36 protein-coding genes, 1 rRNA gene, 1 pseudogene and 2 other annotated features (1 of these 40 only partly in view) are annotated in these 42,892 nt (G+C 41.3%); of the genes and pseudogenes, 35 read left to right on the top strand and 3 right to left on the bottom strand.

Features of this window, described 5'->3' with window-relative positions:
• Positions 1-146: 146 nt before the first annotated feature.
• From rrf to AN619_RS10760, 12 genes are all read left to right on the top strand, one after another.
• Positions 147-263, top strand: a 5S ribosomal RNA gene (rrf, locus tag AN619_RS10815).
• A gap of 221 nt (positions 264-484) precedes the next feature.
• Positions 485-1,834, top strand: a complete 1,350-nt coding sequence (locus AN619_RS10810) for a M20 family metallopeptidase (RefSeq protein ID WP_068556872.1) — start codon at positions 485-487, stop codon at positions 1,832-1,834.
• Positions 1,835-2,051: 217 nt separating this feature from the next.
• Entirely contained in the window at positions 2,052-2,555 is a 504-nt protein-coding gene (locus tag AN619_RS10805; protein ID WP_068556870.1) for a thioredoxin family protein, read from the top strand.
• A 236-nt stretch (positions 2,556-2,791) separates the two neighbouring features.
• The gene (locus AN619_RS10800) at positions 2,792-6,274 is read left to right on the top strand and encodes an adenosylcobalamin-dependent ribonucleoside-diphosphate reductase (RefSeq protein ID WP_068556868.1); all 3,483 of its coding nucleotides are present in this window, start codon (positions 2,792-2,794) and stop codon (positions 6,272-6,274) included.
• Between the two features lie 218 nt (positions 6,275-6,492).
• Entirely contained in the window at positions 6,493-7,191 is a 699-nt protein-coding gene (locus tag AN619_RS10795; RefSeq protein WP_068556865.1) for an alpha/beta hydrolase, read from the top strand.
• 355 nt (positions 7,192-7,546) lie between these two features.
• Positions 7,547-8,221: an accessory gene regulator ArgB-like protein gene (locus AN619_RS16720; RefSeq protein ID WP_083525094.1), complete on the top strand. Its 675-nt coding sequence runs from the start codon at positions 7,547-7,549 to the stop codon at positions 8,219-8,221.
• A complete protein-coding gene (locus AN619_RS15660) occupies positions 8,215-8,334 on the top strand; it encodes a cyclic lactone autoinducer peptide (RefSeq protein WP_083525093.1) in 120 nt (39 codons plus the stop codon). The genes AN619_RS16720 and AN619_RS15660 overlap by 7 nt, the downstream gene beginning before the upstream one ends.
• 225 nt (positions 8,335-8,559) lie before the next feature.
• Entirely contained in the window at positions 8,560-9,756 is a 1,197-nt protein-coding gene (locus AN619_RS10785) for an MFS transporter (protein ID WP_068556862.1), read from the top strand.
• Positions 9,757-9,831: 75 nt separating this feature from the next.
• Positions 9,832-10,665 carry a stalk domain-containing protein gene (locus AN619_RS10780; RefSeq protein WP_068556860.1) on the top strand — a complete coding sequence of 278 codons (834 nt, stop codon included), beginning with the start codon at positions 9,832-9,834 and terminating at the stop codon, positions 10,663-10,665.
• Between the two features lie 82 nt (positions 10,666-10,747).
• Positions 10,748-11,665, top strand: coding sequence for a hypothetical protein (locus AN619_RS10775; protein WP_068556858.1), 918 nt, complete (start codon positions 10,748-10,750; stop codon positions 11,663-11,665).
• A gap of 799 nt (positions 11,666-12,464) precedes the next feature.
• A complete protein-coding gene (locus AN619_RS10765; protein WP_068556854.1) occupies positions 12,465-13,961 on the top strand; it encodes a YjjI family glycine radical enzyme in 1,497 nt (498 codons plus the stop codon).
• Complete coding sequence (locus AN619_RS10760; RefSeq protein ID WP_068556886.1) at positions 13,954-14,790, top strand: YjjW family glycine radical enzyme activase; 837 nt, start codon at positions 13,954-13,956, stop codon at positions 14,788-14,790. The genes AN619_RS10765 and AN619_RS10760 overlap by 8 nt, the downstream gene beginning before the upstream one ends.
• 73 nt (positions 14,791-14,863) lie before the next feature.
• On the opposite strand, the gene AN619_RS10755 is transcribed toward AN619_RS10760, so the two are convergent.
• Positions 14,864-15,448, bottom strand: a complete 585-nt coding sequence (locus tag AN619_RS10755; protein ID WP_083525092.1) for a superoxide dismutase family protein — start codon at positions 15,446-15,448, stop codon at positions 14,864-14,866.
• Between the two features lie 464 nt (positions 15,449-15,912).
• On the opposite strand from AN619_RS10755, the gene AN619_RS10750 reads away from it, so the two are divergent.
• Positions 15,913-16,734: a Nif3-like dinuclear metal center hexameric protein gene (locus AN619_RS10750; protein ID WP_068556852.1), complete on the top strand. Its 822-nt coding sequence runs from the start codon at positions 15,913-15,915 to the stop codon at positions 16,732-16,734.
• A 46-nt stretch (positions 16,735-16,780) separates the two neighbouring features.
• Here AN619_RS10750 and hisC read toward each other — a convergent pair whose 3' ends face one another.
• On the bottom strand, positions 16,781-17,911 hold the full coding sequence (gene hisC, locus AN619_RS10745) for a histidinol-phosphate transaminase (RefSeq protein WP_068556850.1): 1,131 nt from the start codon (positions 17,909-17,911) through the stop codon (positions 16,781-16,783).
• Between the two features lie 371 nt (positions 17,912-18,282).
• Here hisC and fusA point away from each other — a divergent pair, with 371 nt between their 5' ends.
• From fusA to disA, 8 genes are all read left to right on the top strand, one after another.
• Positions 18,283-20,349: an elongation factor G gene (fusA, locus tag AN619_RS10740; protein WP_068556848.1), complete on the top strand. Its 2,067-nt coding sequence runs from the start codon at positions 18,283-18,285 to the stop codon at positions 20,347-20,349.
• 181 nt (positions 20,350-20,530) lie between these two features.
• Positions 20,531-20,773 (top strand): hypothetical protein, encoded by a 243-nt coding sequence (locus AN619_RS10735; protein ID WP_068556846.1) that lies wholly within the window; start codon positions 20,531-20,533, stop codon positions 20,771-20,773.
• Positions 20,774-20,954: 181 nt separating this feature from the next.
• A complete protein-coding gene (locus AN619_RS10730; RefSeq protein ID WP_068556844.1) occupies positions 20,955-21,425 on the top strand; it encodes a CtsR family transcriptional regulator in 471 nt (156 codons plus the stop codon).
• Between the two features lies 1 nt (position 21,426).
• Positions 21,427-21,939 carry a UvrB/UvrC motif-containing protein gene (locus tag AN619_RS10725; RefSeq protein ID WP_068556842.1) on the top strand — a complete coding sequence of 171 codons (513 nt, stop codon included), beginning with the start codon at positions 21,427-21,429 and terminating at the stop codon, positions 21,937-21,939.
• Positions 21,940-21,951: 12 nt separating this feature from the next.
• Entirely contained in the window at positions 21,952-22,986 is a 1,035-nt protein-coding gene (locus AN619_RS10720) for a protein arginine kinase (protein WP_068556840.1), read from the top strand.
• Positions 22,987-23,047: 61 nt separating this feature from the next.
• A complete protein-coding gene (locus tag AN619_RS10715) occupies positions 23,048-25,492 on the top strand; it encodes an ATP-dependent Clp protease ATP-binding subunit (RefSeq protein ID WP_068556838.1) in 2,445 nt (814 codons plus the stop codon).
• A gap of 210 nt (positions 25,493-25,702) precedes the next feature.
• The gene (gene radA / locus AN619_RS10710; protein ID WP_068556836.1) at positions 25,703-27,082 is read left to right on the top strand and encodes a DNA repair protein RadA; all 1,380 of its coding nucleotides are present in this window, start codon (positions 25,703-25,705) and stop codon (positions 27,080-27,082) included.
• 152 nt (positions 27,083-27,234) lie between these two features.
• Complete coding sequence (gene disA, locus AN619_RS10705; protein ID WP_278279899.1) at positions 27,235-28,323, top strand: DNA integrity scanning diadenylate cyclase DisA; 1,089 nt, start codon at positions 27,235-27,237, stop codon at positions 28,321-28,323.
• A gap of 69 nt (positions 28,324-28,392) precedes the next feature.
• Here the strand turns inward: disA and AN619_RS10700 are convergent, their stop codons facing one another.
• The gene (locus AN619_RS10700; protein ID WP_068556833.1) at positions 28,393-28,788 is read right to left on the bottom strand and encodes a nucleoside triphosphate pyrophosphohydrolase family protein; all 396 of its coding nucleotides are present in this window, start codon (positions 28,786-28,788) and stop codon (positions 28,393-28,395) included.
• Between the two features lie 322 nt (positions 28,789-29,110).
• Between AN619_RS10700 and AN619_RS10695 the strand changes: the two genes are divergently transcribed.
• The 14 genes and pseudogenes from AN619_RS10695 to rlmB form a co-directional block, all read left to right on the top strand.
• Positions 29,111-29,587 (top strand): CarD family transcriptional regulator, encoded by a 477-nt coding sequence (locus tag AN619_RS10695; RefSeq protein ID WP_068556831.1) that lies wholly within the window; start codon positions 29,111-29,113, stop codon positions 29,585-29,587.
• Positions 29,588-29,813: 226 nt separating this feature from the next.
• Positions 29,814-30,935, top strand: a complete 1,122-nt coding sequence (locus tag AN619_RS10690; RefSeq protein ID WP_068556829.1) for a PIN/TRAM domain-containing protein — start codon at positions 29,814-29,816, stop codon at positions 30,933-30,935.
• 46 nt (positions 30,936-30,981) lie between these two features.
• Positions 30,982-31,665, top strand: a pseudogene (ispD, locus tag AN619_RS16600) (2-C-methyl-D-erythritol 4-phosphate cytidylyltransferase); the annotation flags it as partial.
• Between the two features lie 60 nt (positions 31,666-31,725).
• A complete protein-coding gene (ispF, locus tag AN619_RS16595) occupies positions 31,726-32,202 on the top strand; it encodes a 2-C-methyl-D-erythritol 2,4-cyclodiphosphate synthase (RefSeq protein WP_334292199.1) in 477 nt (158 codons plus the stop codon).
• A gap of 114 nt (positions 32,203-32,316) precedes the next feature.
• Positions 32,317-32,540: a binding site (T-box leader), on the top strand.
• 297 nt (positions 32,541-32,837) lie between these two features.
• Positions 32,838-34,280, top strand: a complete 1,443-nt coding sequence (proS, locus tag AN619_RS10680; RefSeq protein WP_068556827.1) for a proline--tRNA ligase — start codon at positions 32,838-32,840, stop codon at positions 34,278-34,280.
• A gap of 188 nt (positions 34,281-34,468) precedes the next feature.
• Complete coding sequence (locus tag AN619_RS10675) at positions 34,469-36,187, top strand: proline--tRNA ligase (protein ID WP_068556825.1); 1,719 nt, start codon at positions 34,469-34,471, stop codon at positions 36,185-36,187.
• 118 nt (positions 36,188-36,305) lie between these two features.
• Positions 36,306-37,793, top strand: a complete 1,488-nt coding sequence (gene gltX, locus AN619_RS10670) for a glutamate--tRNA ligase (protein WP_068556823.1) — start codon at positions 36,306-36,308, stop codon at positions 37,791-37,793.
• Positions 37,794-37,816: 23 nt separating this feature from the next.
• Positions 37,817-38,037 (top strand) — a binding site (T-box leader).
• A 66-nt stretch (positions 38,038-38,103) separates the two neighbouring features.
• On the top strand, positions 38,104-38,778 hold the full coding sequence (gene cysE, locus AN619_RS10665; protein WP_068556821.1) for a serine O-acetyltransferase: 675 nt from the start codon (positions 38,104-38,106) through the stop codon (positions 38,776-38,778).
• Entirely contained in the window at positions 38,775-40,199 is a 1,425-nt protein-coding gene (cysS, locus tag AN619_RS10660; protein ID WP_068556818.1) for a cysteine--tRNA ligase, read from the top strand. The genes cysE and cysS overlap by 4 nt, the downstream gene beginning before the upstream one ends.
• A gap of 18 nt (positions 40,200-40,217) precedes the next feature.
• Positions 40,218-40,664, top strand: a complete 447-nt coding sequence (locus AN619_RS10655; RefSeq protein ID WP_068556816.1) for a Mini-ribonuclease 3 — start codon at positions 40,218-40,220, stop codon at positions 40,662-40,664.
• A gap of 5 nt (positions 40,665-40,669) precedes the next feature.
• Positions 40,670-41,041: a hypothetical protein gene (locus tag AN619_RS10650; RefSeq protein ID WP_068556814.1), complete on the top strand. Its 372-nt coding sequence runs from the start codon at positions 40,670-40,672 to the stop codon at positions 41,039-41,041.
• A 165-nt stretch (positions 41,042-41,206) separates the two neighbouring features.
• Positions 41,207-41,962: an FAD-dependent thymidylate synthase gene (gene thyX / locus AN619_RS10645; RefSeq protein ID WP_068556812.1), complete on the top strand. Its 756-nt coding sequence runs from the start codon at positions 41,207-41,209 to the stop codon at positions 41,960-41,962.
• Between the two features lie 137 nt (positions 41,963-42,099).
• Complete coding sequence (locus AN619_RS10640) at positions 42,100-42,303, top strand: hypothetical protein (protein ID WP_068556810.1); 204 nt, start codon at positions 42,100-42,102, stop codon at positions 42,301-42,303.
• A gap of 262 nt (positions 42,304-42,565) precedes the next feature.
• A protein-coding gene (gene rlmB / locus AN619_RS10635) for a 23S rRNA (guanosine(2251)-2'-O)-methyltransferase RlmB (protein WP_068556808.1) crosses the window boundary here: on the top strand, positions 42,566-42,892 show its start. It continues 420 nt past the right edge of the window; the window shows 327 of its 747 coding nt (coding positions 1-327); it begins with the start codon at positions 42,566-42,568; its stop codon lies off the right edge, out of view.

The following is a 42,892-nucleotide window of genomic DNA, read 5'->3' as shown; positions in this document are numbered from 1 at the left end:
GCTGACCGATACTAATAGGTCGAGGACTTGACCAGTTTATTGTTAGCCCTTAGGGGTTAGCAGCAAAAGATTCTCTTTGCATTGTTTAGTTTTGAAGGTACATTCGTTGCCAGAAAAAACTGGCAACTGTGGCGAAGCCACACACATCCAGTGACAATGGCGAAGGGGATACACCTGTTCCCATACCGAACACAGAAGTTAAGCCCTTCAGCGCTGATGGTACTGAGGTGGAGACGCCTTGGGAGAGTAGGTCGTTGCTGGATATCCAAAAGGACTCAAGAGCAAAATTGCTCTTGGGTTTTTTGTTTTTCAAGTATAGGTGTAATGTTATAATTGAAGTGATAACAAATATGTTTCTTATGAAATTGTTTGATAGAGAAAATTTTTTTCCGCCATTATCAAATACCTATAATTTGCAAATCCTAAATAGTGATTGTAAGTTAGCTGCGGACTACAAATACTTAGGAAAGACGGTGATGTGGACATGTTGATAGATAAAGCCCTGAAAGAAAAACTGGAAGTGCTTCAGCCACAATTGATCCAAGGGATCCAGGAGTTGATAAGAATTCCAAGCGTTATCGCTGAACCTTCTGAACAATATCCTTTTGGTGAAGCTATTGACAGAGTGCTGAGAAAAACCTTGGAAATCTGTGAAGGATTAGGATTTCGTACATATTATGATCCAGAAGGATATTATGGATATGCTGAAATCGGCCAAGGTAAAGAGTTAGTAGGGGTATTGGGCCATTTAGATGTGGTACCGGCCGGAAGCTTGGATGATTGGGAAAATAATCCTTTTGAGCCGGTCATAAAAGATGGCAAACTGTACGGCAGGGGGACACAGGATGATAAAGGACCAACCCTTGCGGCTGTATATGCTGCGAAGGCACTGATGGATTTGGAGGTTCCATTTCATAAAAGACTCCGATTTATTTTTGGAACCGATGAAGAGTCATTATGGAGAGACATGAAAAAGTATATGGAAAAAGAGGAGAAGCCTTCCATGGGATTTACACCTGATTCCACTTTTCCTTTAATCTATGCAGAAAAAGGGTTGCTGCAACTTTTGCTTGAAAGCAAGAATGAGACAGACCTTGTGCTGGAAGGTGGAAATTCTTTCAATGCCGTGCCGGATAACATTGTGTATACAGGAGAAAAACAGGAGGCTTTAAAGGATAAGTTGTTGGAACTTGGCTATGAATTTGAGGAAACTGTTTCAGGGGTAAAGGTATTAGGAAAATCAATGCATGCCCAAGCTGCTGAAAAAGGGGTGAATGCCATCAATCGATTAGCCATTGCCTTAAAGGAAATAGGCATTACATCAAAGACCATTGAATTTATTGCCAATGAAATTAAAGAAGATCCCTTTGCTACACGAATTTTTGGTTCCTGTGAAGATGAGGATTCCGGAAAGCTTAAATTTAATGTAGGTAAAATCAACTTAGGGGAGAAAGAGACCCTATCTATTGATATTCGAATTCCGGTGACAGTAACCAAAGAGGAAATTGTATCAAAGCTAAGTGCCGTAGCTGGCAAATACGGTCTAGCTTATAAGGAATACGATTGGCTAAAACCAATTTATATTCCAAAAAATCATTTTTTAATTCAGACATTGATGGAAGTATATCAGGAGGTAACAAGGGATACCCTATCTCAGCCCATATCTTCAGGGGGAGCCACCTATGCAAGGGCAATTGATAATTGTGTTGCCTTTGGCGCAATTCTGCCGGGAAGAGAAAAAACCGAGCATCAGCCCAATGAATACATTGTGCTGGAGGATTTATATATTGCTTTGGAAGTATATGCAAAGGCCATATATCGTTTAACAAGATAATAAGTGCAGATTTGTTATTCTTAAGAGATGTAAAATATTCCAAATGACATAGAAACCATAAAAATCTATTGCACGTCTAAAGAGACATAGGATATCATATATATAGATATAGAATAGGTTTTCACGTTATGAAAAGTGGACAACACAGGCTGAATCTATTTTCTCAAAAGTCTGGGCCCTATAGGATAAGCAAGAATGAAGGGGGGATTTGCTGGGTATGAAAGCACTCTTTGAGAAGGGAATTTCATTTGAGGAATTTGTAAACAGAGATAAGGATACACATAAAGAAAAAACTTTAGAAATCTATCACCAGATTGAAGTTGATGAGGAACTGGTGCAAGAAATTAAAACTATTGACCGAATCATCCATGTATTGGTTTTTGGAGAAATATGGTGCCCAGACTGTATGATCAATGTACCAGCCCTCCAAAAAATGGCGGATATCAATGATAAAATTGTAATTCGTATTGTTTCTCGGGAAGGCAATGAGGCATATATGGAAAACTATGCCGTGAATGGAAAACCGAAAATTCCTACGTTTGTATTTATGGATGAGAATTTTCAGGAGATTGGTGTTTTTATAGAACAGCCTCAAGTGGTAAAAGACGTTGTGGCAAAGGGCAAGCAGGTAGAAATTATTGTGGCGAAGCGAAAATACAGAAAAGGCGAATATGTAAATGATACAATCAGGGAAATATTAAAAATTCTTAAAAAATCGTAGATAATAGCACGAAAAGCTTCTCGAAGAAATGAATGGGGAGCTTTTCCTATTTTTTGAGGAAAATTGATTATTTATCAAAGCATAGGGGCATAAATAAGACGTGATTTCCCCTGATAGCTCTTTTTGATGCCATGGAATAACCAAATATTGTTTTGACATTCCTATGGTCAGATGATACAATATTTAGTACACCAACTTTGGCAGCTATACCAAATGTAGTTATAGGAGGTAGGATTATGCAGATTTCAGAGAATGCCTTAAAGGTTCTTGAAAGACGATATCTGGCAAAGAATGAAAAAGGCGAAGTGATAGAAACGGTAGAAGAGATGTTTCGAAGGGTAGCAAGACATGTTGCAAAGGCAGATAGGATATATAATCCCAATGCCGACCTTCAGACTTTAGAGGATAAATTCTACAATATGATGACCAATCTGGAGTTTTTGCCAAACTCTCCAACACTGATGAATGCAGGAAGAGAATTAGGGCAACTTTCTGCATGTTTTGTACTGCCCGTAGAGGATACCATGGAAGGCATTTTTGATGCTATCAAAAATGCCGCAATTATACATAAATCCGGTGGAGGGACAGGCTTTAGTTTTTCTAGATTGAGGCCGAAGGGATCGACGGTTGCCTCAACAGGCGGGGTGGCTTCCGGACCTGTCAGTTTTATGAAGGTTTTTAATGCAGCTACAGAAGCAGTGAAACAAGGTGGTACGCGCAGAGGAGCCAACATGGGAATCTTACGGGTAGATCATCCCGATATATTGGAATTCATCCAGTGCAAAAAGGATAACGACGAGATTACAAATTTTAATATTAGTGTAGGGATTACAGAGGCTTTTATGGAAGCTGTAAAGAATGGAACGGAATATGATTTGGTAGATCCCCATACAAAAAAGATTGCAGGCCGAATCAATGGAAGAAAAGTTTTTGATATGATTGTCGATATGGCGTGGACCAACGGAGAGCCGGGGATTATATTCTTAGACCGATTAAACAGAGACAATCCTACGCCGGCCATAGGGGAAATAGAGAGTACGAATCCGTGTCTTCATGGCGACACCTATATTTCAACAATAAATGGGCTTGAAAAGATCAAGGATGTATTTGATAAATATAAAGATGGAGAAATTGACATTCTTACGGATAATAGAGCAATCAATGGAAAGATGATTCATCATAGAAGAGAATATTATGAAAATGGCGTTACACTAAGAAAAGCAAGGGTTTTCAAAACGGGGACAAAAAAAACGATAGAAATTTGTTTGGATAATGGACAGAAGATCAAAGTAACACCGGAACATAAGATTTTAACAGTGAAGGGATGGATAGAAGCTGAAAAATTAAGTGTAGAAGATGAAGTATTCGTTCAGTCGGGAGCAGGAAATTGGGCCGTATCCGATGATATTGGCGAAGAACTGGGGCTATTTTTGGGATGGTTTACGGGAAACGGGTGGTTAACGGTCGATGAAAAAGTAGTGGGAATGTTTTTTTCATCCGATGAGAAATATATCATGGAAAGAATGCAGCAAATTGCAGAGAAATTTGGCGCAGGGGAAGGGATTGTCAATGAGGGAGAAAATGGAACATGGCAATTGTTGTTTAAGAGAAAAGAGTTTGTAGAGTTAATCAAATCTTTTGGCTTTGAAGCAAAACGAGTCCATGAAAAAAGGGTTCCTAAATCAATATTTACGGCTTCAGAAAAAACTGTAGCAGCTTATATAAACGGACTTTTCAGCTCAGACGGAACAATAAATTATGTAGATGAAAATCACAGGGACATTCGCATTAGTTCAAGTTCTTTAGAACTTTTACAAGATGTACAATTGCTGTTATTAAATTTCGGTATATTCTCCAACATCTACGATAGAACAAAGGAAGAAACTTCAAATTTTATTTATGTAACACAAAACGGAGGAGAAAGACAATATGATTCTACACCTTGTTACGAATTGATTATAAATGGAAATGATATTTGCAGCTTTAAACATATAATCTTTAAACTATTACATGAAAGGAAGAATGAAAAATTAGAACAAATCAATAGTGCTTCTAGAAAAAATACAAAATATACAAGTAAGGTAAAATTCATTAGAGAAAGTGAAGAAGCGGAAGTATATGATATTTCAGAAGAGATTACACATTCTCTTATAGGAAATGGTATCATTGTCCACAACTGTGGGGAGCAACCGCTGCTTCCTTATGAATCCTGCAATCTGGGGTCTATTAATCTTGCCAGAATGATCAAGGACGATGGCGGGAAAAAATATATAGATTATGATAAATTACAAGAAGTGGTTTACTTGGCAGTACACTTTTTGGATAATGTAATCGATGTGAACAATTATCCGCTGCAAGCCATTGAAGAGATGACAAAAGGAACGAGGAAGATTGGCTTAGGCGTTATGGGTTTTGCAGATATGTTAATCCAATTAGGTATTTCCTATGACTCTGAAGAAGGCGTAAGACTGGCAGAGGAGATTATGAAATTTATTGATCAAAAGTCCAAGGAAATGTCCATGAGATTGGCAGAGGAAAGGGGTGTATTCCCTTATTATAAAGGCAGCATCTATGAAAAGAAGGGCATAAAACTGAGAAATGCAACGACGACAACAATTGCCCCTACGGGAACAATCAGCATTATTGCCGGAACTTCCAGCGGCATAGAGCCCCTTTTTGCTATTTCCTATTTCCGGAATGTCATGGATAATGATAAGTTGGTGGAGACTCATCCTTTATTCGAAGAAACGATAAAGAAGGAAGGCCTTTATTCAAAGACGCTCATGGAAAAGGTGGCTGAAAGAGGGGGTGTGGCCCACATACCGGAAATACCGGAGCATATTCGAAAGATATTTGTGACAGCCCATGATGTTTCACCGGTATGGCATATCCGAATGCAAGCGGCCTTCCAAAAATATGTGGACAATGCTGTATCCAAAACCGTGAATTTCCGTCATGATGCTACAAGGGAAGACGTGGAAGAAGTGTATACTTTGGCCTATGCCCTCGGTTGCAAGGGCGTAACTATCTATCGTGACGGCAGCAGGGAAGGTCAAGTATTGAATATCGGGCCTGTAAAGGAAAAAGAAGAAAGGGAGGAAGCGGTCACCCCAGCAGCTGCAAAATCGCAGATTACGCCGAGACCGAGGCCGGAGATTACAAGGGGATTGACAGAAAAGGTAAGGATCGGATGCGGAAATCTATATATTACTGCAAACTATGATGATGAAGGAATCTGCGAGGTGATCACGAATCTGGGAAGGGCCGGTGGTTGTCCGAGTCAAAGCGAGGCAACCAGTCGTATTGTATCTATTGCATTGCGGGCCGGAGTAAGCGTGGAAGCTATTATTGAACAACTGCGAGGCATCCGGTGCCATTCAACCCTGACCCAAAGAGGGAAAGGAAACAAGGATATCAAGGTATTATCTTGCCCCGATGCCATCGGCAGAACCTTGGAGAAAGTATTAAATATGCATGTAAAATCAACAGAACCCAATGTGCAAGACATGGCATTGGAAATAGAAGAGGAGACGATCGATCGCTGTGCCAGCAACTGTTCCTTATGTTCCATGGCAGAGATGTGTCAGAGTGAATATCACCAAGAAGTATCCGTTGCCATGGAAAAAAGAGAGAATGATTGTCCAGAATGCGGATCCAAGGTAGAACATGAAGGGGGTTGCATGATCTGCCGTAGCTGTGGATTTTCTAAATGCGGATAAACCATTGATTCCCTTGATGATATATAAGAATGCCGATGAGGGGGAGAAAAAAAGACAGGGCTATATAAAATCCTGTCTTTTTCCATATATTCGGCATAAATGGGGGTTTGGCGATGCAATTCCTCCATGGGCTTGACAACTGCATATGTTGGATAATATTGTATTTACTGTAGAATGATATTATGAAAGACATTATGTGAAAAAAGGGGAAATGAAAGTTGGGAAAAAATAATGGATGCCTTATTATTCACGGCTTCGGCGGGAGTGTTCATGAAGTGAGTCCTTTGGCCGCATATCTGCAGGAAAGGGGATATCAAGTCATATGTCCCACTTTAAAAGGACATACGGGAAGAAAAAAGGATTTAAGGGAAGTTACTTATGACGATTGGTTAACTTCTGCAGAAGAGGGGCTACTTCAGCTGATATCTTCCTGTGACCGTGTATTTGTCATAGGATTTTCCATGGGTGGTTTGATTGCCATGAATCTGGGGATCAAATATAAAATTCATGGTCTTGTGACAATCAATTCGCCTATTTATTATTGGAATTTGAAAAGAATATGCCTAAACATTATAAACGGCTTCAAAAAAAGAGATTATAGAAATATCAGAAGATATTTGAAGGCATCGAGAAATATTCCGTTGGCAGCACTTTTTCAATTCAAGTCGCTGCTTCTCAAAACAAAGCCAATCATCAAAAATATAAAATGCCCTTTATTGGTGATACAGACAATAGATGATGATACCGTAAGAAGTGATAGTGCCAATTATATATATAAAAAAGCCGATACTGAAAAAAAGAAATTAAAATTTTATGAGCAAGGGGGCCATTTGGCTTTAAGAAGTATTGCAGCCCAGTCAATCATGGAGGATGTAAGGACGTTTTTTGGTGAGATAGAGGAGATAGCGCAAGACTAAACTTCATGTTGCCAAAACCCCCATGAAGTCTCTTTAGCTGTCTGAGGACTTATCTTGTAAAGGAGAGGAATCAGAATTGAAATTTTGAGGAGTTTGTTTTTGCAATAATATACTACAATCCTTATTATTTATACAACTTTTTGCAGAAATTTTTACTGGATATGCTGAAGTAAACATACAATAAGGCTCCACAAATTAGCTACAAGATTGCCTTGTGGAGCCAATTCTTTTTAAATGTAATATAAATCCAACAAGCTAAGACTAAAGTCTCAATTTCATATAAAAAAGAAAATAGTTACAAGATTCTACAAATTTCAACATTACCTTTGATTTATAATATAACCATAAACCCTATATGGGAAAATACAAACGAAGGAGGAGAATGAAAATAGAAAGATTAATTGATCTTATACTGGGAATGTATAAAAAACATTTAAACATAGAAAAAAAACAGGAAGCGATTCTGAAATATTCTTTAACAGTGCTGTTGCAGTCTATCATTGGCTATACATTGACCCTTGGCTTTGCGTGGATATTCGACATATTTTGGCCCGCGCTTATGATTATCATTACATTTTCCGTCTTCAGGTCATTTTCAGGGGGGGCCCATTGTTCCAGTCCCCTAAATTGTGAATTATACAGCGTAATTTCAGTAAACGTCTTAGCTTTTATTTCAAAATTTATTTCCCTTGATTACCAATACGTAATGCCGATTGCAATTTCTACAATGCTCTTTTCTTTCTGGGCTGTGGCCAAGTATGCACCAGCGGACACCCCAGCAAAACCTATAACGGACCCAAACAAAAGATATAGGTTAAAAAAATATTCCCTGATACTGTTGTGCATCTGGAGTACCTCAATATTACTATATTTTAAGACCGTTCATAAAGGAAACATGATTATCTTGGCATCTTCCTTGGGATTGCTATTCCAGAGTTTTTCCATAACAAAGTTAGGATATGCTTTCTGGAAAGGGTCAGATGAATTGCTCAATATAATACAAATGAAAAGGGGGGGGAGAGTATGCTAAGAAGATTATTGCAACTTTCTATCACGCTGCTTACTTTTGCTGCATTTACTAGCGCCGCATCTGCCTGCACTTTACTAGGATATCAGCCGGAACTGCCAGAAGAATTAAAGTAATCAACTTCCCAAACAAGAAAAGGATCTTGTCATCATAAAGATCCTTTTCTTGTTTGGGAAGAAAGTATTGGATAGTCAGCAGGATTGTATGGGGCAATTCCTTTGCATGTCGATTTTTTGTCTTTGCAGAGGAAATTTTCTTATTGACGTCGTGAAATCTTTTAAATAAAATATAGAATAATTATAAAAAAATGACATTTGTAGGATTTTGCGGAAGGTGACAGAATGGACTATGCAAAAAATATAAGGAACTATTATATCTATTCCATATTTCATGAATTGCTGATTTTAGGCCCTATTATTGTTTTATTTTTAATTGCCAAGGGTTTGTCCTTTACGGAGATCATGATTTTGCAATCTGTTGCTGCGATTTCGGTGGTGATATTTGAGGTACCCACGGGAGCCTTGGCAGACAAGCTCGGAAGAAAATTCAGCATTCTTTTAGGAGCAGCCCTGTGGGCGGTAAGTTTGTCCATATACATGTTGGGAAAACACTTTATCGTATTCATGTTGGCGGAGATTGTATTCAGCTTAGGGGCTACATTAAAATCGGGAGCCGATGGGGCCTTGATATACGATACCCTAAAGGTATTGGGAAAGACAGAAAATTATCAGAAGATAGAAGGATTTGCCCGGGGCATTGCCCTATATGCCCAAGCCGTGGGCTCGGTTGTGGCAGGCTTTGTATATGAGGTTCATATCTTCCTGCCCATGATCATTTCTATTGTTTTCATGATGATTACCGTTGTTGTTGCGTTGCGATTTCAAGAACCGCCCATAGAAGGAAAGAAAGGACCCTATGGAGAAAAATATCTGGATCAGATGAAAGAGAGTGCTCAATATATTTTTACCCATGAAAAAATTAAGGCCGTTCTATTGTTTTCCATGATTTTTTTTGTATTCTATCGTGTAGGATTTTGGTATTTTCAACCCTACATGGAAGCTGTAAATATACCTGTAAGATATTTTGGCATTATCTTTTTTATCTTCAATATTACGGCAGCTTTTACATCCAGAAGAAGCCATCACGTGATGGCTTTGACAAAACCTAGGACTTTGACTTTTATAGCGGCACTGATGATTTTGTCCTTTATTTTATTAAGTATCATAAAGCTTTGGATAGGTGTCTTTGCAATTTTACTGCAGCAGATGGCCAGGGGTCTGTATAGGCCTGTTACTGCTAAATATTTAAATAAACATATTCCTTCCGATAAGAGGGCTACCCTTCTTTCTTTTCAAAGTTTGGCGGCTAATGTGGCGGCCGCCGTTGCCTTTCCATTTATGGGGATATTAAAGGATGCTACAGATATTTTTTGGGCCCATAGGATTCTGGCAGTAGCCATGATCATTTTGATGATAATTGCAAGCCAATATATGAATCGCTGTTTGGGCGTGAAGTATCAAGGAAAAAAAGTAGCATAGTATTGACGGAACATGTATAAAGTCTTGATCGTCTAATGATTGAGGAGCAGATAGGGAAAGGGGGAAGAATAGGATATGAAAAAATTGCTTTGCGTTTTTTTGACTTTTATGCTTTTGGCAGGATTTATACAAGGATATGCCTTGGAACAACCTAGGATTGAAATCCAAATCAACGGGGAGGCCATGGAATTTGATGTGAATCCCATCCTTGAAAATCATCGGGTTTTGGTGCCGGCAAGGGGGATATTTGAAAGATTAGGGGCGGAAGTTGCTTGGAGTGAAGAGACATCTACCGTATGGGTGAAAGACAAGTACACGGCCATTGAAATTCCTGCGGGAAAGGATGAGGCCTATATCCATAAAAATTTCGATTTTACGGGGATCCCTGAAAAAATAAAATTAGATGTTCCTGCCAAAATGATAAAGGGCAGAACTTTAGTTCCGGTACGATTCATTGCGGAGGCCCTCGGAGCCAAGGTAACTTGGGATCAAAAAAACCATAGAGTTATGATTGTGTTGGAGGTGGAGCAGATGCCCATGGGAAAAACCATCGCTTATAAGCAAATCATGTTCGAGGATATAAAAGAAAATCATCAATTAAAGGAATGGTTTGAATCCAATTATCATGTAAAGGGAGTTCACTATGCTCGGCTGGGCAAAAATATGTACGTTCTGATCAGCGGTGGAGAAAGATCTACGGGAGGATATAGGGTGGAAGTGGATAAGGTGGTCATGGAAACTCCTGATAGGGCCTATGTATCGGCTTATGTCGCAGCCCCCGAGAAAGGATCTATGGTCACCCAGGTCATTACCTACCCCTATGTCTTGATTCAAATTGAAAATGAAAATATAAAACATGTGCAAGGTGCCCTGGAGAATAAGCAAAGTGGAAAAATAAGAAAAGAGTAACCAAAAAATAAATCCTCCATATATTGATAGTGGGAATGGACAATCCGATTTCCGCCAATATAAGAGAGGAGGCATGAAAATTATGGCATGCAATAAAAAGAGTGCAAACTTGAATCTTTCTATTGAAGATAGATGCTGCACAGCGACCACGGGCTGTCATTTTGACGGCAATTTGAAAAAGGTTGTATCGGAGCCTATCTACGTTCAAAAAGTTTATGATGCGGCATTGTTTAACTTGCAGGGATTGAGGACTGTAGAAGGCCAATTGTTTACACCTGCCTTGGGAAGAGGGGCAAGGATTATTGCAGTAACAGATATCCGGTGCAGAAAATTCTTTAATCCGGAAAACATCAATGACCCCAGAAATTTAGTTGCAACACCCAGTACAACTTTGGCCGGTGCCGATTTTGTAGAGGATGGATCGGGTAAGGATGTACGGGTGATAGGGCCCGATGGAACACCCTCTGAAAAACTTGTGTTTGTCAATACACAGGAGTGCGATGAAGAAGGAAAAGGAACACCCATCTTCGGGACACAAAATATAGCCATTTCAGGAAGTGTTGTAATAGAAATAGATGTTATCTTTACGGATGACTGTGATAAAGAGTGTGCTGTAACGCTTAAGGCCATTGCACCTATTGCATCGCCCACTGCACCGCTGGTACTGACAAATTTCTTTGAGTTGTGTTTGCCCTCTGTGTTTGACAGTGCATTCTTGCCGAGATTCACAGAATTTTGCAATATAGACTGCGAGGTCAGACTGGCTACAAACAGTATCAGAAGGGATATTTTTGTGGATCCGGCAACGGGCACGGTAAGGGCCAATTTGATTATTGCCTTGTGTGTAACCTGTGAGAAGAAAATTGTGGTGCCCGTTCAGCTTTGTGTATTGTCTACGGGATTTCCTGTACTTGAAGCAAATGTTGAGCAGATCTGTACAACATTCCCGCAGTTATTCCCGAATCAAATTGATGAAAAACCAAAACCACCTTGCAATTAAAATGGTTGCGAAGACTCTCTGGCAAAAACCAGGGAGTCTTTCTGCTTTATGAGACAAAAAGAATCGTGTTATAATAACACCACTTTACAAGTAATCAAAGATTAATTGGATAAAAATAACAAAATCAGACACCTGAATCCTAGGAATACTAATTTTGTGTAACCAACACCCTAGGAGGCGTCTGATATGCTTAGTATATCCAAAGATTCATTTATTCAAACTATAGAGCAATATTTACTGCAATACCGTTCACTTTTTAAAAAGCGGAGCTTCAATATTTTCCTTTGGCTAATGTTAGCTATTACCTCTGTTGAAGAAGTTCGGTCTATCCCCTTATCCTTTCAAGGGGAAAATAGAATTCTAAGTCTCTCTCTAGGATATAAGCTCTATACTAAGAAAAGAGCAAGTTACAAATGGCATCAGAGATGATTGACTGTGCTATGAAGTATTTAAAAGATTTTCCAGGCATTCTTTTGTGGGACAGTTGGTACTCTAAAGGCATCATCCTAGATACAGTAAAGAAAAAGGATCAGAAAATCTAATTCTCCGTGCCTATGGTATACGATGGAATATGGAAGTCATATTCTATCAGCAAAAGCTATTTTGGGGATTTAGCAACTATTTCATAGAGAATTAATTTAAAACAGTTTCATATCTTCCCTCGAAAATAGCAAAATATATGCTTCAATAAAGGAATCTGTTAAATGCTATTTACAGGGAAGGAAGATTGATTAGGCAAACTTGTAAACTAGTGTTATAATAAACACAATAGAAAATATTTAGGGAGAGAAAAAATCTTATGAACAATATCTACCGCGTGGTTCAAGACCAAGGATTAACCTATCAGCAAAAAGTTCTCCAGCTTGCCAGGGAGGCAGAAAACAGTATAGAGGTACTTCATATTTCTAAGGAAGCTAAAGACTACATGGAAAAACGGGTGATTTGCGACTTGTTTGAAGGAAAGGCTCCCTATCGGCCAAGATATATTTTGCCCGATTATGAAAGGCTCATGAAAATCGGCAGCAAATTTTTGGAGCTGAATCCTCCTGCAGATTTATGGGAAGCCGTGAATCATCTTCTGATTTTCTATAAGCATGTCCCTTCCATTACATCTTTCCCCGTCTTTGTCGGGGTGTTGGATCAGTTATTGGAACCCTTTATAGTGAATGAAGAGGAGGCTTATAAGATTATCAAATTATTCTTCATCCATATGGATCGGACGCTGACCGATTCCTTTGTCCATGCCAATATCGGCCCCCATGATTCCCGAGCAGGAAGGCTGATCCTAAAGGCGGAGAGAGAATTAAAAAATGCTGTTCCCAATCTGACTTTAAGATACAGCAAAGATACGCCCAAGGATTTTGCCCTGGAGGCGGTGCAAACGGGCCTGGAAGTTTCAAAGCCTTATTTTGCCAACCATGAAATGTTTGTGAGGGAATTTGGCAAGGAATACGGGATTGCCAGCTGCTATAATGGTCTTCCTGTGGGCGGCGGCAGTTATACCCTTGTAAGGCTGAATTTAAAAAGACTTGCAGAAGAAGCAGGAAATCAAGAGACTTTTTTCAAACAATATATTCCCCATGCCGTAGGCTTGGTGACAGAAATCATGGATGAAAGGATTCGTTTTTTGGTAGAGGAAAGCGGCTTCTTTGAAAGCAGTTTCTTGGCAAAGGAGGGCTTTATCCATAAGGATCGTTTTACGGCTATGTTTGGAATCTTCGGATTGGCCGAGTGTGTCAATCTTTTTTTGAATGCCCGGGATCGAAGGGATCGGTATGGGCACAGTGAAAAGGCCAAGGAATTAGGTTACCAGATCGTGAAAAAAATCGAGGAAGCGGTAAATCAGCATAGAAATCTTTATTGTCAGGGAACAGGGCAAAGATTTTTACTTCATGCTCAATCGGGCATTTCAGCCGATATAGATGCCACTGCCGGTTGTAGAATTCCTATAGGAGATGAACCAGAACTTCTGGATCATATCCTTTATGCTGCCAAGTTTCATCCTCTTTTTCCGTCGGGAATCAGTGATATTTTTACTTTTGAAAGCACGGCAAAAAACAATCCGGAGTTTGTTCTGGATATCATCCGGGGAGCCATGGAAAAAGGCATGCGGATGTTTGCTTTCTCTTCCGGCGACAATGATTTGATGAGGGTTACCGGGTATTTGGTGAAAAAGTCAGAGATGAAAAAGCGAAAGGCAGGGGAACCGGTGTTGCAGGACACGGTGGCATTAGGGCTGGAGGCCGTAGAAAACCAAAGACTTCTGGAAAGAAAGGTTATCAAGAATGATGCTTAAAGGGTATGTCCATAAAATTCTACCTTTCAGTGCTGTGGATGGACCAGGAAATCGGACGGTAATCTTTCTGCAGGGATGCAATTTTGATTGTATCTATTGCCATAATCCTGAAACTATCCGACGGTGCAGCCATTGCGGCGAGTGCATAAAAGCTTGCCCCTACGCCGCCCTAGGGCTGGAGAGAGGAAAGATCCTATGGAAACAAGATTTATGCAGGGATTGTGACGGTTGTATCCGAGCATGTCCCTATGATAGTTCTCCCAAGGTGCAAACAATGGATGTGGAAGAAATAATGGACCATATAAGGAAGGTAGGGGGATTTATTTCGGGAGTTACCCTGTCGGGAGGAGAATGTACCCTCCAAGCTGCTTTTGTCATAGAAATTTTTAAAAGAGTCAGGGAGATGGGACTTACTGCTTTCCTGGATACCAATGGCTTTGTTCCCCTGCAGCAGATGAAGGAGATGGCCCTTACCATGGATATGGCCATGGTGGATTTGAAATCCTACGATGGGGAGGAACATAGGATGCTTACGGGAAAAGGCAACGAGCCAGTGATTGAAAATATTCGATATTTGGCGGAAATCCACAAGCTTTATGAAATTAGAACGGTAATTGTCCCGGAGTTGCTGGATAACCGAAAAAATGTAGACAAAATCAGCCGATTGATTGCAACCTTAGATCCCAATATCAGATACAAGCTGATTTGGTTTCGATCTGTTGGCGTTCGAGAGGGCGCAAAGATTTGGAAGGAGCCCACGGAGGAATTGATGAAGGAATTGGTTGCCATAGCGGAAAAAAATGGATGCAAAAATGTAGTGATGGTATAGAAGGGCCTTATCTGATCAGATAAGGCCCTTCTATACCATCAAGTATTTTCTGCTTTGGACAGCAGGAGGAAAATCAGAAGGGCAGGCCGTCAAAAAAATACTGAATGATGCCGCAAGCCAGACGTTTGCCTGCATCACCGGCGGGCTGGGTTCTATAGTCATCGGGACTTTGGTGAATGATGACGGCTTTTCCGATAATATCCTGGACCTTGAATTTATTTGTAAAGAATGTCATCCTGGCAATGCCGTCGTTGGAAAACAACACAGGGAAATCGCCTGCATGGTTTCCGTGGGGTTGGTTTGTAGGGTTCCAATGCTCTCCTGCTGCCCGAAAGGGGTCTTCTGGATTGCCTACGGTACAATCGCCCTTTTCATGGATATGAAAGCCGTGGGGCCCGATGGGATCCTTGTTTTTGTCGCCGGGCAGATAAGGAGGAAGGCCGCTGATATTTGCATAAACTTCCGTGCCTCCGGGAACATCTTTAAAATAAACTACACCCTTCAGATCAGGGGCCAAGGGTCCTCCCCGCATACATGCTACGGCAATATTTTTACTACTGGGACTGCCGCTGCTTTGTATAAAATGATAGGGTTCATACCTGTACCCAAAGGGTAGGAATGGTACCGCAAAAGGATGGGAATAAAAAAAGTTTCTCATCAAATCGTCTCCTTTCTTAGTGATAATACAAGTGACCTATTATCATGTATCGATATTCCGGGAGAGGTATTGCCATCTAATTTATACTATGAAAGGAAGAATATTTTTGAGCATGATAAAGTATAGTTATGGATAGGACGTATCTTAGAAGGAATATATTAGAATTTTTGTCCCGGGGTTGAGGCTATGGATTTTGATGGGTGCGGTTGCAGTTTAGGGAGAAGGAAAGGATGAAACAGTTAGTGTCCAAGGGGCGAGGATATATGAGTATAAAAGTAGGAAGAAATGGAAAAAAGAAAAAATAGCATGGCAAAAATAAAAAATATTTGACATAAATTGTTGCTCATTATATAATGTAGATGGGCGTAGCGAAAACCACAGCAACCAATATTGCCATAGGATCATAAAAAATATAAAATAAAATATGTGTATAAAAATTTTTTTGTACTGGGAGCGATGTGGAAATGAATACAACGGAAATTATGAACATAGCCTTGGAACTGGCGGGGCTGCAAGAAATTCCCTGGGATTCCGGAATCTCTGTAGAAGGAAATGACATCAAAAAAGTATTAATTGGCATTGATATGGAAACCCCAGAGCTTTTGCTGGCAAAGGAACTGGGCATGGATTTGGTGATCAGCCATCATCCCCATACGGGGGAGCAGGAAGTTTATTTTCATAAGGTGATGGCTGTCCAGATCGACAAAATGGTGGAATTTGGGGTACCCATCAACAAGGCCCAGAAGGCATTGAAGAAGAAGATAGGAATCCTTGAGAGAGCTTCCCATGGGAAAAACTATGACAAGGTACGATCTGCGGCAAAATTATTGAAGATGCCCTATATGAATATTCATTTGCCCGCGGATATAATTACGGAGAAATTTGTACAAAATCATATCAACGAAAAAATTAAAGGGCATCCGAAGGCTACGCTGAAAGATCTTATGGAATACTTGAATGAGATCCATGAATATCGGCATACCCCGGCAGGACCTGTCATTCGGGTAGGCAGTGAGGGAGATTATGCCGGTAAGGTGGCCGTGCTCATGGCAGGAGGTACCAATGGGGGAGCCGATGTATTCAAGGCATACTTTGAAGCAGGTGTGGGAACGATTATCTGTATGCATGTTCCCGACGATGTACGGGAAGAGGTAGAAAAGCAAAATATCGGAAATGTGATTGTGGCAGGACATATGGCCAGTGATTCCATCGGCTTGAATATTTTCATCCGAGAGCTTGAAAAGAGAGGCTTAGAAGTGATCAGAATGTCCGGTATCATAGAATAATCATTGAAAAAAAGTGGAATGCAGAGGCACTCCACTTTTTTCTTTGTTATTTGCAATCACAGCAGCATGTACAGGCTGCTTCCTTTTTTGTCTCCAATATATTGAAAACTTCCTTCAATGTTTCAATGAACAATTGGTTTTCTTCCATGGTTCCAATGGATACCCTTGCATAGGTGGCAAACATGGGGCGTATAATGACACCTCTTTTTTGCAGTTCTTCAAAGATTTCCTGAGCATCATACCGACAGTTGAAAAAAATGTGGTTTGCCTCTGAGGGGGCATAGGATATATCCATTTGATCAAAGGCTTGATAAAGATATTCTTTTCCTTGCTTATTTAAGGCATAAGCCTTTTGAATAAAATCTTGATCCGCCAGGGCAGCAATGGCTGCTTTTTGTGCCAGGGTGTTGACATTAAAAGGGTTTCTGATTTTGTTCAGTGTCGTGATAATCTCTTCACGGGCAATGGTATAGCCCACCCGAAGGGCTGCCAAACCGTAGATTTTTGAGAAAGTCCTCATAACCACGATGTTGGGGTATTTATCGATCAAACGACAGGCTTCTTGAGGATAATCTCTCCTCGTTACATATTCGTTATAGGCTTCATCATAGATGACCATAATGTGTTGAGGTACTTTGTCCAGAAACTCCATCAGGGCCTTTTCTCCAAACATGGTACCGGTGGGGTTGTTTGGATTGCATAGCCATATAAGTTTTGTTTTGTCCGTGATGGCATGATACATAGCGTCCAAGTCATAGGTAAAGTTCTTTAATGGGACAACCACAGGGGTACCTCCCATCATTTTTGCCGTAGCCATATATCTGGGAAAGGTGATATCCGCTACGATGACTTCATCGCCAGGATTGACATAGGCCTTTGAAATCATATCCACCATTTCATCGGATCCGCCACTGGGCAAAATCTGGGATGGCTTTAAGCCGAACTTGGCAGCCAAGGCGGTTTTTAACTCTGTACAGTTGCCATCGGGATATAGGCTGAGGCTATCCAATGCTTGCCGGATAGCTTCCATGACCTTTGGGGAACAACCTAAAGGATTTTCATTGGATGCCAGTTTTACAACATGGGTTAAACCATACTCTCTTTTTACGTCATCAATGGGTTTGCCGGGTTTATAAGGTTGAAGATCGGCAATTTCTGTTCTGTGCTGAATCGCCATTTTATTTTCCTCCCCCAATTACAAAATTTTTGTAAGATATCCAAACTAATTATAACATAAAGATTTTAGGAAAAGTGTTACATTTTTAAAAAATCGTTGCCGCTGATTAGCAACCGTCAGCTATCAGCTAACAGCTACCAGTACTGGTGACCGGTAACTGGCAACAAAACATTTGCAGCATAAAAAGATTATCTTCATAAAGGCATCAATCAAACTTTAGCGGTGTCTTACTATAAAAAGAAAGTGGGAAAAAGGCAAAGGTGAAAAAATTAACTTTTCCACAACAAAAATAAAGGAATTTTCAGAATAGTGAAGAATATTATAAATATTAGTTGTCTAAATATTACAACAATAAGCGAGGGGGAAACTAAATGAAGGGATATCCAAGTGATAAAATAAGGAATGTAGCATTGATTGGTCATGGCGGTTGCGGTAAGACGATCTTGACAGAAGCAATGTTGTTTACGACAAAGGTTATCAATAGATTGGGAAGAGTAGAGGATGGAAATACAGTATCGGATTTTGACAAAGAGGAGATTGCAAGAAAGATATCCATTAGCACATCACTGATTCCAATTGAATGGAAAGATTATAAATATAATATTCTCGACACACCAGGTTATTTTGATTTTGCAGGAGAGGTCAACAGTGCCTTAAGGGTGGCCGGCGGAGCCATCATTGTACTGGATGCATCTTCAGGGATTGAGGTCGGAACAGAAAAGGTTTGGAAATATACCAGTGATCGCAAAATGCCTAAGTTCATTTTTATCAACAAAATGGATAAGGAAAACGTTAATTTTGATAAAATATTGAACGATTTAAGAGAAAAGTTTGGAAAGGCCATTGCACCATTTGCCATACCCCTTGGGGAAACCAATAATTTTAAAGGCTTCATTAATGTAGTAGATATGATTGCTAGGGAATACAACGGCAAAGAATGTGTAGATAAAGGGTTAACGGATGATATGATCAGCATGATTGGTCCCGTGAGAGAAATGCTTATCGAGTCAGTGGCTGAAAGCGATGAAGTGCTTATGGAAAAATATTTTGCTGGAGAGGAATTTACCCTTGAAGAGATCCATGAGGGTCTCAGAAAAGGCGTGCTGGCGGGAGATGTTGTGCCTGTATTGGTAGGTTCGGCCGTCAATAATATAGGAATTCATACACTGCTGAATATGATCAGTGACTATATGCCTTCCCCGAAGGATATGAAGCCCTACGAAGGGGTTGATATAAAGAGCGGCACATCTGTGGAAAGAAAAATCGACAGTTCCGGGCCATTTTCTGCCTTTGTATTCAAAACGGTAGTGGACCCCTATGTAGGAAAGATTTCTCTGATAAAGGTCATTTCCGGTGAATTAAAAGGGGATATGGAGGTTTATAACCCTGAGAAGGATGAGGTAGAAAAGGTAGGAAGTTTGTTCGTATTAAGAGGAAAAACCCAAGTGCCTGTGGACAAAGTTGTGGCTGGAGATATAGCGGCCATTGCAAAACTGCAGCATGCGTCTACGGGAGATACCCTGTGTGATAAAAACCATCCTGTCCGATATCACAAGATTGAGTTTCCGGAGCCTACTTTATTTATGGCCGTGGAGCCAAAGGCAAAGGGTGATGAAGAAAAAATCGGTTCAGGATTAAGCCGTCTCACAGAGGAAGACCCGACTTTCGTAGTGGTAAGAAACCCGGAAACAAAGCAAACTCTTATCGGCGGACAGGGAGATATCCATATCAATGTGATTACCAACAAGCTAAAACAAAAATTTGGTGTAGATGTGCAATTGGTGGATCAAAAGATTCCCTACCGGGAGACCATCAAGGGAAAATCCGATGTGCAAGGCAAGCATAAGAAACAGTCAGGGGGCCATGGACAGTATGGAGACGTCAAGATACGCTTTGAGCCTGCTACAGAAGATTTTGTATTTGCAGAAGAAATTTTTGGCGGGTCTGTGCCAAAACAATATATACCTGCGGTAGAAAAGGGATTGAGGGAGTGCTTAGAATGCGGTGTCCTGGCAGGATATCCCGTAGTGAATATAAAAGCTACCCTGTATGATGGATCCTATCATGATGTGGACTCCTCGGAGATGGCTTTCAAGATTGCAGCATCCTTGGCATTTAAAAAGGGTATGGAAGCAGCGAAGCCGGTATTGCTCGAACCGATTATGCATGTGGAAATCACTGTTCCAGAAGAGTATATGGGGGACATCATGGGAGACATGAATAAGCGGAGAGGCAGAATTTTAGGTATGGAACCTCTGGGTGACGGCATGCAAAGAGTTATTGCGGAAGCACCCCAAGCAGAAATGTTGAAATATGCCATTGACCTAAGATCCATGACCCAGGCAAGGGGAAGCTTTACCATGAGATTTGAAAGATACGACGAAATGCCTCAACATCTGAGCCAAAAAGTAATAGAAGCTGCCAAGGCGGAAAAATAGTGATGGAGATGGAGCGAAAAGGCTCCATCTGCATTTTGCAGAAAAACCTTTGAGATAGGGCTCCTGATGGTGATGCTGCTTTGCCTTTCGTCTGTCTATGAATTTTTCCATGAACAAGCTTGAATAATATGGAGATGGTTGCAAAAACTAAAGAGGAGCAAATGACAAAGGAGGCAAAAGAATGAGTGATCGTTTCATTCATTATAACGGGGAATTGGGGCTTAGTGCCAATGGGAGGCTTTTAGAAATTATAAAGAAGGTAGGGCCGGAGGATGAATTGATCATCACCATGGATGCCGTCGAATCCCACCGGGCAGGATATATCCTTGACATACTGCGGGATCATGGATTTGAAGTATTGCCCAAAGGAGGACATGAGGGGGAAAAATATCATATCATTGCCCACAGAAAAAAACACAATTAATCAGCCAATCCTATGATTGGTTTTTTTGTTCAGTGGTAAAAATAGATAAAGAGAAATGAAAAATAGAGAAATTTTAAACAAATAAGATATATTTTGCAAAAATAAGTAAAAATCATCCTTGAAAAGGAATGGAAAATTTTTTAAAATAAAAGTCAAAGAAAGTCAAAATGGGGAGATGATTATGTCTAGGCTAAGCAATATTATTGAAGCCTTTATTAAGGAATTGTTGGAGGAATCAAACAACCGTGCCATAGAAATTCAAAGAAATGAGTTGGCCGATTATTTTCATTGTGCGCCGTCTCAAATCAATTATGTACTCATGACGAGATTTACAGTGGACAAAGGATATCTGATTGAAAGCAGAAGGGGTGGGGGAGGCTGCATTAAAATTGTAAAGGTCAATGTGGATAAAAACCAATACCTAAAGATATTGATGGAAGAAATTGGAGATGCCATCGGCAGGGTAAAAGCAGAAGGAATCATCCGTCGATTGGTGGAAAAGAAATGGATTTCGGAAAGAGAAGGAAGGCTCATGGCTGCTGCTGTAAATGACCGGAGCATCAACATTCCGGTAAATATGAAGGATCAGGTTCGGGCCAACATATTTAAAAATATGCTGGCAGCAGTCTTTATCTTTGATGGGAGGGAATAAAATGTTATGTGAAAATTGCAATAAAAGAACTGCCACGGTCCATGTGACCAAAATATTGAATGATAAGAAAACAGAGCTTCATCTCTGTGAACAGTGCGCCAAGCAAAGTGAAGAAATGCCCTTTGATACTTCCTTTTCCATCAACAATTTCCTGACAGGGCTGTTGGACTCCATTCAAGATTCTCCGATCAAAGTAGATTATATCAAGACAACTAAGTGTGACCAATGCGGAATGACCTACGGTAAGTTTAAGCAGTTGGGAAGGCTAGGTTGTGCCCAGTGCTATAATGCATTTCGCGAAAAATTGTTTCCATTGATTAAGCGGGTTCAAGGCAGCGAAGTGCATAGTGGAAAAGTACCAAAACGGGCTGGAGGCAACATAAGACTGAAAAAGGAAATTAAGCGGCTGAAAAGTGAGCTGGATGATGCTATCCGAAAAGAAGCGTTTGAACGGGCGGCTGTATTGCGGGATCAAATTCGTGAAATGGAAAGTCAGTTGAATAGTCTGAATTAGGGGTGAAAAGCGATGGCAAGGTGGATGGAACAGATGGGACCTGAAAGTGATATTATTATTAGCAGCAGAATTCGTTTGGCGAGAAACATCGAGGATTTTCCTTTTCCTATCGCCCTGACGAAGCATAAAAGCAAGGAGCTGATCCAGAAGGTCAGCAGCGGGATTCTCGAAGGGAATACGACTTTGAAAAATGAATTTAAATTATATGAATTAGAGGAAATGCCCCCCTTGGAAAGGCAAGTGTTGGTAGAAACATACCTGATTAGCTCCCATCTGGCAGAGCAATGGGAAAAAAGTGCTGTTCTTTTGAATCGGGATGAATCTGTCAGTATTATGATTAACGAAGAAGATCATATTCGCATTCAATGTTTGCTGCCAGGACTCCAATTGAATGAAGCTTGGGATCTTGCAGATAAAATCGATGATGTATTGGAGGAAAGGATTCAGTATGCCTTTGATGAGCAGTTGGGCTATTTGACATCTTGTCCCACCAATGTAGGAACGGGGATTCGAGCCTCGGTGATGGTGCATCTGCCCGCTTTAACCATGACAGGATATATCAACCGAATCCTGCAAGCTGCTGGTCAGATTGGATTGGCGGTGCGAGGGATTTATGGAGAAGGAACAGAGTTTTTGGGCAACATCTTTCAGATTTCCAATCAGCTTACCCTTGGTAGAAATGAGGCAGAAATTATTAGCAATCTGAAGGATGTGACATTACAAATTATACAAAAAGAAAGGGATGCAAGAAATACACTGTTGTCCAGCAACCCTATCCAGTTGGAAGATCGTATCTACAGGTCCTTTGGAGTTTTAGCCAATGCAAGAATCTTAAGTTCTCAAGAATGTATGCAACTTTTATCGGATTTGAGGCTGGGCATTGATACCCAAATTATCAAGGGGATTTCTATGGATGTGGTCAATCAAATCATGGTGATGTCCCAGGGGGCATACCTGCAAAAAATAGCAGGAAAACCTCTGAGTGCCCATGAAAGGGATATCCGCAGAGCGGCCCTCATACGGGAGAAGATTCAAAAAAAGGGTTAAGAAAGGAAAACACATGTATGGATGAATTTTTTAGGAAATAACTATTGGAGGTGTTACCAATATGGCGATGTTTGGAAGATTTACCGAAAGAGCGCAGAAGGCGATTTTATTAGCACAAGAGGAAGCACAAAATTTAAGGCATAATTATGTAGGCACAGAACACTTGCTGTTAGGGCTCCTAAAGGAAGGAGAAGGTATTGCGGCAAAGGTGTTGATGGTCTTGGGAATCAGCACGGAACAGTTGAAGAAAAAGATTGAGGACATGATTGGCTTTGGAAATGAAGATGGGGCCCAACTTCTCGGCTTTACACCCAGAACCAAAAGGGTGTTTGAATTAAGCTTTGCAGAAGCAAGGGCTTTGGGGCATAATTATATTGGAACAGAGCATTTGCTGTTGGGATTAATCAGAGAAGGAGAAGGCATTGCTGCCAAAATACTGGTGGATAGCGGTGTAAGCCTGTCGAAGGCCAGGGAAGAAATTATGAAACTGTTGGGGAACTCGGTTTCTAATAAAGATATGGAGGCCAATACCTATACGACAAATCATAAAAAAAATACCCCTACCCTGAATGAATATGGCAGAGATTTAACGGAAATGGCCAGAGAGGGGAAGCTGGACCCGGTCATCGGAAGAGAAAAGGAAATTGAAAGGGTTGTTCAGATTCTTAGCAGGAGAACAAAAAATAATCCTTGCCTCATCGGCGAGCCTGGTGTGGGCAAGACGGCCATTGCCGAAGGGTTGGCCCAAAGGATTGTAGAAGGCAATATACCTGAAATTCTTAGAAACAAGCGGGTTGTTACCCTGGATCTGGCTTCCATGGTCGCAGGTGCCAAATACAGAGGAGAATTTGAAGATAGGCTGAAAAAGGTTATGGAGGAGTTGAGAAAAGCAGGAAATGTGATCCTGTTCATTGATGAAATGCACACCATGATCGGCGCAGGGGCCGCAGAAGGGGCCATTGATGCTTCCAATATTCTAAAACCTGCATTGGCAAGGGGAGAATTGCAGGCGATCGGAGCCACTACCCTAGATGAATATAGAAAGCATGTGGAAAAAGATCCTGCTTTGGAGAGAAGGTTCCAGCCTATCATTGTAGAAGAGCCTACAGTGGAGGAAACCATGCAGATTCTAAAGGGATTGAGGGATAAATATGAGGCCCATCATCGTGTAAAGATTACTGATGAAGCGCTAAAGGCCGCCGCTGAGTTATCCCATCGGTATATTACCGATCGATTCTTGCCCGATAAGGCGGTAGATTTGATCGACGAAGCTGCATCCAGGGTAAGATTGCAGATGGTAACCCAACCGCCGGAATTAAAAGATTTAGAGGAAAAGCTGGAAGAATTGTTAAAAGAGAAGGAGGAGGCCATTAGCGCTCAAGATTTTGAGAAGGCAGCGAAAATCAGGGATGAGGAGAAAAAGATCAAGGATGAGTTGGCCAACAGAAAGAACAATTGGAGGGTAGAACAAACAGATCAAGCCACGGTAGGGGAAGATGAGGTCGCTCAAATTGTATCGGGATGGACGGGAATTCCTGTGAGCAAGTTAGCCCAGGAAGAATCTGAAAGACTTTTAAACATTGAAAAAATCCTTCATCAGCGGGTTATTGGGCAGGAAGAAGCTGTGAATGCTGTTGCAAAGGCTGTCCGCAGGGCAAGAGTTGGTCTAAAAGATCCGAAGCGGCCCATTGGTTCTTTTATTTTCTTGGGACCTACAGGTGTTGGGAAGACAGAGTTATCGAAAGCCCTAGCTGAGGCTCTCTTTGGTGATGAGGAAGCCATGATTCGTATTGATATGTCGGAGTATATGGAAAAACATACGGTTTCAAGGTTGGTGGGATCTCCTCCAGGTTATGTAGGATATGATGAGGGAGGACAGTTGACAGAGAAGGTCAGAAGAAAGCCCTATTCTGTCATCCTGTTTGATGAGATTGAAAAGGCTCATCCCGATGTGTTCAATATCCTGCTTCAGATTCTGGATGACGGAAGGTTGACCGATGCCAAGGGCAGAACGGTAGATTTCAAGCACACCGTTGTGATTATGACTTCCAACGTGGGCGCCCATACCATCAAGAAGCAAACAACCTTAGGATTCACAGGAAATACAGAAAATGAAAAGAAAGATGCCTATGAAAAGATGAAGGAAAATGTTATGGGTGAACTAAAGAGAACCTTTAGACCGGAATTTTTAAACAGAATCGATGAGATTATTGTCTTCCATGCCCTTGAGGAAGAACATATTCAACAGATTGTTGAGCTGATGATCAGAGATTTATCCAAGAGAATGAGAGAAATAAATATTTCTATAGAGGTATCTGAAAAGGCGAGAAAGCTATTGGCTGAAAAGGGATTTGATCAGGCTTACGGAGCAAGGCCGTTGAAACGGGCGATTACGAAGATGGTAGAAGATCAATTGTCTGAGGAAATGCTGAAGGGAAGAATCACGAAAAATGACGATATCCTTGTGGATGTGGAAAATGGAGAGATTGTCTTTAAAAGGAAGTAAGGGTATCAACATAGGGGGCCGATGCAGGCCCCTTGTATTATATTGAAAGATGAGATATAAAGAAAAATTTTATGGCTTGAGATTTTTCTGCAAGGCTTTTCATGTAAAAGGAAATTTCTTATGACATTGACGAAAAAATATCAAAGGTATAAAATCATAATATAGATAGCATAATTTCAAAGGAAAAGGACGGAAAAACAGGAGGAAAAAATGGCGAAAAAGAATAAAACTGTTTTTGTCTGTCAGTCCTGCGGATATGAAAGTCCAAAATGGATGGGACAGTGTGTGTGCGGGGCATGGAATTCTCTGGTGGAAGAGTTGAAAAGCCCCGAACAACCATACAAAAAATCTCCTACCCTTACCAGTTCCGTCAGACCCCAATCTCTCAAAACAATTCAGTCAGGAATCTATTCTCGATTAGATACTCGTATAGGAGAATTAAATCGTGTTTTAGGAGGAGGACTGGTAAAAGGTTCTTTAACCCTGATTTCCGGCGAGCCGGGAATTGGTAAGTCTACCCTGATTTTGCAGGCAAGCAGTAAACTGGCAGATCAGTACGGGATTGTGTTGTATGTTTCCGGCGAGGAGTCGGAGGAGCAAATCAAAATGAGGGCAGAAAGACTCCATGCAGTTTCAGAACGACTGTTGGTTGTCTCGGAAACCAATGTAGACGTTATTGAAGCTTATATCGATGAACTCAATCCTGTATTTATCGTAGTTGATTCGATCCAGACCCTATTCAAGCCGGATTTAACTTCGGCGCCAGGCAGTGTATCTCAGGTAAGGGAATGCGCCAACAATCTTATGAGAATCGGGAAGACAAAAGATATTCCTATTTTCATTGTAGCCCATGTGACCAAAACGGGAGAGTTGGCAGGACCGCGAATTTTGGAGCATCTAGTAGATACGGTGCTTCACTTCACCGGTGAGCGAACGGCAGAATTCAGGGTGATTCGTGCTATGAAGAATCGTTTTGGGACAACCAGTGAAGTGGGTGTTTTTGAGATGAAGGAAGAAGGATTGGCTGAAGTGGGGAATCCATCAGCCATATTTTTGGAAGGCCTGAATCCCCATATCGATGGAGCCATTGCTGTTTGCAGTCTGGAGGGGACAAGACCTTTGCTGGTAGAGATTCAGGCTCTGGCGGCACCTACAAACTTGGGATTCGCCCGGAGAACGGCCATCGGAATTGACCTGAATCGGTTAAATCTTATTCTTGCTGTACTGGAAAAAAAGTTAGGACTTCCTTTAATCCATCAGGATGTGTATGTAAATGTGGTGGGAGGATTAAAGCTAGAAGGAACCTCTTCTGATTTAGGGGTAGCTTTGGCTATCTATTCAAGCATGAAGGGCTTGCCAATTGCTGCTACCACTACGGCAGCCATAGGAGAAATCAGTTTGACGGGAGAACTAAGACCTGTTTCCCATGCTGAAAAAATGATCAAGGAGGCTGCAAAAATGGGTTTTAAGAAATGCATCATGCCTAAAAAAAATGTGGAAAAAATGCAAAAGTATGATGGGATTCAATTGATTGGGGCTGAGTCCCTGAAGGATGCCATTACCATCATGTTCCATCAGGAAAGGGAATAGGATCATAAAGGGAATTGCAAAAGAGAAAAAATTTGTGATAGGTATTGAAGAAAAGTGGTATAATTGGAAAATAGAGAACTTTTTTCAAAAGTGGTTTCTACGATTGATTATAATGTAAAGGGCATTCAGCACAGGACTGGGAGGGCAAACCATTGGTACGAGAAGATAGAATCAAAGAAGAGGGAATTATGGGTTCCATCAAATTATTAGCTCCTGGCACGCCTTTGAGGGAAGGTTTAGAGAATATTTTGCGGGCGAAAACAGGAGGGCTGATTGTTGTTGGGGACAATGAAGAGGTCATGAGCTTAGTGGATGGGGGTTTTTATATCAATATAGATTTTTCTACGGCCTATATCTATGAGTTGGCCAAGATGGATGGAGCTATTATATTAAGCTCTGATGCCAAGCGGATTCTATATGCAAATACCCAGTTGATTCCGGATCCATCCATACCATCTTCAGAGACCGGTATAAGGCACAGGACAGCAGAACGGGTGGCAAGGCAGACGGGACAGATGGTGATTTCCATATCTCAAAGGCGAAACATTATTACCATCTATAAGGGATATTCAAAATATATTCTGCAGGATACCAATAAGGTCCTAACAAAGGCGAACCAGGCGATTCAAACGTTAGAAAAATATAAAAAAGTCCTGGATCAAGCGATGACAAGCCTTAGTGCTTTAGAATTTGAAGATTTGGTAACCATTTATGACGTAGCTACTGTCTTGCAGAGGACGGAAATGGTCATGCGGATTGTTACGGAGATTGATAAATATATAACGGAGCTAGGAAATGAAGGGCGCCTTGTGAGCATGCAATTGGAAGAATTACTGGCAAATGTCAAGGAAGACGGCAAGTATGTCATTGAAGATTATCGGGTTCATGGGGAAGGATTGGACTATAATGGGATTACAAGACAAATCAAAAATCTCTCTTCAGAGGAATTGTTGGATTTATCCAATATCGGAAAGATCTTAGGATACAGCGGGGGATTGAATGCCCTGCTGGATACACCGGTCTCTCCAAGGGGTTACAGAATGTTAAGCAAAATCCCCCGCTTGCCCATGTCGGTCATTCAGAATGTTGTGGCCCATTTTAACGATTTTCAGCGCATATTGAAAGCTTCCATTGAAGAATTGGATGATGTGGAAGGGATCGGAGAGATCCGTGCCCGAACAATTAAAGAAGGCTTAAGAAGAGTGCAAGAACAGGTTTTGATGGACCGACACTTGCGATAATAAAAACACCAATGAAATAAACATTGGTGTTTTCTAGTGTTATATCCATGGATAGTCAAAGAAGAAATGCTAGTACAGGCTGTACTTTCCTAAGGTTTCTAGGCTTTTGACCTGATCCAGCATAATGTCCTGCAAGTTCAAATGTAAGGCATTGCAAAGGGCCGCCAAATAAAACAAATGATTTCCCAATTCTTTTTCCACTTTATCTCTACAGATATCGCATAATTCCCCTGCAATATGATTCGACATATAATCACTTAACTCTTCGAAGGAAATATGGTCGGGAATGTCTTGCTTTTTTGCATCTATGCGAATACATCCGCAGGCAGTAACGGATTTTATGATTGCACGATTGACTTTGGCGCAGCTTTCTTGATATTTGGTTATGATATCCAATATACTTTTGTGACGAACCAAAACGTTTGAAACTTCCTGCTGAAATTTATGGCAGACAGCATCCTTCATTTTATAATCACCTCAATGGGACAGGTTGGGAATGAGATTCTGTTTTCTAGTTTATTTTACCATAGAATATTTAAAATGGAAAGGAGAAACATGATGAAGGCCTGTTTGAAATAATATCCATAGAGAGAATAGGATTAAAAAATTTTAATAAAGATAAAAAATCAGATGGATAAGCAAAGAAAAAGTAAATAAAAAAGCTGAATAAAAATGAATGAGATTGACAAGTATTAAGTCATATGATAAAATATCTGTTTCTTGACAAAACTTCCTGATTTTTGTATACTTAATATGAGGCAATGTATAATTTGGGAGGTTTTGCTGCATGTTTAATATTGGCGATAAGGTTGTTTATCCTATGCATGGAGCCGGAATCATTGAAGCCATCGAAGAAAAGGAAATTCTGGGGAAAAAACGTAAATACTACATTATGAAAATGCCTTTGGGTGACATGAAGGTGATGATTCCCCTTGATAATGTAGAGGATATCGGATTAAGGGATATCATATCCATGGATGAAGTGGAACAGGTAATAGCCGTATTAAATGATGATACAACGAAGATGCCGAAGAATTGGAACAGACGATATAGAGCAAATTTGGATAAGATTAAGAGTGGAGACATTTATGAAGTTGCAGCTGTAGTCAGGAATTTGATGCTTCGTGATAAAGAAAAAGGTCTCTCCACCGGTGAAAAGAAAATGCTGAACAATGCAAAGCAAATATTGATTAGTGAATTAGTATTGGCAAGGGGTATCGAGGAAAAGATGGCAGAAGCCTTGATCAATGAGGCGGTTCAATAAGCTGAATATAGATGGAGCGTCCCAAGGGCGCTTTACTTTTTGTATCAGCTTGAACCATAATTTTTTATTTTTAATGAAAAAAGTGTTCCTTTGGAAAAGCGGCGGGTATAAGTGTAAATGATGAGGCAAAATTACCAAAAAATACAAATCCTATTGAAAACCTATATAGTTTAGTTATAAAATAAAGATACCATGGTTATAATTTTTGGATAGGAGGTGAAAAAGCATGTTCAATAAAATTATTCGTGGAGCGTTGACCTTGGCAGGGGCTTCGGCGGGTTATGCGGTTGCAATGCTTCTTACGAAATTAGTTGAAATGCAGCGATTTGTAGAGGTACCTGAAATCACACCGATTACGGTGTTGGTCATCAATGGCATAGGTGCCGTTGCCGGCGGAATTATATTTTTTATTATTACTCCATGGCTGATGGAGAAGGGCTTGAATTCAGCCAATTGGGTGGAAGGAGAACTGCAAAAAATTCCAACGACAGATATTGTCATTGGGTCGATGGGATTGATTATTGGCTTGTTCATCGCCTATTTGATAAGCCAACTTTTATTAGGCATACCTATACCATTTTTAGGAATGATTTTGTCTATCTTATTATACATTTTTTTGGGATATCTGGGTGTGAGTATCGCTACAAAGAAGAGAGATGATCTGAGTAATTTGGCTGCGTTATTTAAGAAAAGCACAGCATCCAAGGAGAAGGTGCCGGTAAAGCCGGAGTATAAGAGTCCCCCAAAGATTTTGGATACCAGTGTGATTATTGATGGTAGAATTGCCGATATTACACAAACGGGTTTTGTGGAGGGCACTATTGTCATCCCGGAATTTGTGCTGGAAGAACTTAGACATATAGCCGATTCTTCTGACAGTCTAAAGCGAAACCGAGGAAGAAGAGGCTTGGATATTTTAAATAGGATTCAAAAGGAATTGAATGTTCAAGTTGAAATTGTAGATAAGGATTTTGAGGATGTGGCTGAGGTAGATATAAAGCTTTTAAAACTTGCCCAATACATGAATGGAAAAGTGGTGACCAATGATTATAATTTGAATAAGGTAGCAGAATTGCAAGGAGTTCCCGTATTGAATATTAATGAATTGGCCAATGCAGTAAAACCTGTGGTACTGCCCGGAGAGGAAATGATTGTCCAAGTAATCAAGGAAGGAAAAGAATCAGGGCAAGGTGTTGCTTATTTAGATGATGGTACGATGATCGTGGTGGAAGGCGGAAGAAAGCATATTGGTGAAACGATGGGTGTATTGGTAACCAGTGTCCTTCAGACAGCAGCGGGCAGGATGATTTTTGCGAAACCGAAGTCAATGGCAGATAAAACGGCATAATGTTGTTGATGATCAATATAGGCCCAGCAAATGCTGGGCTGAGTTTATGGTAAAGGAGCATTTGCAAGATATGAATACCGCCATTATTTTAGCAGCCGGACAAGGCAAGAGGATGAAAGCATCCTTGAATAAACAATATTTGATATTAAAGGATAAACCTGTCCTTGCCCATACCCTTGGTGCTTTTGAAAGAAGTCCTCTGATCCATGAGATTATATTGGTTGTCCACGAAGAAGAACAGGAACTGTGCAGAAAAAATATCTTGGAGATATACCCGTATAAAAAAGTAAAGAAAGTGGTAAAGGGTGGGAAAGAAAGACAGGAGTCGGCTTATCTGGGACTTCAGGCCATGGAAGAAGAAACGGAAATTGTGTTAATTCATGATGGTGCCAGGCCTTTTGTTACGGAACAGATGATTCAACAATGCATAGAAGAAGCGAAGATTTATGGGGCAGTTTCTGCAGGAGTGCCAGTAAAAGAAACGGTGAAAATGATGGGAGAGAACCGGTTTGTGTGCTACACACCGAAAAGGGAGGATGTCTGGATCACACAAACACCCCAGGCTTTTCAAAGGGATGTCATTCGAAAAGCCCATGATTTTGCCATTGACCAAAAAATTTTAGGAACAGACGATGCAATGCTGGTGGAGCATATGGGCATCAAGGTAAAAATGGTGGAAGGAGATTACGGGAATATTAAGATTACTACACCGGAGGATTTGATGGTTGCCGAGGCAATGTTGGATTGCAAAAGGGAAAAATTAAGCCGGGGAAGGGGAGAAGGAACGGTGTTGAGAATAGGGCACGGATATGATGTACACAGGTTAGTGGACGGAAGAAAATTAATCATCGGAGGTGTAGAGATTCCTTATGAAAAAGGCCTTTTGGGACATTCTGATGCTGACGTGCTGCTCCATGCCATTAAAGATGCCCTATTGGGCGCTGCGGCCCTTGGCGACATAGGGAAGCATTTTCCTGATAATGACGAGCGATATAGAGGGGCTTCCAGCATAGAATTGTTGATGGAGGTCCATCGTATGATCAAGGAAAAAGGATATCGAGTGGGCAATGTGGATGCTACCATTATCGCCCAGAAACCCAAAATGGCTCCCTACATCTTGAAAATGCGGGAGAATATTGCCCAAGCCCTGGGTGTCCATGTGGACTGTATCAATGTGAAAGCTACGACAACGGAAGGTCTTGGCTTTACGGGGACGGGAGAGGGAATTGCGGCCCAAGCAGTAGCAAATATCATAGGAATTGTATAATATAGTATTAAATATAGCATGAAAAACAGTCATTTTGAGGAAAGACATGATTTCTATGGATTTGCCCGTTGACAAAGGGCAATGAATTGGTTAATATATAGGTAAATTCAACTGAAAAAGGCTGGGAAAGGGAACAGTAGATTGGCGAATCCTTTCAGAGAGCAGAATCCCTGGGCTGAAAGATTCTGTATGCGATAGCTTTTCGAACCCGCCCTGGAGCTTGGGACTGAAAATGAAGTAAGTCCTTACGGGTTCTGGACCGTTATCTCCAGATAAAGGGAATCCCATAGGGGGTTAATTAGAGTGGTACCGCGGAAATATAACCTTTCGTCTCTATATGCTATCGTAGAGAGGAAAGGTTTTTTTTATAGCACATAGGAAATTATGTACTTTTATAGATTGTGGATAAGTCATAATTTTCGTCATGTATTTCAACAAAGTATTCCTTTAAATTTTCTAACGGAAGACTTTGTTATTTATCGTACTTTCAGAATAGACCTTTTCCCTGTTGAGCGACCTTGTTTGTTATGTATCTCCCATTGTGAAATCCATGGGCATACAGTTTCAAAAAGTCCATTCTATGATGGAAGATTTATCTTGAAGGAAATAAGTATCGATGAAAGGAGTAGAGAGAGATGTCAAAAAAAGAAAAGCAGTTTGTTGAAGATATTACCCCGATGGAGGTAGATTTTCCCCAGTGGTATACGGATGTGATCCTCAAAACAGATCTGGTAGATTATTCTCCTGTAAGAGGATTCATGGTGATTAAACCCTATGGCTATGCCATCTGGGAAAACATTCAAAAATATATGGACAAACGATTTAAGGATACAGGCCACAAAAACTGCTATTTTCCTCTTTTGATCCCTGAAAGTTTGTTGAAAAAAGAAGCGGAACACGTGGAAGGATTTGCACCGGAGGTAGCTTGGGTGACCCATGGGGGGAAAGAGGAGCTTCCGGAAAGACTATGTGTAAGACCTACTTCCGAAACCATTATTTGCTCCATGTATGCAAAATGGCTAAAATCCTATAGAGAGCTGCCCTATTTATACAATCAGTGGTGTAGTGTTGTGCGGTGGGAAAAGGCTACAAGACCCTTCTTGAGAACTTCGGAATTTTTGTGGCAGGAGGGACATACCCTTCACGAAACCTATCATGAAGCCCAAGAAGAAACTTTAAGAATGTTGGATATCTACAAAGAAACGGCAGAACAGCTCTTAGCGATTCCGGTGGTAACAGGAAGGAAGAGCGATAAGGAAAAATTTGCGGGCGCCTATGCAACCTATACCATGGAAGCCCTGATGCATGACGGAAAGGCACTGCAGGCAGGAACTTCCCACAACTTAGGGCAGCACTTTACAAAGGCCTTTGAAATTACGTACTTGGACAGGAATGGGGAACTACAACATCCGTACCATACTTCTTGGGGTGTTTCCACAAGATTGATTGGAGCCATTATCATGGTCCATGGCGATAATCGAGGGCTTGTACTGCCTCCAAGGCTGGCGCCGATCCAAGTGGTGATGATTCCTATCGCCCAGCATAAGGAGGGAGTATTGGATAAGGTTTATGAATTGAAACAACTTTTGGGAGATGACATTCGTGTAGAAATTGATGACAATGACAATTATTCACCAGGTTGGAAATTTAATGAATATGAAATGAAGGGCGTGCCTATCCGCATAGAAGTGGGACCAAAGGATATAGAGAAAAATCAAGTAATGATTTTCAGAAGGGATACCCTAGAAAAGCAAGCGGTACCCATGGAAGGCTTAAGGGAAACTGTATTGAAGCTTTTGGATGACATTCATGATACGATGTTGGAGAGGGCAAGAAGACACAGAGATGAAAACACCTATGATATTAGTGATTTTGAGGATTTTAAGAAGAAGATGGAGGAAAGACCTGGGTTTGCAAAGGGTATGTGGTGCGGAGACCGCCAGTGCGAGGACAATATCAAAGCAGAGACAGGTGCAACGATCCGATGTATTCCATTTGAACAGGAAGATTTGGGAGACAAATGCCATTTCTGCGGAAAAGAAGCAAAGCATATGGTTTATGTAGCAAAGGCTTACTAGGAGAACAGGTTTTTAAAACCCTTGAGGTTAGATTTGTTGATTTGTTCCGAAGTCTGTAGCTCAAGGGTTCCTGATCATTCTACTGCGCTGTCTGCAATATGAACAGAGGTGGTTATAGGCATATAACCACCTCTGTTCTCACCGGTGCATGATGATGTGCATGAATATGGGCAAAGGGGTTGAAAGAGATGAGAATGTCCCAAATGTATTTTCACACGCTTAGGGAAGTACCCGGCGATGGGGAGATTCCCAGCCATCGGCTCCTGTTAAGGGCCGGCATGATCCGAAAGCTGGCTTCCGGCATCTACGGATATATGCCCTTGGGATATAGGGTGATTCGCAAAATTGAGCAAATAATTCGTGAAGAAATGGACGCCAAGGGAGCACAGGAGCTCACAATGCCTGCTTTCCAGCCTGGGGAACTGTGGAAACAATCAGACAGATGGGCTGATTTTGGACAGGAAATATTCCGGCTTATGGATAGAAACGGGCGAGAGTTTTGCCTAGGACCTACCCATGAGGAGATTTTTGCTATGCTCGTCGGGGGCGAGGTTAAATCCTACAGGGAACTGCCTCTCAATTTATATCAGATTCAAAAGAAATATAGGGATGAGAAAAGACCTAGGTTGGGGTTAATAGATTGCAGAGAATTTATCATGAAGGATGCATATTCCTTTGATAAGGATTGGGATGGTTTAGATCTGACTTATTGGGAAATGCACGATACCTACAGCAGAATTTTTAGACGCTGCGGATTAGATTTTCGGGTTGTGAAAGCAGATATGGGCATGATAGGTGGCTTGGATTCCCACGAATTTACGGTGCTTTCCCAGCATGGAGAAGATATGATCGCATGTTGTAACTCCTGCGACTTTGCAGCTACCCTTGAAAGGGCTGTCTGTGCGGCGGGGATATGGAACCAAGATGGAGAGGAAAGAAGGTTGCTGGAAATTTATACCCCCAATATCAAAACCATCCATGCTTTGAAAACATTTTTAGGGGTGCCAGGGGATAAGTTGCTGAAAACATTGATTTTCAAGGTAAAGGATCAACTGGTCGCAGCGGTGCTGCGGGGAGATCGGGAATTAAATAAGGTGAAGCTGGCCAATGCCCTGAAGGTGCCGCCCCATGCACTAGAATTTGCATCGGCGGAGGATGTAAAGAAATGTACAGGGGCGGAAACAGGGTTTGCAGGACCTGTAGGCTTGCGGCATGCAAAGATTGTAGCAGATCAGGAAGTTCCTTTGATGAAAAATGCTGTAGCTGGTGCTAACAAAACAGATTATCACATGGTTCACGTAAATTATGGAAGAGATTTTCAGGCCGACATGATTGTGGATTTAAGACTGATGGAGGAAGGAGATCCCTGTCCCCAATGCGGCTCTCCTGTAACCTTGGCTAGGGGAATTGCGGTAGGACAAATCCGCCAGTTAGGAACCAAATACAGTGAGGTTTTTGAGGCAACATATGTAGATGAAAATATGGAGGAAAAATTGATGGTGATGGGCGCTTACGGTATCGAGGTTTCCAGGACTATGGCTGCCATTGTGGAGCAGCATCATGACGAGGATGGCATCCTATGGCCCTTGTCCGTGGCTCCTTACCAGGTAATGGTGACTGTGGTAAACGTGAAGGATGCAACCCAAATGTGTATGGGAGAAAAAATCTATCAAGCCCTGAGGGATTCCCATATAGATGTACTCCTGGATGATCGGGATGAACGGGGTGGAGTGAAATTCAAAGATGCAGACTTAATCGGCATCCCCATCAGAATTACTGTAGGGAAAAGGGCAGGAGAAGGCATTGTGGAGTTCAAACTGAGAAGGGAAAAAGGCAGGGAAGAATTGGCCTATAACGGGGCCGTGTTCAAAACATTGAAGCTTTTGAAACAGGCGGGAATGAAGTAAAAATAATCGGGGGACTCCCTTGATAACCAAAATATTTTGGGATATAATAAACTAATATAAAAAAGGGATAGGATTTTGCAAATTGCAAAAAGAAATATATGTTTGGGGAGGCAGGAAAATGACAGTACGAGTTCGATTTGCGCCAAGTCCCACAGGATTTGTCCATATAGGCAGTTTAAGAACAGCCCTTTATAATTACTTATTTGCGAAAAAGCATGGGGGCCGGTACGTTTTGAGGATTGAGGATACAGATCAAACGAGATATGTGGAGGGTGCCATCGAAGGTATGCTCAGAGCTATGGCGTGGGCCGGCGTGAATCACGATGAAGGTGCAGTTTTGGAAAATGGTGAACTGGTTCAAAAAGGCGAATACGGTCCCTATATTCAGTCGGAGAGATTAGATATTTATCAGAAATATATCCAACAGTTGATTGAAGGAGGTCATGCTTATTACTGCTTCTGTTCAAAAGAAAGGTTGGAGGAAGTAAGGGAACAGCAGAAAACCATGGGTCTAACGCCGAAGTATGATGGTCATTGTAGAAAATATACCCTGGAAGAGGCAAAAGAAAAAATCGCCCAAGGAGAATCCTATGTGATTCGCTTGAAATTGCCGGAAAACAAGGATATACAGTTTATGGATGTGGTTCGGGGGAATGTCACGGTCAATACAAATGATATGGATGATCAGGTTTTGATGAAATCCGACGGCTTCCCTACCTATCATTTTGCTGTGGTTGTGGACGATCATTTGATGGGCATTACCCATGTGATTCGCGGGGAAGAATGGTTGATTTCTACGCCGAAGCATGTATATCTTTATGAAGTTTTCGGATGGAAGGTGCCCCAATTTGTCCATTTGCCCAATATCTTAAATGCAGAGAGGAAGAAGTTGAGCAAAAGGCATGGGGATGTGGCTGTAGAAGACTTTATGAGAAAAGGTTACCTTCCGGAGGCCCTGGTGAACTATATTGCTTTGGTTGGTTGGAGTCCTGAGGACAATCAGGAGATTTTCTCCATGGATGAATTGATAGAGAAGTTTTCTTTGGATAGGGTATCCAAGAGTGGTGGCGTCTTTGATACGGATAAATTAAATTGGATCAATGGCCATTATATTCGGGAAAGTTCTGTGGAAAGAATTGCTGATTTGGCGATTCCCCATCTCATAAGGGCAGGTTATATTGCAGAAGGAGAAGTTTCAGAAAAATATCATTGGATTCAGGATATGGTAACTGTAATGAAGGATCGCCTTTCCTATGTTGGGGAGATTGTTGACAAAGGGGAAATTTTCTTTACTGCAGAAATTAAGCCGGAAAGCCAGGAGGCGGAGGAAATTTTAAAACTGGAACACCTGCCCCAATTGTTGGAGGTCTTTGCCAGAAAAATTCAAGGGGTGGAGACTGTGGATGAAGACACTGTGCAAAATATATTCAAGGAAATACAGAAAGAAACTGGAATCAAGGGAAAAAATCTTTTCATGCCCATTCGTGTAGTGCTGACGGGCGCTGTCCACGGCCCAGATCTTCCTTTGATTTTAAAAGTAATCGGGAAACAAAATATTTTATCTCGCATAGAATATGTAAAGAATCATTTGTTGCTGTCAAAATGAAAGGACAACAGAAATGAATATAGAAAATGGCATGGATGAGGAGAGTAGGTTTAAAATATCCTGACAGAGAAAAGCTATCGCAGGCTGAGAGTAGCTTAAGGTATATTTAAACTGAAATGCACCTAGGAGCCGCTGTCCGAAAATATAGTAGGCACAGCCGGAGAGGGCACCGTTATAAGCCCATAGAGCTGGGGCATTGTTGAGCCTAAGCAGAGTGGAACCGCGGAAAACCTTCGTCTCTGTAATATGGATTATAGAGAAGAAGGTTTTTTTGGGTTGATTTATCGATAAAGAAGGGGGGAAAGGATCTATGATTCGACTTTTTAAATTGATTCGTGAGGATATCAAGGCGGTGATGGAAAGGGACCCGGCTGCCAACAATTGGCTGGAGGTCCTCCTGTGTTATCCCGGTGTCCATGCCGTCATATTTCATCGAATCGCCCACGGATTATACAAGAGGGACTTTAAGATTTTGGCCAGGCTTGTTTCTCAAATTAGCCGCTTTCTTACAGGGATCGAAATTCATCCCGGTGCCAAAATTGGCAGAAGGTTATTTATTGACCACGGAATGGGTGTTGTGATTGGTGAAACTACGGAAATCGGCGACGATGTAACCATCTATCAAGGGGCTACCTTGGGAGGGACAGGAAAAGAAAAAGGAAAGAGACACCCCACCATAGGAAACAATGTGGTTATCAGCAGTGGTGCCAAAATACTAGGACCTTTTAAAGTAGGGGACGGTTCTAAAATTGGCTCTGGATCTGTGGTGCTGCGGGAAGTCCCTCCCAATTGCACAGTAGTGGGAGTGCCTGGACACGTGGTTATAAAAGATAATGTAAAGTTAAAAAATATGCATAGGGATCCAATTGACCTGGATCAAGTAAGACTGCCGGATCCTATCGCTGAGGAACTGGAGTGTTTGAGAAAGCGCATTGTAGAATTAGAGAAAAAAATATTAGAATTAGAAAGGGAGAGAAGCCTATGAAACTATATAATACACTCACAAGAAAAAAGGAAGAATTTGTGCCCTTGGTACCTGGGGAGGTAAAAATGTATGTTTGCGGGCCGACGGTATACAATTATTTTCATATAGGAAATGCAAGGCCCTTTACGGTGTTTGATACCCTGAGAAGATATCTCGAATATCGAGGTTATAAAGTGACCTATGTGCAAAATTTTACGGATATTGATGATAAAATTATTGCCCGGGCTGCCGAAGAGGGCATCAGCCCGGGAGAAATCAGTGAAAAATATATTGAGGAATACTATAAAGATGCAGCGGCTTTGGGGATCAGGAAGGCAGACATACATCCCAGGGTAACAGAGAATGTGGAGGAAATCATTGCCTTTGTCCAAAAACTGATTGACAAAGGGTTTGCCTATGAGGTCAATGGAGATGTGTATTTTGACACCACAAAATTCCATGAATATGGAAAACTTTCGAAGCAAAGTCTGGAGGATCTGGAGGCAGGGGCTAGAATCGAAGTCAATGAGGTGAAGCGAAACCCTATGGACTTTGCCCTGTGGAAAGCTCAGAAGCCCGGGGAGCAGGCCTGGGACAGTCCTTGGGGCAAGGGAAGGCCGGGTTGGCATATTGAATGCTCTGTAATGTCTACAAAATATCTGGGAGAAACCATTGATATTCATGCAGGGGGACAAGACTTGATTTTTCCCCATCATGAAAATGAGATTGCCCAAAGCGAAGCTTGTACGGGACATCCTTTTGCTAGGTATTGGCTGCACAATGGATATATTACCATCAATGATGAAAAGATGTCGAAATCAAAGGGAAATTTCTTTACTGTGCGGGATATATTAAAGGAATTTGATGGGGAAGTCATAAGATTTTTCTTATTATCGGCTCACTATCGAAATCCTATTAATTTCAGCAGGGAATTGATGGAGCAGTCCCAAAGTGCTCTAGATCGCCTTTATAATGCCAAGGGAAATTTGGAACATTTGTTGGAGAATGTGGAAGACAGGATGGTAAGGGATGAGGAAAGGCAGCTCCTTGCCCAGTGGAAGATCTATAAGGATAAATTTATTGAGGCGATGGATGATGATTTGAATACAGCCGATGCCATTGCGGCCATTTTTGAGCTGGTGAAGGAGATCAATTCCAATGTAAAGGGAACTTCTTCCAAGGAGCTGGTGCAGAGGAGCTATGCTTTGCTTGTGGAGCTGGCCGGAGTATTGGGCTTGCTGAATAAAAGGAATGAAGAGGCAATAGATCCTGATATCCTGCAGTTGGTGGAAGAAAGACAGAAGGCAAGAAAAGAGAAAAATTTTGCTTTAGCGGATAAAATCCGGGATGAACTAAAGGAGAAGGGCTTTATTCTAAAGGACACGCCCCAAGGTGTGCAAATCATGAAACGGAATGAATCGGGAACAAAACCACAATTTTAAAAAAAGGTAGGTTGCTGAATGAAAAAGGATTTTCTGAACTCTATAGGGATTCGAAAAAAAACACCCGAAGAAATTCATTTTATTTCACCCTTGGTCTATGCATATATTGGCGATGCCATATACGAAGTCTATATCCGAACCTATATATTTCATCGGTATAGAGGCAATGTCAATATTATGCATCAGATCGCTACGAGGTTTGTCAAGGCTGGGGCCCAGGCGGCCGTCGTCCGAGCATTGGAGGATCAATGGAGCGAAGAAGAGTGGGGGATTATCAAGCGGGGACGGAATCAGAAATCTGGATCCGTACCCAAAAATGCCAACCTTTCTGATTATCGATATGCCACAGGTTTTGAAGCATTGCTGGGATATCTGTATTTGATGGACAAGCATGACCGGATAGAGGAAATTATCAAGAGGGCCATTGAAGTTATTGAAGGAGAAAAAATCCATACATTGGAGTGAGGAACATGGAGAAGAAGGAGAAAATTTATCTCTACATTACGCTGTTTCTGGCAATGGTATTGATAGTGAAATCACTGTTTTTGGATGAAGTAAAGGATCTGAAGGAAGATGAATTGAAAGTAAAACAGTTTGTTGAAAGGGCAGTGGACGAGCATTATGGGGGATTTTTCAAGGAAAAAAATATGGTGGGATATAGGGTGGTGAGTATAAAAAAAGTAAGTAACGAAGGAAAGTCTCGTATAGAATACTATGATCCTGAAGGAAAACAGTATGTACAGGGAGAAATACAAGGCAAATACCAAGCAAAGGTGAGGGGTTACTTCCTGCATGTTATCCCTTATAAAGAATTCAAAGTAGCAACGTATCGTGAGCAATAGGTTTTATACGAACTTTTACTTGTTTGTTTTGTCTTACGCCCAATGCTTTATTACCAACTGCTAGTACGGGTGACTGGCAACGGCTAAAGAAAAATAATCTTTGGATAAATGAAATTCTAAAGTTGTAAACCGAACGTGATTCAGTTAAGAAAAAGGGGGGATTTTATGAAGGTGACATTGATTCAACATACACCGGATCCGGAGAAGGTGGTTGCGGCAGCGGCAAAACTTTGTTATTCTGCCGTAGGTGTGGATGATATTATGGAAGACTTGACAGAAGAAAAGGTGGAGAAATTTGTAGATATGCTGATGGGATTGGGACATGAGTCCCCCATAGAACATGTGATTTTTACTTTTGCTGTGGAAGGGGTGAGCCGGGTGCTTACCCATCAATTGGTGCGACACAGGATTGCATCCTATTCTCAACAATCCCAGCGATATGTCAAGCTGGAACAGTTTGATTATATTATTCCGCCGAGCATTGAAGCTGTTCCCGAAGCAAAGGAAAAGTTTATCGAGGCCATGGAAGCGGATCAGAAGATTTATTGCCAATTGGTGGAAATCCTGCAAAAAGAACATTTCCACAGGTTGCTGAAAGAAGGAAAGGATGAAAAACAGGCAAGAAAAATGGCTGAAAAGACAGCCATTGAGGATGCTCGTTATGTTTTTCCCAATGCGTGTGAAACAAAGATTGTGTTGACGATGAATGCCCGGTCTTTAATGAACTTTTTCCATCATCGCTGCTGTGAAAGAGCCCAGTGGGAGATTCGTGCATTGGCCATAGAAATGCTAAGATTGGCAAGGGGTGTTGCACCGAACCTGTTCAGGCATGCAGGACCCGGTTGTATCAAAGGTCCTTGCCCGGAGGGGGTCATGAGCTGTGGGAAATTGGCAGAAGTAAGAGAAAAATTCAGAGGATGACGGAAATTTCCTTGGTACAAGCAGTGTTTTGGAGGAAGAGGGATATCTTCCTATAAAAAAACCGTCTTTGCATATTTATGATGATTTTGGGTATCTATAAAATATAGCAATGATGATAAAAAAGGCGGTGACGGGCGATGACGAAAAAGGAAAGAGAGAACTTGAATAGGGTAAGGAGTATTGAGTGTCCAAAATGCCAATGTGATATGATTTTGGAAACAGAAGCAGATGAAGAAGTTGTGGATGTAATGGCAGCCATCGAATGTCCCAATTGCAAAAATCGGCTGGAAGGGGACGACCTTAAACATATCACTGCAAATCAATTTCCGGGAATTTATTAAAAAGCTGTTGATTGCCACATAACAAGGAGGTGTCAGCTGCAAGTAGGCTGGACACCTCCTTGTTTGCTGAAAAATTTTGTTAGGACATCTGAAAAGAAGTCTTGCAGGTGTACATGCCCTGAGCAAACAGCAAGCATGAAAATGGCATCAAGGATAAGATTAGAGAAATTTTTCTTGAACTATGTTGCAAAATCAAATAAACTACAAAAAAGAGGAAAAAATAAAAAATAGATCGATTGGTGAATGAAAGAGGTGATGGGAGATGTCCCGTTCAGATAAAATTGAGGGAAGAAATCCTGTGATGGAAGCTTTGAAAGCAGAAAGGGAGATTGATAAAATTCTGGTGGCCAAGGGAGCCGCAGAGGGATCTATCCATAAAATTGTGGGGATAGCCAAGGAGAGGGGGATTCCCATACAGTATGTGGAAAGGCAAAAACTGGACCAGCTGTCGGAATCCCATGCCCATCAGGGGATTATTGCCTTTGCTGCGGCCCATGCCTATGTGGATGTGGCGCATATTCTGAAAAAAGCAGAGGAAAAGGGAGAGGATCCTTTTATTGTAATTTTGGATGAGATTACGGATCCCCAC

It is taken from the genome of Thermotalea metallivorans (assembly GCF_001562415.1).
Taxonomy (GTDB): Bacteria; Bacillota; Clostridia; order Peptostreptococcales; family Thermotaleaceae; genus Thermotalea; species Thermotalea metallivorans.
The sequence above is the reverse complement of the archived record's forward strand: the minus strand, read 5'-3'. Positions and strand labels throughout refer to the sequence as shown.

Excerpts from the sequence above, each read along its gene's own strand:
- AN619_RS10810 (WP_068556872.1), top strand. The coding sequence starts at position 485 with ATGTTGATAGATAAAGCCCTGAAAGAAAAACTGGAAGTGCTTCAGCCA.
- AN619_RS10805 (WP_068556870.1), top strand. The coding sequence starts at position 2,052 with ATGAAAGCACTCTTTGAGAAGGGAATTTCATTTGAGGAATTTGTAAAC.
- AN619_RS10800 (WP_068556868.1), top strand. The coding sequence starts at position 2,792 with ATGCAGATTTCAGAGAATGCCTTAAAGGTTCTTGAAAGACGATATCTG.
- AN619_RS16720 (WP_083525094.1), top strand. The coding sequence starts at position 7,547 with ATGGGAAAATACAAACGAAGGAGGAGAATGAAAATAGAAAGATTAATT.
- AN619_RS15660 (WP_083525093.1), top strand. The coding sequence starts at position 8,215 with ATGCTAAGAAGATTATTGCAACTTTCTATCACGCTGCTTACTTTTGCT.
- AN619_RS10785 (WP_068556862.1), top strand. The coding sequence starts at position 8,560 with ATGGACTATGCAAAAAATATAAGGAACTATTATATCTATTCCATATTT.
- AN619_RS10780 (WP_068556860.1), top strand. The coding sequence starts at position 9,832 with ATGAAAAAATTGCTTTGCGTTTTTTTGACTTTTATGCTTTTGGCAGGA.
- AN619_RS10775 (WP_068556858.1), top strand. The coding sequence starts at position 10,748 with ATGGCATGCAATAAAAAGAGTGCAAACTTGAATCTTTCTATTGAAGAT.
- AN619_RS10765 (WP_068556854.1), top strand. The coding sequence starts at position 12,465 with ATGAACAATATCTACCGCGTGGTTCAAGACCAAGGATTAACCTATCAG.
- AN619_RS10760 (WP_068556886.1), top strand. The coding sequence starts at position 13,954 with ATGCTTAAAGGGTATGTCCATAAAATTCTACCTTTCAGTGCTGTGGAT.
- AN619_RS10755 (WP_083525092.1), bottom strand. The coding sequence starts at position 15,448 with ATGAGAAACTTTTTTTATTCCCATCCTTTTGCGGTACCATTCCTACCC.
- AN619_RS10750 (WP_068556852.1), top strand. The coding sequence starts at position 15,913 with ATGAATACAACGGAAATTATGAACATAGCCTTGGAACTGGCGGGGCTG.
- hisC (WP_068556850.1), bottom strand. The coding sequence starts at position 17,911 with ATGGCGATTCAGCACAGAACAGAAATTGCCGATCTTCAACCTTATAAA.
- fusA (WP_068556848.1), top strand. The coding sequence starts at position 18,283 with ATGAAGGGATATCCAAGTGATAAAATAAGGAATGTAGCATTGATTGGT.
- AN619_RS10735 (WP_068556846.1), top strand. The coding sequence starts at position 20,531 with ATGAGTGATCGTTTCATTCATTATAACGGGGAATTGGGGCTTAGTGCC.
- AN619_RS10730 (WP_068556844.1), top strand. The coding sequence starts at position 20,955 with ATGTCTAGGCTAAGCAATATTATTGAAGCCTTTATTAAGGAATTGTTG.
- AN619_RS10725 (WP_068556842.1), top strand. The coding sequence starts at position 21,427 with ATGTTATGTGAAAATTGCAATAAAAGAACTGCCACGGTCCATGTGACC.
- AN619_RS10720 (WP_068556840.1), top strand. The coding sequence starts at position 21,952 with ATGGCAAGGTGGATGGAACAGATGGGACCTGAAAGTGATATTATTATT.
- AN619_RS10715 (WP_068556838.1), top strand. The coding sequence starts at position 23,048 with ATGGCGATGTTTGGAAGATTTACCGAAAGAGCGCAGAAGGCGATTTTA.
- radA (WP_068556836.1), top strand. The coding sequence starts at position 25,703 with ATGGCGAAAAAGAATAAAACTGTTTTTGTCTGTCAGTCCTGCGGATAT.
- AN619_RS10700 (WP_068556833.1), bottom strand. The coding sequence starts at position 28,788 with ATGAAGGATGCTGTCTGCCATAAATTTCAGCAGGAAGTTTCAAACGTT.
- AN619_RS10695 (WP_068556831.1), top strand. The coding sequence starts at position 29,111 with ATGTTTAATATTGGCGATAAGGTTGTTTATCCTATGCATGGAGCCGGA.
- AN619_RS10690 (WP_068556829.1), top strand. The coding sequence starts at position 29,814 with ATGTTCAATAAAATTATTCGTGGAGCGTTGACCTTGGCAGGGGCTTCG.
- proS (WP_068556827.1), top strand. The coding sequence starts at position 32,838 with ATGTCAAAAAAAGAAAAGCAGTTTGTTGAAGATATTACCCCGATGGAG.
- AN619_RS10675 (WP_068556825.1), top strand. The coding sequence starts at position 34,469 with ATGAGAATGTCCCAAATGTATTTTCACACGCTTAGGGAAGTACCCGGC.
- gltX (WP_068556823.1), top strand. The coding sequence starts at position 36,306 with ATGACAGTACGAGTTCGATTTGCGCCAAGTCCCACAGGATTTGTCCAT.
- cysE (WP_068556821.1), top strand. The coding sequence starts at position 38,104 with ATGATTCGACTTTTTAAATTGATTCGTGAGGATATCAAGGCGGTGATG.
- cysS (WP_068556818.1), top strand. The coding sequence starts at position 38,775 with ATGAAACTATATAATACACTCACAAGAAAAAAGGAAGAATTTGTGCCC.
- AN619_RS10655 (WP_068556816.1), top strand. The coding sequence starts at position 40,218 with ATGAAAAAGGATTTTCTGAACTCTATAGGGATTCGAAAAAAAACACCC.
- AN619_RS10650 (WP_068556814.1), top strand. The coding sequence starts at position 40,670 with ATGGAGAAGAAGGAGAAAATTTATCTCTACATTACGCTGTTTCTGGCA.
- thyX (WP_068556812.1), top strand. The coding sequence starts at position 41,207 with ATGAAGGTGACATTGATTCAACATACACCGGATCCGGAGAAGGTGGTT.
- AN619_RS10640 (WP_068556810.1), top strand. The coding sequence starts at position 42,100 with ATGACGAAAAAGGAAAGAGAGAACTTGAATAGGGTAAGGAGTATTGAG.